The sequence below is a fragment of the Adhaeribacter aquaticus DSM 16391 genome, from assembly GCF_000473365.1.
Lineage (GTDB): Bacteria > Bacteroidota > Bacteroidia > Cytophagales > Hymenobacteraceae > Adhaeribacter > Adhaeribacter aquaticus.
Genome location: NZ_KI421517.1, coordinates 2,426,189 through 2,483,859, shown reverse-complemented (window position 1 = coordinate 2,483,859; position 57,671 = coordinate 2,426,189). Strand labels below are relative to the sequence as shown.

The window sequence follows — 57,671 nt, the reverse complement described above, 5'->3', positions numbered from 1 at the left end:
AGCCATTACAGCTTCCGGAAATTTTTTGATCAGTTTCTTAGCTCCTTCCTGCCCTTGTAAAGCGAGTAAATCCGGGAAGAATTTTTTACGAAACAATACTGGTGTACCCAGCGTCTCCTGATAAGAGCAGGCAATTATTTCTTTATTGGTTTGGGAGTAGGTACTAATTAATTGATCTAGTAAAGTAGCCGTTACAAATGGCTGGTCACAAACCATAAAAATAACGCCTCCTGCATTAGGTGCGGCCTTCAATAAAGAATTAAGGCCTGTGCTGATACTGGAAGCCATTCCTTCCTGCCAGTCTGGGTTTTCTACAACATGGGCAGTCCCAAAAGCATGGGCATTTCTGATTTCGGAAGCACCGGCACCTAAAACCACCGCTACATTATTTACTGCAGATTGCTGAATAGTTTGTAAGGCATGTTGTAACAGGCTTTTTCCTTTATACAACAATTGTTGTTTTGGTTGCCCTAAACGGGTAGAGGCGCCCGCAGCCAGTAAAACTAAACCAATGGGACTAGCCTGCTCCATTAAAATGCTGCTTTGATTTCACAAGTTGCCTTGGCTGTTTCGTCCATCAGGCTTTTTTTGATAATCAGCGGGTGACGGGCATGAATCGTTTCGGACTTATCGCGGAGAAAGCCAGCGTCTTTTTTAGAGAGGATAGCCTTTATTTCGGCCACGATGGACAGCGCTATTTCTTCTGAGGTTTCGGCGCCTAAATCCAGCCCAACTGGCCCGAATATTTTCTCCTGTTGTTTAGCTGTTAAAGTTATTCCTTCCTCCTGAAGCTCATCCAGCATTCGGCTTAATTTCTTTTTGGGGCCTAAAGAACCAATATACGGTGTATTAATGCTTATCAGCTCCCGCAGCATGGCAATGTCGTAATTATAATTATGCGTCATCAGGGCAAAAACAGTCCGCTCATCCACGTGCAATTGCGTTAGCACTTTGTCTGCTTTAGAGACTAATACTTTTTTTACACCAGGAAAGCGTTCTTGCGTTGCATAATTGGCTCTGCCATCTACCACAATAACTTCCCATCCTACAATAGTAGCTATTTGCACCAACGGCATAACATCGTTACCCGCCCCTACAATAACCAGCGACACAGCAGGTGGTATAAATTCAACAAAAGCCGTTAAGGGTTTTTCGCTGTTTATGTAAGTTTTTATAGTAGATGCTTTTTGAAATAGTACTTCCTGAGCATCTGCTAATAAAGCTTCTTTTAATAGAGGATCTGGCATATTTTCCGTTACAGCACCACTTTCTACTTGTAATAAACAGGTGCCGAATTGATGGGCATGCCTGTCTGCTAAAGAGAAAAGTGTAACTAAAACCGCATTCTGCCGATCGGTGAGAATAGCTTTTAATAGCTGAATAGGGTTAGTTTGTTGTTCCGGATGAATGGGTTCAATTAATATATGAATAATACCGTTGCAGCCCAAACCAACGCCTAATTTGGCATCATCGTCATCGGTAGTATCATAAGTAACTAAAAGAGATTTTTGCTGAACCATTACCAGGCGGGCTTTTCTCAGGGCATCACCTTCCAGACAACCGCCACTAATAGCACCAGTAAGTTCTCCATCCTCGGTTACTAACATACGGGCACCGGGCCTCCGGTAAGAAGACCCCTCTACGTGTACTACGGTGGCTAAAGCAGTTTTCTTATTTGCCTTTTGTGCCTCATCATACGCCCGTACAATTTCTTGTATTTCTTTCATCCCGATCTGCTTGCTGAAACTTAAAATTATTATTTTAAATGTATAATCACAACATCAAAATTCTGCCAATTATTCCTGCAGTTGAATTTATACTCAGGTATTTTATTGTTTTATTTGTTGTTAGTGCTTTTTTACTTAAAACAATACTCTTCAGTATAACGCCTTAGGTAGCAATAAATAATATTAGGTATCTTTTGACGTATATTTGAGGCCTTTTCTTTATAAAGATGATCGTTTACAAAAGAGGTAATGACCTGGACCTGGATCAGGTAATAGCATTATATAAAGCTTCTACGTTAGGAAACCGACGACCAGTTGATGATAAGGAACGAATGCACCTGATGCTGCAGCATGCAAATTTGGTTATAACGGCCTGGGAAGATGATTTATTAATAGGCATTTCCCGCGCCCTGACTGATTTTACCTATGCCACTTATCTATCTGATTTGGCGGTGCATGTAGATTATCAGAAGCGAGGAATAGGCAGAGAACTAATAAGGAAAACCAAAGCTGCTACCGACCCGGAAACAAGGTTGATATTACTGGCGGCACCGGCCGCTGAAAAATATTATCCGCATATAGGCTTTACCCATCATCCACAAGCCTGGATGTTGAATCCAGGTGATACTATATAATCAAATAATAAATACTTTTTTAATTAATTATTTACTACAAATACTTTTTTAATTAATTATTTACTACAAATACTTTTTGAAAACCTCCTTCTCTGTTAGAGTTGCCACGGCATCCGACAATGAATTATTAGCCCAATTAGGTTGGGAAACGTTTGAGGCGGCTTTTGGAGCCGCAAATACACCCGAAGATATGGCGGCTTATTTGCCAACTGCTTTTAATCCATCTTTGCAAGCGGCTGAACTAAACGATCCACAAACCATATTCTGGATTATTAGTGTTCAGGAGGCTGTTGTGGGGTACATTAAATTTTATTTTGGTCCAGCTCCAGCCTGTATCACCAGCTCTAACCAAATGAAAATTGCCCGGTTATACCTCCTGCCCAAATGGTGCGGAAAGGGCCTGGGGACTGAGCTATTAAAACAATCTTTTGATTTTGCCAAGAAAAAAGAGTGTAAAGTGATTTGGTTAACGGTTTGGGAACATAATACGGGGGCGCTGGCTCTTTATCAGAAATATGGGTTTAAAATAGTAGGCGATGAAGATTTTGTGCTGGGCCAGGATGTGCAACATGATTTTATTATGGAAAAGGTATTTTAAAATCTTCTTTAATTTCCTTCTTACCTAAATTATGGATGGCTTTATTATTTTAAGCTTAAATATATAGAAAAGCTATATCTGGAATAATACTTGCTTAGTACATCTGGAAATAAACAGATGAACAATTTTAAGATTTCCGGATATGAGAAATTCCTACCTGCTTCAATTTAGTTACTTTTTATGTTTAGGCTTAAGCTTAAGCCTGACCGGATGTTATAACTACTACTCTGAAACTTCTCAGATAGGAGTACTAAATGATATTCCTACCGTGCCGCACCAAAATTCGGTACAGGTTTACTTTCCGGGAGAATATCCCGAAGACCAGGAATACATAAAAGTAAAGGTGCTGGAGGTGGGTGGTAGTAATGAATATCCTACTTTAGTAGATGGGTTAAAAAAAAGCGCACAACAGAATGGAATGGATGCTGTTTTGATTATAGATGGTGCCCAATTTGTTGAAGGATCAACCTATCACAACAGAAGATATCATAAAACCAATTCTCCTGCTTATTATCAGAATACCTGGACGACTAGTAGCTTAGCTGGTGTAGGAATAAAGTTTAAGAAAAATCTAAATTACTTTGATCGTTTTGTTCAGAGGAAGACTATCCTGCTGGCAGATTCAGCTGATAAATTTGTATATAAGCCTTATGCTGCAGTAGAGTTTGGTTTGAATGGGAAGGTGCAACAATCGGAATGGTCTGGTGAACAGAACAGGCGAAACATTGATATCAATTATAGTAAAAAATACACGTATGATTTTCTGGTGAATGATAAAAATGGGTGGAGCTACTTAGAGGATGAATTCGGAAGAGTAACAAAAAGAGCTTTCCAGAACGGCGTTATAGTGGCTAAATTACATTATAATGATCTGAATCAGGTAGATTATGTGGTGCTTAAATCCAATGAAAATTATCAGCTTCAAAAAGAAAAAATAACTTTTCAATTCGATTCTCAAAATAAAGTAACAGGAGCCTTAGTGGAAAAAAAAGGCCAGCTACGAAATCGACACCAGTTTACTTATGACGAAAATGATCGCTTAATTTTCCAGGAAATTTTTCAGGTCTATGACAAACGGGAGCAACCCTTTTTATTGATTAGAAATGACTATTTCCCCAAGGATTATGCCTATGAACCCATTGTCAACCCTTGAGGTTAACAAGAGTTAGCTCTAGATTATTAACATTCCTTTTTCGCGGAGCAACAGCCATTCCGGTGATATCAGGAACTGTGCAAAAGGCATATTGGCTTCCGGAGGAAAAGATAGTTCCAGCTCTTTTAATAAGATTTTAGTCTGATAATCCTGATTGAGCAAGCTAAGAATCTGGGCCAGCCACTGCCCAATAACCGGGGTGGTTTTAAGCTGAATGTCCTCAGCTTTTTCATAAAAAGTAAGTACTGCCCGTTCTATTAGCTTCCCTTTTTTCTGGGTTTTAACTATTTCTAATGCAGGAATATTGCCTAACCAAAATACCCGTAAGTTCTTTTTTTCACCATCGGGCTTAGGAGAAACCGAAATAGCCTGTGCAATCAAATGCCGCGGATGCGTTGGGCGAGGGACTTTAAAATCGAACCAAAATTGCAAAGGCTCTTCCAGGCCAATGCCATGCATGTAATTGTAGATAGATTTAGATAAACCGGCTCCAAATAATTCATGATCGGCTCCTTTCGGATCCTTGTGCCACAAATCATTATTAGCAAAGTTTCCTGCTGGTGGCCCCACCTTAACTACACCGTATTTTTCCGGATTCTTTCCAACGGGGCTATGAGCGGTCATCGAAAAGCGATGCCAGAAACCGGATTGAATAACATTATTCTCAAATAACTGGCGCACTACTTCCAGGGAGTCAATGGTTTCCTGAGCTGTTTGGGTGGGGAAGCCATACATGAGGTAAGCGTGCACCATAATGCCGGAGGCGGTAAATCCATCCGTAACCCGGGCCACTTGCGAAATGGTAACGCCTTTTTCCATTAGTGCAAGTAATCGGTCCGAGGCTACTTCTAATCCCCCGGAAACAGCAATACAGCCCGACGCTGCCAGTAACCGACAGATATCAGGGGTGAAAGTTTTTTCGAAACGAATATTGCCCCACCAGGTAATTTTTACATTCCGGCGCAGTAATTCAATGGCTAAATCACGAAGGGCCAGAGGGGGAGCTGCTTCGTCTACAAAATGAAAACCGGTCTGACCCGTTTGGGCTATTATTTCTTCAATGCGGTCGACTAATAAAGTAGCCGGTGCCGTTTCGTAACGCGAAATGTAATCTAAGGTAATATCGCAGAAAGAGCAGCGTTTCCAGTAACAGCCATGTGCTACCGTTAATTTATTCCAGCGGCCATCGCTCCAAAGCCGGTGCATGGGGTTGGTAACTTCAATTACCGATAAATAATCCGGCAAAGGTAAATCACTGTAATCAGGCGTGCCTACTTCGGTATGCGGTATATCCGGATCGGTGCAGTTATTCTGATAAACTACCTGCTCATTTTCCAACATGAAAGTCCGTTGCAATTGGTTAGCTGGTCGTTGTCCTTGCCAGTATTCCATAATCTTGAGCCACGGACCTTCTCCATCGTCCAGCGTAACAAAATCAATGTAACGGAACAGTTTAAGTTCGTTTAGGCTGCGAAGCTCCGTATTCGGGTAGCCGCCACCCATCAACGTTTTTATTTCGGGATTATAGGCTTTAATGTATTGTGCCAAGCGTAAACCACCGTACAAATTACCCGGGAAAGGAATAGAAAAGCCTACCATGTCCGGCTTAACCTGGGTAAGCTTATCGGCAATTAATTCTAACAGCATTTGATCTACTAAGTTGGGCTCCTCGTTTAAAGCTAATTCTAAGGCATCAAACGTGGTGGCCGACATAGCCAGCTTGTCGGCGTACCGGCTGAACCCGAAGTAGGGGCAAACGGCTTCCTGAATTAGATCGCCTAAGTCCTCTAAGTACAAGGTAGCCAAATGGCGGGCCCGGTCGGTAATCCCCATGTTCCCAAAAGCATATTCCAGATCGGCTATCTGATCGAATCGGGAAGCCTCCGGCAAGAAACTATTGTAGCAGATTTGCTGGGCCAGGGTATTGTCCTTGTTCTGTAAAAACCGGATTACGGGCTCAATCGTCTGCAAATAGTAGGGCTTCAGGCGCAAAATACGGTTGCTATTATCTGAAAGCTCTTGCTCTTTTTGTTCTGCTGCTGCAAAAGCACGGGTTAAGCCTGCTTTGGAAAATAGCTTCAGTACCAGCTCAATACCGAAATCCGCCTGATGTACCGTAAACCCTTTTTTACCTAAAAAACCTTTTAGGTAGGGAGTGGCCGGATACGGCGTGTTCAGCTGTGTAAGCGGAGGGGTAATAAGCAGAGTTACGGGCTTTTTCAAAGGTACTATTGGGCTTAATTAAATTAAAACAAATGCGCCGAGGCAGAAGTTTATTAAAACATAAAATTACAGCTTTATTATTTAAGCGCCTATTAAATCAAACAAACTGGGTGGTACCGGTATATTAAACAAAAAGAGACGCAGGTGCGCCTCTTTTTTATAAACTAAAAAATAATTTTATCCACCACCAACCTTTGCCTGGTCCGGATGTTCGTTATAGCTATCCATGTCCTCTTTCTTGGTTTCAGATTCATTGCTGGTGTCTTCCCCTAAATTAGGAGGCGTAACTACCCCTGCATTTTCGTCTGGCCCGGTTGTTTCGGATCCATCAGACCCGCCCGTTACTTTTTCTCCTTCGGCTACTACGGCTTTAGCTGATTTGTCTTTATCTTCTTCTTTCATAGTTCTGCTTTTTAAATATCAGGTATACGGTAGCTTTTGAAATTTTGGCTTATAATTCTTCGTTCAATCTTAGGATTAAAAGTGATTTTACCGGATATAAGCATAGACAAACTTTATCCAGTAATTTTGTTCTAAAATAAACCTACGAACAAGGTTTAGTAAGTTTCATTAAAAAATACATGATGATTTTCAGTTCAAAGCGTAAAATTAAATTATTATTAGTAAGTACGGCGGTTTTTGGGTTTTTGGGAGCTTCGGCACAAAATCGCATTGATTCTAAATCCCAAACCCTCACCGGGTCTCCTAAAAGTGCCAAGTCGGTTTCTAAAAAGCCTTTCATAGATAAAACTAACATGAATCTTTCGGTAAAACCCGGAGACGACTTTTATACCTATGCCAGTGGAACCTGGATTAAAAATAACCCGATCCCGGCTAAAGAGACCCGCTGGGGAAGTTTTCATGTACTCCGCGATTTTAATATCAATGCTGTAAAAGGCTTGGTAAATGAGGCAGCCCAGAATAAAAATGCGGCGGCTGGTTCGGTAGAAAAGCGGGTTGGCGATTTTTATGCGGCAGCCATGGATAGCAATGCGATTGATAAGCTCGGCTATGCCCCAATTAAAGCAGACTTACAGAAAGCTGGTGCGGTTAAAGACTTAAATGGAGTGCTGGATCAAGTAGCAGCGCTGCGTACTTCCGGGGCTGCTTCACCGATGTTTGGTTTTTATGTAGGTCAGGACCGGAAGAACCCAACTAAAAATATTCCTCAGATTAGCCAGGGTGGTACTTCATTACCCGATAAAGATTATTATTTGAAAACGGATGCCCGGAGTTTAAAGGTGCAGGAGGGGTATAAAAATTATATAACCAAACTTTTTACCTTAACTGGTGTTTCTCCGGCTGTAGCTCAGCAAAATGCCGAAACTATTTTCAATCTGGAGAAGAAAATGGCAGCGGCTCAATTGAGCCGGGTAGAGCTGCGTGATCCACACAGAACTTATAATAAATTTGCCATTAGCGAATTCAGTAAAACTACCCCGAATATTAACTGGAATAGCCTGTTAGGTAAGATGAAAGTTACCGGTGAAGATTCGTTGCTGGTGAATTCCCCTAACTTTTTCAAAGAGCTCAATAGCCTATTGGTCTCTACTCCGGTAAAAGATTGGCAAACTTACCTGCAATGGAATATATTAAAATCAGCGGCACCTTATTTAAGTACTGATTTTGTAAATGCCAACTTCGCTTTTAACCAGGTGCTGACCGGACAGAAAGTACCAACCCCGCGCTGGCAGCGCATGGCTACTTTAACCGATAATGCGGTTGGTGAATTACTAGGGCAGTTATATGTACAAAAATATTTTAAGCCCGAAGCTAAAGCACGGATGGAATCCATGATCAGTAACCTGATTAAAGCCTACGAAATCCGGATTAAAAACTTAGATTGGATGAGCCCGGCTACGAAAGAAAAAGCCTTAGCCAAATTGCATGCTTTTACTCCAAAAATTGCATATCCTGATAATTGGAAGAATTATGATGGATTACAAATTAGCCGCAACGCCTTCTTCCAGAATGTGCGAAACTCAAATATTTGGGATTACAACTATATGGTTAGCCAGTTAGGTAAGCCAGTAGACAAAACCCGTTGGGGAATGACACCGCCTACGGTAAACGCTTACTATAATCCGGTAATGAATGAAATTGTGTTTCCGGCTGGTATTTTACAGTTCCCATTCTTCGACCCCAATGCGGATGATGCCGTAAATTATGGTGGAATTGGCGCAGTAATCGGGCACGAAATCTCCCATGGTTTTGACGATTCCGGTAGCCAATACGACAAGGATGGAACCTTACGTAACTGGTGGACGCCTGAAGATTTAGCTAAATTCAAGGAGAAAGCTGCTGCCTTGCAAAAGCAGTTTGATGCTTACACAGTACTTGATACTATTCACGTAAACGGTAAATTGACATTGGGCGAAAACATTGGCGATTTGGGCGGTTTAAGTGCCGCCTACGAAGCATTTAAAATGACCAAACAAGGTAAATCGAAAGAGAAGATAGACGGTTTTACCCCTGATCAACGATTCTTTTTGTCGTGGGCGCAAGTATGGCGGGGTAATACCTTGCCCGAAACGGCTTCCCAGCTAATTTTAACCGATCCACACGCACCGGGTGAGTATCGTACTATTGGGGCGCCGGTAAACATGGATGCCTGGTATGAGGCTTTTAATGTTAAGCCTGGTGATAAACTATACCGGAAACCGGAAGACCGTATCCGGATCTGGTAAATTATAAATTAATTAAAAAGGCCGCTTTATAAATAAGGCGGCCTTTTTAATTATAATACTTGGGTCTACACTCAATTATTATTCATTTTGTAAGAAGGGGTACCGATAATCTACTGCTGGTACAAAGGTTTCTTTTATAGTCCTAGTAGATGTCCAGCGAATAAGGTTAAATACAGAACCCGCTTTATCGTTTGTACCGGAAGCACGAGAACCACCAAATGGTTGCTGACCCACTACCGCGCCAGTTGGTTTATCGTTAATATAGAAGTTGCCGGCGGCGTGCAGTAACTTTTTAGTAGCTAAATCAATAGCTGCCCGATCCTGGGAGAAAACGGCACCAGTTAAGCCATACGGCGATGTTGAATTAACCAATTCTAATGTCTCTTCAAAATTTTCGGGTTGATATACATAAACAGTTAATACCGGGCCAAATAACTCTTCACACATGGTTACATACAGCGGGTTATGGGTCAGGATCAGAGTAGGTTCTACAAAATAACCTACTGACTTATCATAATTGCCACCCGCAATAATCTCTACTTCCGGATCATTCTTAGCGGCATCAATGTATTTGGCTAGTTTATTAAAAGACTTTTCATCTATTACAGCGTTAATAAAATTGGCAAAATCCTCGGTAGAACCCATTTTAAAAGATTTCAGGTCTTCCTGTACATATTGCTTTACTTCTTCCCAAATATTGGCAGGAACATAAGCACGGGAGGCAGCCGAACATTTTTGGCCCTGGTACTCAAATGCACCTCGCGAAATGGCCACGGCTAAGGCTTTCGCATCAGCAGAAGGGTGAGCTAAGATAAAATCTTTACCACCGGTTTCGCCTACTATACGCGGATAGCCTTTGTACTTTTGAATATTGTTGCCGATGGTTTGCCAGATGCTTTGGAACACGGAAGTACTGCCAGTAAAATGGACACCGGCAAAATCAGGATGCTTAAATATAACCTCGCCGGCTACCGGCCCATCTACATAAATTAAATTAATAACGCCATCGGGTACACCAGCCGCTTTAAATAATTCCATAATTACCTGCGCTGAGTAAATCTGGGTATAAGCGGGTTTCCAGACAATAACATTACCCATTAAAGCCGGTGCAACAGATAAATTACCGGCAATAGCGGTAAAGTTAAAGGGGGTTAAGGCGAAGACAAACCCTTCCAGCGGGCGATGTTCTAACCGATTCCATACACCCGGTGCCGATTGTGGCTGCTGGGCATAAATCTCGGTCATAAAAGCTACATTAAACCGGAGGAAATCTATCAGTTCGCAGGCCGAGTCAATTTCGGCCTGGTAAACATTTTTAGATTGCCCCAGCATCGTAGCCGCATTCATTCTTGCCCGGAACGGACCGGCTAATAGTTCGGCTGCTTTCAGGAAAATTGCTGCCCGGCTTTGCCAGGGCATTTCAGACCAGGCTTCTTTAGCGGCCAGAGCGGCATCTATGGCTTGCTGCACATGGTCGGCATCGCCCTCATGAAAATAGCCTAAAATATGCTGGTGCTCATGAGGAGGCGATAAAGGTTGTTTATTGTCTGTCCGGACTTCCTGTCCGCCAATATACATGGGTATATCTACCTGTTTGCTTTTAAGTTCTTTAAGCGTTTGTTGTAATTCGGTTCGTTCCGGCGAACCTGGTGCGTAAGTTTTTACCGGCTCGTTTACCGGAGTAGGTACTTTAAAAAATCCGGACATAGTTTTGTCTTTTGTGTCAGTTCTAAATGGTACGAAAATTCCTGTTGAAGCATCACTTTTCCCTGGCAGGAAAAATAAGCAAAAACATTAATTAAAGAATATGCTTTAGCTGGCTGAGGCAGCTTATTTCAAAGGTAACGTTCTGGGCATGTTTCTTTTTTTCAGGGTTAAAAAATACCTGATCCATTCCAGCGTTTTTGGCACCTAATATATCGGCTTCTAAACTATCACCAATCATTAAACAATCTGAAGCTTTTACGCCGGTTTTATTTAAGGCATATTCAAATATTTGCCGCTGGGGTTTTAAACAACCTGCACATTCCGAAGTAATTACCTCTGTAAAATATTGGTTTAGGTTAGAAGAAGCCATTTTTATGGCCTGCTGATCTTTAAACCCATTCGTAATAATATGCAGCACATATTTTTCTTTCAGGTAATCCAGCGTTTCGTGGCAATAAGGAAAAACAGCCGTTTTAGTTGGACAAATTGTTAAAAAAGACTCGTGCAGCCCATGGGGTATCTGTTCCGGTTCTAAACCCAGCTTGGTTAGTGTTAATTCAAATCGTTTCTCCCGGAGCTCCTTTTGAGTGATCTTGCCTTCGTGGTATTGTTGCCACATCCGCTGATTTACATAGCTGTATTTTTTATAAAAATCGGTAGAAGTAAACTTGCCAAATTTATGTAATTCGTAGCTGTCATAAAGGGAAAGAATGGTTTCTGCTGCATTCTTTTCAAAGTCCCAAAGCGTGTGGTCTAAATCAAAAAAAATGTGGCGGTATTGTTTTGGAATATATTTGGCCATAATGGTCGGAAAGAGTACTACTGGTAAAACGCTTTAAGCGGAGAGATGTTTTAGCGGCAACAAATATAAACAGGCAACCGGTTCAACGGGAAACCCACTTGCGGTTGTGCAATTTATTAACGGCCAGTTCCCGGTTAGAATATAAAATCTGGTAAATTTCCTGGTCTTTCAATAAGGTTTCATCCTTTTCCAGGTAACCAAAAATCTGATTTAGCAAATCGGCGGTTTCGTCGCGCAAATAATAATAAACCCAATTATCTACCCGCCTGTAAGTGACTAAACCTGAATTTTTTAAATAAATTAAATGCCTAGAAGTTTTGGTTTGCGTAAAATCTAAAACGTGCTCCACATCCGAAATACACATTTCTTTATTCTTATGAATAAGGTTAAGGATGCGGATGCGTGATTCGTCGCCGAGCGCTTTAAATACTTGTTCGCCAAAATTGACGTTAAAATGTTTGAGCCGCATGGTAGAATGGGTGCTGAAACAAAATTAGGCTATAAATAGCAAGGATGCTAAAAAAAGAGTATAATTGTAAAGGTTATTTTAAATATGTTTAGAACCAAAAAGTCTTATTTAGTCCGGGCTGTTTTTCATTGGAAAGTAATAATATGCGGGCTATTATTTTTTAATCTTTCCCTGGCAATAATGGATGCCCAAGCCCAGGGAAAACCAAAAGTTGTGCAATTTTCTGGGGTAGTGGCCACCGGGGATAGTTTATTTGGGGTGCCTGGTGTTACCGTTTTTGTTCCTAAAGCTGGACGTGGTACCATTACTAATACCTATGGGTACTTCTCCATGCCGGTGCTGGCCGGAGATAGTGTAGTGATTCGGGCACTGGGGTATAAACATTTAACTGTAAAAATTCCTAGAAACTATAATAAGGATAGTTATTCGGTGGTATTGGAGCTAAGCGAAGATCCAACTGTTCTTCCGGAAGTTAGGGTTTGGCCTTATCCAACGGAACGAGAGTTTAAACAAGCTTTTCTTAAACTTAAAGTACCAGAGCGAAGCTTAACCGGGCCGGAAAGAAGCTTGAACGAAAAAGTTATGGCTATGATATTTGCCAATACAGATGTGGGCCCGGCTGCTAATTTCCAGAATACCATGAGTATGCAACAGTTGCAGCGGGATCGGCAAACTGGCGTTGCTCCCAATCCTTATACCAATAATCCTGTTTTAAACCCATTTGCCTGGATGAAATTTATTGAACAGATAAAGAACGGCGATTTAAAGAAAAAATAGATTTAGCTAATACATAAAATCCGGCTGATAATACACCAAGGGTACGGTATTGTCAGCCGGATTTTTTGTTGGATCGCAGTGGTAGCCGTAGATGCGGTATTGTTCCTGATAAGGCATGAGCATGGTATAATAAGCATGACCGGTATTTTCCGGGTGAAAAGCTATATCGTGAAAAACAGTAGTTGGTAAGTCTGGCAAAGTGAGAATATGAGCAAATAAGAAATCTGTGTCCCGCAAATCACCGGAATACACTATTCGTTCCCCAGCTTCCTCCACTAGAAAGCTATAGGTCTGAAACTGCTCAGAATGCCTGCCATACGTGTCGAGGTAGATGATGCCGGGTACCGAGGGAAGAGGCGCGAAGTCAGCGTATTTTTCCGGGTCTTTTAACTGAATGGCTAAGAATTCCTCGATTTGGTTTTTAAAGTCTTCTGTCTGGTACAGGATGACTGGCTTGCGATCTGCTCCGTTATGATGTTGATGCAATAAAATATTAGCCAGGCTTCCACAATGGTCGTTATGCAGGTGGGAGAGTAAAATATACTCTATTTTCAGAATCAGATTTAATTCCACGAGGCGCGGGTAGACCGTAAAGCCGGCATCAATCAAAATTTTACTTCCCGAAAAATTTAAAATAGCAGCGGAATTAAAATATTGGGGCTCAAATGCGCCTCCGGTACCTAGAAATTTTATTTGCATAATTGTGTCTGCACTTTTCCAGACAAACGTAAATTTTGCCTTCCCGATGCCTGTAGTTTAAGAAATTAAAAAAGAGGCTTTCAACCTTCTGCTATTTCTGCCCGTTTGTGCCAGTATATGTAGGTAAGAAATGGCATTAGCAGAAAATTATGAATTAACTCCGGAGAAAAAAGCCTGGCAAACGCACCTGATTCTGAATGATTTTTATGGGGAGCTTAATTTGCGTCAGCCGCGGCGGAGTTCTATGCACGAGCTTATTTCTACCATGTTATCGCATCGCACCACGCATGCCAATGAAGAAAAAGCCTATTACCGGATGCGGGAGGCTTACCCTACCTGGGAGGAGGTGATGGCTGCTCCGGTAGAAGCACTTACCGATACGTTAGAAACAGCCCAATACCCGGGAGCCAAGGCCATAAATATTCAGAAAGCTTTAAAGATCATTCAGGATAAAAGCCCCGATTTTTCCTTAGACTTTTTAAAAGACATGTCTACAGAAGAAGCTATGGAATGGCTTATGGGTTTACCCGGAGTGGGGTTAAAAACAGCTACGCTCTTACTTTTATTTAATTTTCACCAACCGGTTTTGCCCGTAGATACGCATGTGTACCGGGTAAGTCAGCGGATTGGCATAATTGGTGCGAAAGTTTCGGCTGAAAAAGCCCATGCAATTTTGCTGAACATGCTACCCAAAGAGGCACCGGTTTTATTTAATTTCCATAAGCACCTGTATTGGCACGGGCAGCGTATTTGTACCTGGAAGAACCCTAATTGTGAAGAATGCCCGGTAAAGAATTTATGCAATTATTACACGGAAGTACGGAAAAAAGGAGTCGATAAAATATAATCTTTAATAAGATTATATTTTATAAGTGCAAGTAGTACTTACCTATAATAGGGTAAGGCGTACCAAGCTAAAAGGTGTAACTTGCACCTGCTAATCATTAATAAATAGCCCATAATTCATTCATGCGTCTTGTTTCTCATCCCGTTTTGTGTAATTACTATGTCACGTACAGGTGCAATGCACGGTGCTCATTCTGTGACATCTGGGAGAAACCATCGCCTTATATCAAATTGGAGGAGGTAGAGCAGAATCTGAAAGACCTGAAGAAGCTGGGGGTAAACGTAATTGATTTTACCGGCGGTGAACCCCTTTTGCACCAGCAGATAGATAGTTTTCTGAAGTTAGCACATGATATGGGCTTCATTACTACGCTTACCACCAATTGTCTGCTGTATCCAAAATTTGCTGAGCGGCTAAAGGGGAAGGTAGATATGCTGCATTTTTCTTTGGATGCCTTTGAAAAAGAAAAGCACGATACTGGCCGGGGCGTTGCCTGCTATGATTTTGTTTTGGATTCTATAAACATTGCCAAAAGCCTGGGCGAGCGTCCGGACATCTTATTTACGGCATTTGCGGAGAACATCGATCAGCTGGAGGCAGTTTATCAGGAAATAGTTTTGCCTAATAAGTTAATGCTGCTGATAAATCCGGCATTTGATTATAATGAAGTTAATACCGGATCCGGCTTAAATGCGCAACAACTACAATACTTATCTGCTTTTGGCAAACGGAAAAGCGTTTACCTGAACGAAGGTTTTATTCAGTTACGTAAAAATGGTGGTAATCAAATTTTAGATCCAGTTTGTAAGGCAGCCAGCACTACATTAGTTATTTCACCGGAAAATCAATTAGTATTGCCTTGTTACCACTTAGGTGAAAAGAAGTTTCCCATAAATGGTAACCTGTTTGAGCTGTACCAGTCAAAAGAAGTAAAAGAACAAATTGCTCTGGAAGGTAAATTGCCTGCTTGTGAGGGTTGTACCATTAATTGTTACATGCAGCCAAGTTTTGCCGTAGAACTTAATCAGTATTTTTGGAAAGCTTTGCCCAGTACCTTAAAATATAATTTAACTAAAGGTACCTGGAAACGCATGTTTAAATAACTATTTCTTAACGCTTAAAGCAAGTTTATTATGCCCTTAATTTTACCGGTTAAAGATATACACCCTCAGATTGGGTCAGATTGTTTTATTGCCGAAAATGCTACTATTGTAGGCGATGTGGTATTAGGCAAGGAATGTACAGTTTGGTTTAATGCTGTGGTGAGAGGCGATGTAAATAGTATTCGGGTAGGAGATAAAACCAACATCCAGGATGGTGCTGTTATTCATTGTTCTTACCAAAAAGCGGCCACCAACATAGGCAATAATGTATCTATTGGGCATAATGCTATTGTGCATGGATGTACAGTAGAAGATAATGTGCTGATTGGTATGGGAGCAATAGTAATGGATCATGCCGTGGTACAAAAGAATTGTATTATAGCTGCAGGAGCTATTGTACTGGAGAATACAATTTGTGAATCCGGTTGTATTTATGCTGGCATTCCGGCTAAAAAAGTAAAGCAACTAAGCCCGGAGCAAATTGAAGGCTTAGATAAAGTAGCCAACAATTATGTAATGTATGGTAGTTGGTTTAAGTAAAATTTAGTACCAGACCATTAAAGGCTTGGAATGCAGGAGCTGGTTAGATAATAGCGATTATCAAACCAGCTTTTTTATTTTATATATTAGCGTTGCTTAATATTCTTATAAATGATGTATGTTAGGTGGCGAAATTCGCCGGAAGAAATTGGTTATTCAACTGCTTTTTCCGGTAAGTGAGCTAAGTAAGGGTTGTTGTCGCCAGGCAATTGCTATAGCTTTGAATCAAAATTAAAATTAAAGATGCAACCACATTCCTATTCAAAGAAAGCCAAAGGCGGAAAAATATTTGGGGGTACGATTTTGCTTTTAGTAGGTACCTTTTTTTTACTTAAACAACTAGGTTATACTTTTTTCTTGCCAAGCTGGCTGATTAGCTGGCCTATGTTTTTGATTGTTATGGGCTTATTTAATGGGTTCCGGCATAATTTCCGAAATCCGGCCTGGTTTATAATGATAAGTATTGGCGGGGTATTTCTGGCAGAAAGGTTTATGCCCGGCTTAGAGGTCTCTAGATTCTTATGGCCCGTACTTATAATTTTATTGGGTATCTGGATGATTTTTGGTCCCAAACGTAATCGCCGGAATGCTTGGTGTGGAGATGATGATCAGCAGCCTGCTAATCCGATTACTACTTCTGCGGCATATACTTCTAATAATGAATCTGTTGTTCCAACCTCAGATGTAAATACAGGTAATTCATGGAACACTACAGCAGCTGCTCCAACTAAAAATGACTACATTGATTCGGTTGCCGTTTTTGGTGGTGTAAAAAAAAACATCGTTTCTAAAAATTTTCAGGGTGGCGAAGTAGTCTGCTTTATGGGGGGTACAGAAATAAACTTATTACAAGCCGATGTGCAGGGACGGGTTGATTTAGAAGTCACTCAGGTTATGGGTGGAGTCCGGTTAATGATTCCGCCACATTGGGATGTAATTTTTGAGGTTACCGCTATATTGGGGGGGGTAGAAGATAAACGCAATATTCAGCCCGGCTTAATTAATGGGAGCAAAGTTCTGGTAATCAAAGGCACCTGTGTGCTGGGCGGTATTGATGTCCGGAGCTTTTAGACAGAGCTGTTTCAGAAAGCCCTAACTGGTAAAATAGAGCCCATTGATTAGACATTAAGATTTATTTAAGCACAAGCCTTGGCCAATTATTTATTTTCACATAGAAAGTACCTTTTTATTCTGGGGGGCTTTGTGCTGGTATCTAGTGCCATGCAGGCTGCATTGCTTTACTGGTTCGGGCTTGATGCCAATACTGCACTTATTGATGGCATTATAACCAATGTGACTTTAGCCTTTACCGGTTGGCTTTTAAGTAATAACTTACATTATTACCGTCCGGAGCAAGCCCGGTATCTTTACCTGGCCGTATGGTGCTTTTTGCTGGCAGTATTTTGGCTGGCATTTACCCAATGGTTTGTACCTGTAGTTTTGCAAGCCGAAGCTGGTTACCGAAGTTTTTTTGTTAAATCTCTTCCAGTTCGGTTTAGTATAGCATTTTTGGTTTTAGGCTGGGTGGCCATGCTCAGTGTGCTGTGGTATAACCAACAAGAACAAAAGGAAAGTTTAAAACGCCAGGCAGATGCCGAAAAGCTGGCCCGGGAAGCAGAGCTATTTAAATTAAGGCAGCAACTGCAGCCTCACTTTTTGTTTAATAGCTTAAATTCTATCAGTGCTTTAATAGGTAGCCGGCCACAGGAAGCGCGTAAAATGGTGCACCAATTGTCTGACTTCTTGCGAAGTACTTTAAAAAAAGAAGATCATCAATGGGTTAGTTTTTCGGAAGAATTACAGCACCTGGAGCTTTACCTGGAAATAGAAAAGGTGAGGTTTGGCCACCGCCTGGCTACTGTTATACAGCAGGAAGAAGCATGTGGTGAATTAATGTTGCCGCCCATGCTGCTACAACCCATTGTAGAAAATGCAATAAAGTTTGGGTTGTACGATACTACTGAAGGTGTAATCATCAGCTTACAAGCTAAACGAGAAGCTAATTATTTAAAGATACAGGTTAGCAATCCATTTGATGCCCAAACGGCTCAACCCAAAAGAGGTACCGGTTTTGGATTAGCAGGCATACAACGACGCTTATTTTTACTTTTTGCCCGCACCGACTTGTTGAGCACTGCTACTGATAATTCCTTGTTTATTACGACCATAAAAATACCACAAATATGAAACGTGTTATTCTGATTGATGATGAGCCCCTGGCCCGTTCGTTAGTTCGGGAATACCTCCAGAATTATCCGCTGATTGAAGTAGTGCAGGAATGTAACGATGGTTTTGAAGGATTAAAAGCGATAAATGAATACCAACCGGACCTTGTTTTTTTGGATATCCAGATGCCCAAGATTACTGGGTTTGAAATGCTGGAACTCCTGGAAAATCCGCCTTCAGTTATTTTTGCCACTGCTTTTGACCAATATGCCATTAAGGCTTTTGATGCGCACGCTATAGATTATTTGCTGAAGCCTTTTAGCCAGGAAAGATTTAATAAAGCCGTGGATAAATGGCTGGGGCAAACCGACACGGCGCAGACAAAACATAACACCCAGGCCTTATTAGCCGAAATGGCAGTTGCAAACGAAAGACAGGATCGTATTGTAGTAAAAATTGGAAATAAAATCAGGATAATACCTACCCAGGATATTTATTATTTAGAAGCCGATACTGATTATGTAAAAATTCATACACCAGAGGGCGCTTTCCTGAAAAACAAGACCATGCAATACTTTGAGGAAGCCATGGACCCTAAGAATTTTGTGCGGGTGCATCGTTCCTATATCGTTCAAATACGACAAATTACGCGAATAGAACCCTATGAAAAGGATGCGCATGTGGCGGTATTACGTTCTGGTGCTCAAATTCCAGTAAGCCGAAGCGGTTATGCAAAACTAAAGCAAGTATTAGGACTATAGGATTTTTACAAAATATTCTTGCGTTAATACGTAGCAGTCGGTGGTTTTATTCCGTAGTTTCGCTCTTTAATTTTAATAAAATGAAGAAATCACTACTGCTCTCAGGCGCCCTTATTATACCCGCTTTATTTTTATTTAATTTTTCCCGCAAGAAAGAACCATTAACCTGGAAACCGGTGGTTACGGCTACTAGTTGTGAAGCCCGTCACGAAAGTGCTTTTGCCCGGGTAGGCGATAAGTTTGTATTATTAGGCGGTCGTAAAATTAAAGCCGTAAATATTTTTGATGCTGTAAAAAAAGAATGGACTAACGGCGCTATGCCTCCGCTGGAAATGAATCATTTTCAGGCAGTAGAGTACAAAGGCGAAGTATATGTAATAGGCGCTTTTACAGGATCTTTCCCGCATGAGAAACCAATTCCAACTATTTACATCTATAACCCAAAAACGGATAAGTGGCGGGAAGGTCCGGTGATTCCGGCCGATCGGCAACGGGGTGCGGCAGGAGCTGTGGTACACAATAATAAAATTTACCTGGTATGCGGCATTACGGATGGGCATTATGATGGACACGTAGCCTGGTTCGATGAATTTGATCCGGCCACCGGGAAGTGGCGTAAATTGCCGGATGCTCCCCATGTGCGCGATCACGTGTCGGTAGGGGTGGCCGAAAATCAGTTAGTTATAGCTGGAGGCCGGCGGTCTTATTTCAAAATCGGAGACACCATGACTTTAACTACTCCGGAAGTAGATGTTTTTAATTTTAAAACCAATAAATGGGAAACGATGCCGGCTGCCCAGAACATTCCTACCCAGCGTGCCGGTAATACAGCCGCAGTATTAGGTAGCAAAGTTATAATTATTGGTGGCGAAAGTATTCAGGAACTAGCCCACAACGAAACCGAGGCTTTTGATGTGAAAACCAGAACCTGGGAGAAGTTAACACCTCTGAATACAGGACGGCACGGTACTGGTGCAGTAGTTTATAAAGGTAAAGTATTTATTGCAGCCGGCTCGGCCAAACATGGCGGTGGTCCAGAGATAAATTCGATGGAAGTATTAGAGTAATGTAAATTATACCTATTTTAGAAAGTTGCAGCTACCTGGTAGTTGCAACTTTTTTTATTAGTAAAACTTCCTTTCCAATAGATGAAAAAAATATTCCTTCTGATATTTTTTAACTTGATCCTGACGGCCTGCAAGGACGAATTACTACAGTTGGACCCGATGGATTCAGCTGTTCGATTATCGTTGCGGGAAGTACATAATCAGAATAAAAGCCATATTCTGTTAGTAGTTTTTACCCGGAAAGAATTTACTTGTGCCAATTACGAAATATTATCTTCGGCAGCTATAGGCAAAAAGGCAATTGCTATAAACCTTTTTGGAATAAAGCCTCCACCAAGAATCTGTTCTTATGCTTTTGGTCCTGCCGTTGCCGTAATCGATTTAGGAAATTTAAGGAATGGTAACTATGAGCTTCATATAAATAAAGGAGGAGCTTTTGATAAAGGCTCCCTAACCATTACCTCCTCCGAAATCAAATTAGATTTCCCGATACAGCCCCGGATCGATATTCTTACGCCAGTGTTAAAAAGATATTTGTAAAAGAAAATATATTTAACAAAGGCAGCAATTTAACCTTCATTCTTTTCCTGAAATTAGCATTAAAGTCTATTTCTATTTATTATTGAGATTCTCAGAAGTCTGCATTTATGGGGGTACAGGTATTAAAAGTATTATTTATTGTTCTTTTTCTTTTCCAGTGTAAATCAAAAAAAGAAACCAAAGAACCAATAACAGTAAATCAGGAACATCCGGTTACAGCGCAAGGAGAGGCCACTATAGCAAATCTTACTAATTCCCCGGATTCGGGTAGTGCCGAGGAGCCAGATCCCGCAGATACCAATACCATTACTTCCCGGGAGCAGGTTCCTATTTTATGTTACCACCAAATTAGGGATTGGCGACCTCGGGATTCTAAGAGAGCAAAAGATTATATAGTGCCGGTAGCCAGTTTTAAAGCCCAAATGAAAATGCTGGCCGATAGCGGCTACCACACCATTTTACCTGATCAGTTGTACGCCTATTTAACTTCCGGTGCTAAATTACCTGAAAAGCCTATTATGCTTACTTTTGATGATACTGATTTAGACCAGTATACTGTGGCGAAGCCCGAAATGGAGAAGTATGGCTTTAAAGGCGTATTTTTTGTAATGACGGTTTCGCTGGGACGACCCCGGTACATGAGTAAAGCGCAGATAAAAGAGCTATCGGAAGCGGGTCATGTTATTGGTTCCCATACCTGGGATCATCAGAATGTGAAAAAGCTAAAGGGAAACGACTGGATTACGCAAATAGATAAGCCTACCAAACAATTAGAAAGCATTACTGGAAAAGAAGTGAAGTACTTTGCTTATCCTTTTGGTTTATGGAATGAAGCTGCCATTCCGGAATTAAAAAAGCGAGGAATGGTGGCTGCTTTTCAATTATCCTTCAAGCGCAGTCCGGAAGAGCCGCTGTATACCATCAGGCGAATAATTGCCAGCGGTTACTGGAGCCCCCGTACCCTTTATACCAACATAATCAGAAGCTTCTAATAATTTGGTACAAGCAAAATGCTTGCACCAAATTATTAGAAGGTAAAAATCTATTTTTTATTTAGAGCTATATAACGTTTGTTAGCAGCGGGAGCTGGTTTATTTTGTCTACGGTTGCCCGGATATTCTTTAAAGTTCCGGTTAGTGGCCACATACCGCTTATAAATAGAAGCTCGGGTGATATTTTGGTTTTTAAAGCGGAAGTTAACGTTTGTGTAGCGAACTTGTTTCTGGCCATTGGCCATGGTTACCTTTTTAGAACAGGAAGCAGTAGTAAATAGTATAGCTATTGCAAGGGCGGAAAATAGTATTAATCGTAGCATAGGATTTTTAATTTAAGGTGAACTATGCTCGGGAGTCCAAAAAACAAGCCAACAAATATGAATTTGCAACTAATATAGACAAAATAAATATTTAAATTTTATGTAATACTAAACTAAAAGGTGGTCCGTTAAATAAGGTTGCCTAGCAACAATAATAGCCATATTTAGGGCAGTTGTGATTATATAATTTAAATTGTAATATTTAAATTATATAATTTTTTGCTATGTCTGATTTAGTTCTTTCTAACATATACAAAGGCTTTCTCCAATCCATTATTTAAAAAATAAGTCCTTTTTAAATAATAAAAGCGCTTTAAATAACTGCTCAACTTTTTATCTCGAATAAGATTAAAAGACATTAATTCTTTTCCTCCATGAGCATACAAAACTGTTAATTCTGTTGGTTTGCCAATAATGGCGGCCGGGTCTTTCCCTTTGGTATTAATTGCTCTGATCTTAGATCCAAATTGATCGAAGTAATAATTGTAATAGTCTGCGTAATGACTAATAGCAGGTACTCTTGAATGCCTACTGGCCACCGTTAAGGCAATATCACGATAGTTTTCGTTATCGTTAGTTATTTTAGTGTAATGCTTCCGAATAAATAATATATTAATTATGGCACTTATGGTAACCAATGTTATACCAATTCTGCCATAGTGCTTCTTAAAAGTATCCAGACCTATAACTAACGCAGCTATTAAAAAGGGCAAGGCAGCAATGGTGCATTTTAATTGCAGAATAGGTTTTAGTATGGAAACAAAGTAAGTAATAATATAAACTGATAATAAGCCATAAGTAACTAATAAATAACTTACATAAGAAGGTGTATTTTCTTTTTTTGATAAAGAATACAAGCATCTAAAGAAGCCCATAAGTCCTAATACATAAAAAGCAAAGCTGACCGGATCTTTACCTAAAGTTTTGTACAGGTAAAAAATAATAAAATTCAATTTGGGTAATCCCATCCAATGTTCTCTGGTTCCAGAAAATAATAAATTTGGTACCCAGGGTAAGTACAATAAAAGAACTGCGAATCCAGCCAAAAGCCCCTTTTTAATAATAACTGGATTTAGTTTTCTCCACATTAAATGGAAAAAGCAGAGGATTTCAGCACCAAACACAAATAAACCAAAGTAGTGCGTATAGATTAAACTGGTAGTAAATAGAACATATAATATATAATCTATAGATTTTCCTGTTTTAATGCTTCTTAGAAAAAAAATGGCAGAAAGAATAGTAAACAGAAACAACCATATATACATTCTAATTTCCTGACTATAATGTAAATGGAGATAATTTACTGTGGTAAACAAAGCCATTACAAGTCCTGTTTTTTTACTTTTGATTTCTCGGCCAAAGTAATACATGGCTCCTACACTCAAGGTTCCAACCAATGCGGAGGTTAAGCGGCCAACAAAATCATTATAAGTAACTACTTTAAACAAATAATGGAGTAAAAGGTAACTTAATGGGGGATGGAAATCATTTGTTTTGATCTCCGTCAATATCTTTTGTAGAGGTAGTGCTGGATTTGCATTAACCATGGTATATAACTCATCTGACCATAAGCTTTGATAGGTTAAATGGTAGATGCGGCTAAAGAAGGCTACCGCAATAATTATTATAAGCGCAATATTTCCTTTTAAGAAGGTATTTTGGTTGGAAAACTTTAGCAATTCTTCTCTACCTGCTTTCCCTGCTTTTTCTTTTATCATTGGTGAGTTGAAATCTGTAAATTGTTTACGGACTAAAGATAATAAACTAACAAATAAAAAGGCCACTACTAGCTGCAGTGGCCTTTTTATTTATAAATGAAAAAGTTTATACTAAACCATTTTCTTTTAAATATTCCGCAATTTGTACGGCATTGGTAGCAGCACCCTTACGTAAGTTATCTGCCACAATCCACATATTTACGGTACGTGGTTGAGTTTCGTCTAACCGGATACGACCTACCAATACTTCATCTTTGTTATGCGCATCCATTGGCATTGGGTATTTCAAGTTCTTCACATCATCCACCACCAGGACACCTTCGGTTTCTTCCAGGATGCGGTAGATATCCTCTAAAGCAAAGTCTTTTTCAAACTCCACGTTTACCGACTCCGAGTGACCGCCCATTACTGGAATACGCACGGTAGTGGCGGTTACTTTAACTGAATCATCACTAAGAATTTTTTTGGTTTCATTCACCATTTTCATTTCTTCCTTGGTGTAACCGTTTTCCGTAAATACATCAATGTGCGGAATCACGTTCAAGTCAATTGGGTAAGCATACGCCATTTCCCCTTGTTTGCCAGCCCGCTCATTCATTAACTGATCTACCGCTTTTTTACCAGTACCAGTAACAGACTGATACGTAGAAACAATAATCCGTTTGATTTTGAAAGCTTCGTGTAATTTATGCAAAGCCAATACCATCTGAATAGTAGAACAGTTTGGATTAGCAATAATTTTATCGTCTTTGGTTAACTCTTTGGCGTTAATTTCCGGAACTACTAATTTTTTGGTAGGGTCCATGCGCCAGGCAGATGAATTATCAACCACGGTAATGCCAGCTTCAGCAAAACGCGGTGCTTCTTTTAAAGAGGTGCCGCCACCAGCCGAGAAAATAGCAATTTCCGGACGCGCTGCAATTGCATCGTCCACACCAATAACAGTAATTTCCTTACCCTTAAAAGTTTTCTTAGTACCAACCGATCTCTCAGATGCAACCAACAACAATTCATCTACCGGGAAATTCCGTTCTTCTAAAACTTTTAGGATTTCGCCGCCTACCAAGCCGGTGGCGCCTACTACTGCTACTTTCATTTTGTGTAGTTTAAGATAATTAAGGTTTAAATATTTAGGTTTACCCAGTTGCCTAAGCCAAAAAATTTCACGTAATGAAGGAAATTGTATGCACTTACACCTCAGGGAATTGGGCGGCAAAATTAACTACTTTTTTAAAGGGATTTAGCATTTATGCGAAAATTTTTATCTGTTTGGTTATTTTTTTACCAATTATTAGCTTTTGGACAGCTTCAGGAAAACTTTTCAGATGGAGATTTCACTCAGCATCCTGCCTGGACAGGTGATCAGCAATACTTTCAGGTAAATGCGGGTAAACAACTGCAAAGTAATGGCCCAGCGGTAACCGGTTCTATTATTCAGTTAGTTACACCTTTGCAGGTTGGTAGCAGTACTACCTGGGAGTTTTACGCTGAAGTTAACTTGGCTACTTCATCCGGTAACTATGCAGATGTATTCCTGATGTCTGATATAGCTGATTTGAAAGGTGGCAATAAAGGTTATTTTGTTCGGATAGGTGGTACACCCGATGAGGTAAGCTTATTCAGGAAAGATGGTGCTGCTACGCCGGTGTATGTTATAAATGGTCCGGATAGAACCATTAGTAGTTCAACGAGCAATAAAATGCGCATTCGGGTAAGTTGGGATGCCCAGCATAAATGGACGCTTTGGTTGGATATAACGGGAAGCGGATTGGCTTATGCCGAACAAGGAAATGCAGTAGATGCCACCTACCGTACATCGGCCTACTTTGGCTTTTTACTAAGGTATTCTGCTGCCAATAGTAAAAAATTTATTTTCGATGATATTGAAGTCCGTGACACCACACCAATAGATGTAACCCCACCTGTAGTGCAGCAGGTAACGGTTACAAATAGCCGCAGCCTTCAGGTAAAATTTAATGAACCAGTAAGTAATGCCAGCGCTCAGATAGTAGCTAACTATTTAATAAATAATGGAATTGGTCAACCAATTACGGCTACTTTAGCTGCCAATGATGCTTCTTTAGTAAACTTAAATTTCGCTAAGGATTTTTTTATTGGGACAAATAACCTGACTATAAATAATGTGGAGGATGTACGGGGCAATAAAATCGCAACTCCAATTACCACTAGTTTTAATTATACGCCAGTAATTTCTGCTAATTACCGGGATGTTCGCATAAACGAAATCATGGCCGATTATAATCCAACTGTTGGCTTGCCAGGAGTAGAATATATTGAACTATATAATAGCAGTAATAAAACCCTTAACCTGAAAGACTGGCAATACTCTGATGCCACTACCGCTACGGCCAGATTCCCTGCTTATAATTTAGCTCCGGGTACATTTGTATTACTAAGCCGGCCGGCCGATACGACAGAATTAAAAAGCTACGGTAAAGTTTTGGGGCTACCTGGTTTTCCTACCCTGAATGATGCAGGTGATGCGGTAGAGATTTTTGACAACACCGGTAAACTTATTGACAAAATTATTTACACTACGGCTGCGTATAAAGATACCAGAAAAGCCGAAGGTGGATGGAGTTTAGAACTAATAAACCCCACTAATAGCTGTGGTAATATTGAGAATTATATAGCATCTGTGCATCCGGATGGAGGGACGCCTGGCAGGCAAAATTCTGTTTACAACACTACGCCGGATACACAGGCTCCTGCATTGTTAAGATATGAGCTCATTACCGCCAATCAGATCAAGTTGACTTTTTCTGAACCGCTGGACAGTGTTAGTAGTCGGAATATTTCTACTTATGCTGTTTCTGGCGGAATGGAAGTAATAACGGTCGTCGTTCCTGCCCCGGAATATAAAGCGGTTTACCTTATGTTGCAAGCAAACCTGCAACCCCGACAAACCTATACGGTAACTATCCGGGATATAAGAGATTGTCCAGGTAATGCCACCACTACTTCCATTACTTTAGCCTTGCCGGAATCAGCGGGAGTAGGAGATGTAATTATTAATGAAATTCTCTTCAACCCTAAAACGGGTGGAGTAGATTTTGTAGAAGTTGTAAACCGCTCGCCTAAATTTATAGATTTAAAAAACTGTCAATTAGGTAATGAGGAAGCCGGCGTAGTGTCAAACCTGCGAACCATTAGTTCGGAAAGTTTTATAGTGGCGCCACAACAATATATAGTTTTAACAACCCACCCGGACATTGTTCAGGCCCACTACCCAGGCGCTGTAAAAGAAAGTTTTTTAAGAATGAGTTCTTTGCCTGCCTATCCCAATGATGCGGGCGTTGTGGTGTTATCAAATGACCAAAAGGTGGTGATAGACCGGGTTGCTTACAATGAAAAAATGCATCTGGCCTTATTAGATGATGTTAATGGAGTATCCCTAGAGCGAATTAAACTGGAGGGGGATAGCAGCGCTGCCAATTGGCATTCGGCAGCTAGTACCGTGGGATATGCTACTCCCGGATTCCGCAATTCACAATACTTTGAACAGACGCCATTTAATGATTTATTCAGCATTGAGCCAAAGATTTTTACGCCGGATGGAGATGGCATCCAGGATTTTACTACCATTAACTACCAGGCATCTGCTATCGGATTTATAGCTAATATAACCATTTATAATGGAAATGGCCGGCGGGTAAAGCACTTGGTTAAAAATGAAACTTTAGCTGCTACTGGGTTTTTCCAGTGGGATGGTGTAGATGAGCGGGGGTATAAAGTACCGGTTGGGGCTTATATTTTATATATCGAAATATTCAATCTTTCCGGGCAAGTAAAAGCTTATAAAGAAACGGTAGTAGTAGGTGCCCAGTTTTAAAAGTTATTGAACGGGATTAGAGAATTGAACCCTAATAAATAACTTGCAGCAAGTTTAAGTACTAAAATTGCTTTTGTGGAAATAGCCCTACTCTGTTTTTTTGCCTTTCTTGCTGGTTTTATTGATTCAATTGTAGGTGGAGGCGGTCTCATTCAAACACCTGCGATGTTGATTCTGTTGCCCCACATGCCTATTCCTACTTTATTAGGTACCGGAAAAGTATCGGCTATTTCAGGTACTACCGCGGCTATGCTCCGGTATGCCCGCACGGTAGATATAAACTGGAAAGCTATTATTCCTGCTTCCGTAGCCGCTTTCGTTTTTTCTTTTATAGGAGCCAGAGCTGTTAGTCATATACCCACCGAGGCGCTGCGCCCTGTTATTTTAGTATTACTAATAACAGTAGCCGTTTATACCTTTATCAAAAAAGACTTGGGGGCCTTACACGCTCCCAAGCTTACACCAGGCCGGGAGCGGATTATTGCTATCTTGGTAGGAATTATTATTGGGTTTTACGATGGCTTTTTTGGCCCAGGTACTGGTAGCTTTCTGATTTTTGCTTTTGTAGGCGTTTTTGGTTTTAGCTTTTTAGCAGCGTCAGCATCAGCTAAAATTGTAAATGTAGCTACCAATTTGTCGGCTTTGCTTTATTTTGCCTTCACCGACCAGGTTATCTATCAGATCGGAATTCCTATGGCAGTTTGTAATATTATCGGGTCTCAGCTAGGTTCCCGGCTAGCCATTGCCAAAGGCAGCAGTTTTGTACGTGTTTTCTTTTTATTTGTGGTTACAGCCATTATTATCCGGTTTGCTTATGATACTTATTTAAAATAAAGGAAAATATATTCTGGTAATACACTTTATTTTGAATAGTAATATATTGTTTATCAGAAGGTTGTATATTAAGGCCTGTAAAAATTATTAAATTTTATTAGAAATAGATTATCCTTAAAATCCAGTTGCATATAGGTGGTCGTAGGTCTGTCCAAAGAACTTATAATCTAACTATCATGAAAAAATCAGGAAAATTCCTCGCAATTGCCACTGCTTTTACCCTTGTATCTTTTTCTGGTTTTGCCCAAATGGCATCAGCTAATAAAGCAAAACACAACTCCGGCACCCATAAAGAAATGTCTAAAGAAAAAGGCGTAATGGTGGGTGGTGCTTTAATGGTTCCTTCTAAAAATATTGTAGAAAATGCCTTAGGATCTAAGGACCACACTACCTTAGTAGCCGCCGTAAAAGCTGGCGGATTAGTTGAAACTTTAATGGGGGCTGGACCTTTTACAGTTTTTGCTCCAACCAATGACGCATTTAATCAGTTACCAGCCGGAACAGTAGAGACATTAGTGAAACCAGAAAATAAAGAAAAGCTTGTTTCCATACTTACTTATCATGTAGTACCTGGTAGATTACAAGCCAAAGATCTTAAAAATGGACAGACGCTTAAAACGGTTAACGGTGAAACTTTAACAGTTACGCGTAAAGGCAATTCTGTTATGATAAACGGTGCTACTGTTGCTATAGCAGATGTTATATCCAGTAATGGCGTTACCCATGTAATTGATAAAGTGGTGTTGCCTGGTATGTAATAAATTGCTTTTAAACTTATGAAAATGGAGGATAATTATTTTATTCTCCATTTTTATTTTGTAAGGTAAACTATTGACTATCAAGCAAAATATTTTCTCTTTTTAAATAATTTTGTATAATTGCTTTAAAAGCAAGTTTAAGGCATGATAGCTATTCGTAGATTTCAGGAAGCTGATATTCCCCGTTTGTACGAGGCTGTGATCCAATCGGTACAAGAGATTAAACCCTGGTTGTTTTGGAGCCACGAAGATTATTCTTTGGCAGAAAGTCAGGCTTTTGTTAAAGCACAGGAAGAGGCCTGGAAAGAAGGTCAAGCATATAATTTTGTTATAACTGATACCGAAACAGAAGAATTTTTAGGATCAGTTGGGTTGGGTTTAATTAACCGGCGGGAACAGGTAGCTAACCTCGGGTATTGGGTGCACTCAAATTTTACTAAAAGTGGTATAGCCTCCACCGCAACAAGATTAGCAGCTCAGTTTGGGTTACAAGCCCTGGGTTTGGAGCGGATTGAAATTGTGGCCGCTACTGATAACAAAGCTAGTTGCCGGGTTGCTGAAAAAGCCGGGGCCAAGAAAGAATGCCTGGTAAATAAACAGGTACTAGCAAATGGTAAATTAACAGACGGTATAACTTATTCCTTTAATAAGGAAGACTTTATGCTGGTTTAATAGTTAGAACAGATAAGCCTGCTAAGTAAGGTTTAATAATTTTTGGGCGGCTAAGGTTGGCGATATGGAACCGTCCAATACTTGTTGCTCTAATTCAGGCAAAATACTCTTTATGGCGGGCGCAGCAAAAAAATTATCCAATAAGGCCTGTCTGATTGTTTCGTGCAGCCAAAATAAATTCTGATCCTTCCGTTTCTTCTGAAAAAAGCCTGAGTGATGGGTTAGCTTGAAATAAGCATCAATTTGGTTCCAGATAACATTAATGCCTTTGTTTTCCAGGGCAGAGCAGATAGTAACTTGTGGAAACCAACCAGACTCTGGTTTTGAAAACAACTGTAAGGCCTGCTCCACTTCAGATTTTGCCTTTTTTGCCTGTAAATAGTTTGCTCCATCTGCTTTGGTAATAACTAAGGCATCACCCAATTCCATTATACCTTTTTTAATCCCTTGTAATTCGTCGCCGGCACCAGCTAATAGTAAGAGTAAGAAAAAATCCACCATGCCGTGAACGGCCGTTTCAGATTGACCTACTCCCACGGTTTCTACCAAAATGGTATCAAAGCCAGCTGCTTCGCAAAGAAGAATAGCTTCCCGGGTTTTCTGGGCAACTCCCCCCAATGATTTTCCGGCTGGTGAAGGTCGGATGTAAGCTGCCGGGTTGGTAGCTAGTGTTTCCATCCGGGTTTTATCGCCAAGTATGCTGCCTCCTGTCCGCTGGCTACTTGGATCTACCGCTAAAACGGCTACCTTTTTTTGTCTTGTAATCAGGTAATTACCAAAAGCTTCAATAAAAGTACTTTTGCCTACGCCAGGTGCACCGGTGATGCCGATACGAATAGATTTACCAGTATGTGGTAATAACCGGTTTATAACCTGCTGGGCCAATTCCTGATCAGAGGGAAGAGTGCTTTCTACTAATGTAATGGCCCGGCTAAGTACGATGCGATCACCGGCAATAATCCGGTCGGCGTACTGATCAACATAGAAGCGTTTGACCACTTTAATTTAATGGTTTAGCCTGAAAATAGCTTTGAACAAAGTTAGGCAGACCTAATTTGGCTTTACGGTCGCCTAATGAAAGCCCTTTATCAATATAACGGCAAGACCAACCAGCTGCATTGGGATTATGAATGACGCCCAGATATGAATCATCTTCTTTGGCCAGGTATATTTTACCATCAGGTGCTAATTGCAAAGCCCCAATTTTATGAGTTTTAGAATTAGAGATCAGAATGGCGGAGCTGGCAATGGCTGTTTTGGATCCGGCATTTAAGTTAAACTGCCATATTTGCGGCTCGGTACTGCCAATGCCATTGGTGGTACCATATAATTTAGAACCATCCGGCGAAAATTCTACGCCATATGCTTCTGGATACGGACCCAGTGTTACCCGGTTAGAAAGCTTACCGGTGCTGTTGTCAAAATCAAATACTTCAAACTGGTTTATATCCCGCCAGATTGCCAATGCTACTTTTTTACCGTCTGGCGAAGCTTTCATACAGCCTATAGCACCTTTGCCCTTGCCCCGGTGGGTGGTACCAATATTAGTAGTAACGGGCGTTCTGCTTACTCCTTTATCAGTAACCAGAAAGGCTACAAATGCATCTGAGTTCCATTTATGTACCAGTACCCAAACATCCTGGTCGTTTTGATGTTTTATGGCCGTTAATTTTTCGGTTACCGGTGAGGTCATAAACATGTTTTTCTCTATTACCTCCCCGGTACTGTCATTACGTACCATATCTACTAAAGAATAGCGTAGGCCATACGCCTGCGATTGTAAATCAGTTGTAAAAACATAATATTGTGTTTGGTGGCCGGGCTTGGGTACAATTAAGGCCGATTGGGTAGAAGAGCGATGACCCATAAGGCGGTGGCCATTGGGCATAATCAGGTGATTCTTATTCCAGACGTAGACCCCATTAGTATAAAATAACAGGTTTCCATTAGCGTCGGCAATAGTGGCACATCCTTCATTTGTTGCCATTTGGCTGTTATACAGCGGAGCGGGAGTGGTTTTATTAAAATTCAGGCCAGCTTTTATTCCAAAATACCAAATACTGGTTTCTTTCTGCGCTTTAACCGAAAAGCACACAAAAAGAAAGAAAATAAATAAAATGCGTTTAACCAGCATACTACAAATTAACCTTTATTGGATATAAATATCAAAAGTATTTTTAGGAGTAATATTGTCTTCCTTTGTTAAAATTAAGAATAGAAAATAAAATAATCAGTAAATGAAAGTTTAATTTTCCCTAAAAATAGCCAGAGAAACTCTCTAAAAGAAAAAGGCCAGCGATAAAACTGGCCTTAGAATATCTAAAAAAGCAATTAATTACGCGATCCAGGTACCAAATTTTCCTTCCTGAAAATCTTGATACGCTTGTTGAATTTCGTCTTCCGAGTTCATAACAAAAGGGCCATAGGCTACTATTTTTTCGCCATAAGGTTTGGCATGACCAAATAAAATGATGCTGTCGGCGGAGGCTTGGATTTCTATTTCTTCGCCCCGGGGATAAAACTCCACTAAATGCAGTTCTTCTGCCTCATACCCATTTACCTTTATTTTTCCTTTTACTACATATAAAAATAAAGTATTTTCAGCTGGGGCACTGGTTGCTAATTGGCCACCTTCTTTAAAATCTATCCACGAAAGTTGAACATCGGTTAAGGATTGGATGGGCGCTTTGTTTTCACCCCAACTGCCGGAAACCAGGTGTACCGTTACTTTATCTTCATCCAAAGAAACCAAGGGTATCTCGTCTGCTTGTAAGCCAGTATACTTAGGTTCGGTCATTTTTAAATGTCCTGGCAGATTTAGCCAGAGCTGTAATATTTCGAGTGGGCCGCCATTAGCTTTAAATTCTTCCGACGACACTTCCGAATGAATCAGACCGCTTCCTGCTGTCATCCACTGGATACCGCCTGCCTGAATAGTACTTTTATACCCGCCGCTATCCTGGTGCATAATATCACCTTGTAAAATAAAAGTAACGGTTTCAAAGCCCCGGTGAGGGTGGGGGCCAAAAGGTAGGCCCGTATTATTGGGTTTATATTGTTGCGGCCCATGATGGTTTAAAAACAAGAAAGGGTCTAGTGCTCCCATTTGCAGGTAAATGGATGGCAGCGCCCGGTAAGTAATTAAATTATCAATGGGAGCAAAACTAGCTTCGTGTAATTTCTTAATAGATCGTAACATGTTACTTTTATAATTTTAGCAGGTCCTAAAACAGGAGAGTCTCCCAAAATAAATCATTTATTCTAAGAGACCCAACCTAAAAACTAAAAATCGCTAATTCTTAACTAAATTAAGCTAGCTGTACGATAAGCTTATCTTTCTGGCGACGTACCTTTTTCTGGCTGGCTAGCCAGTCATTGGCCGTGTCGCGGTACCCAAGTGGCAATAAGGTAACACTGCGTAAACCCTTTTCTTTTAAGTTTAACAGTTCATCTAACGCGGACGCATTAAAACCTTCCATAGGGGTAGCATCTACCTGTTCAGTAGCGGCGGCAGCAATGGCGGTACCAAAAGCTATATAGGCCTGACGGGCAGCCCACTGGAAGTTTTGCTCCTGGGTGTTTTTTTGGGCAATACCTAACAAAGCACCTTTAAAACCTTCCAGGGTAGCCGGATCAGCATTACGCACCTCTGCCGTATGATTTATATACTCTTCAATTTGAGCTGGTGTAATGTTATCCCAGGCAGCAAATATTAAAAGATGCGAAGCTTCTAAAATCTGAGGCTGATTGTTAGCTACTTTTTGGATTTGCTTCCGCAACTCCTCATCTTCCACTAAAAGAATTGTATAAGGCTGCAAACCCATGGAAGACGGAGATAAACGAGTAGCTTCTAGTATATTGTTAATTTTATCTTGTGGTACTTTTTGACCATTCATGCGTTTGGCTGCATAGCGCCAGTTTAATGCTTGTATTAGACTCATGTTGTTAATGTTTATAATTGCTATTTAATTTCTTTTTTTGTTTGTAGTTATTATTTATAACAGTGTTATTATTAGTTGCTAAAAAAAAGCACTTAGAGCTAAATTTATATTTTGTTACCAATATTATTTATTATAACACTGTTAAGTAATGCATTAAAAAATTTTAGTTTTCTATGTTTTTAATAAACCCAGAGATTGCATCCTCCAGAACCCTTTGATTTAATTCCTCAGGCTCTGCACTTCTACCTGTTAGGTTAATAGAAATTAATCCGTGTAACATTGACCAATAAGTATGAAACTTAAGCCAAGGATCTATATCAGGTCGTTTACTTTCTTTTATTAATTCTTCAATACTTGATTTTAGAAGATTACTAAATTTTCCTACTTCAGGTACTTGTCTTACTGTTTCGCAGGTTGGCATGCCTAAACCATACATAAGCTGATAGTACTCCTTATGATTAAATGCAAAGCTCCAGTAGGCATGTGCCATGGCTTCTAACTCTTTTGCAGGAGATGTTTGCTGTGCTTTAGCTGCTTCTAATTGAGCATTTAATAACTGAAAACCTTCTTTTGTAAACTCATGTAAAATGGCCTCTTTGTTATCAAAATGAGTATAAATTACCGGAACGCTGTATTCAATTGCATCAGCTATTTTGCGAATAGAAAGCGCTTGCCAACCTTCCTCCAGCACCAAATGCCAGGCAGCCCGCAGGATGCTTCCCCGAACCTCTTCTTTTTGCCGTTGTTTACGTTCTACTATTCCCATTGTTTTGCCTTGTTATAAATTATAACAGTGTTAGCAAAGGTATAGTTCTTTTTATACCTGTCAAATTTTTAGCTATTATTTTTAATTAAATAATGGAGCAAGGGTAAACAGGTATGGGATATAATTATAAATAGACGATCCTTCTTTATAATTCAAGCATAGAATTTTTATTAAGGTTTCGCTATAAATGCTCCTATAAAAATGCCCTTTATAGCTTTGAAGGTAGCATGGGGGAGGCCCAGCTAGTTTTGGAATTTCAGCCTTTTATTGGACTTACTTATACCAAGGAAAGTGTTGGAGGAGGATATATATAAATAACTAATAAGTTTCCCCATTTAGGTAACAGTAAGGTTTGGTTCTCGTGGAATAAAAGTATAACTAAGAAAGCGACAAATTGTAATGGCAATCCTGGTTAACTATCCAGCCAAGTTTTTTCATAGCGACTTAAGACTTCCAGTCCTTCGGGGGTGGCAATTCCTCTTAAAAACAAAGAAATCAGACACTGGAAAGTTTCCGAAAAGCTGAGATTGATTTTGGTAACTATATCGCTGAAATAAAGCAGATCAATCTGACCTTTTAAAAGCCAGAGTGACACATTTATTTTTATTTCTTTTCTAAAGTATCCTGCTTTTATTCCTTCTTCTAAAACAGAAGATAAATCTTCAATCAGCACTTTCTGTGAAATACTGTTATGATAGTCAGCTACAGCTGGAAAAAACTTTTGAATTTCATAAAAAAAGTTAGAATTAAACTTATTCTTTTGTTCAATTACCTCCTTAGTAGCCAGAATAAAAAATTCTATTACGTTTTCAGAAGTTTGCTTTAAATGTGTTCGTTTCTCATTCTGAGTCAGGTGAATATGTTCCAAACAGACTAGTAACAGTTCGTTTTTATCCTTAAAATTTTGGTAAAGGGTACGTTTAGAAATGCCGCAATCATCAGAAACCTGATCCATCGTTACTCCTTTTGGACCTTGTTTTAAAAATAATTGGGTGGCTTTGTCAACTATTCTTTTCTTTAACTCCTCCATTATTTGCAAAGATGTAAGGAAGAAAGTACTTTTACCAGTGAAAACTTTTAAAACCTTCAGAGTTTCCTAAGTCCATAGCTTTCGCGCCTCTTTTCTGAGGTTTTACGAATGCTTTTTTAATCTAATTTATTTTAAAATGATATTACACCAAGATGGGCTTATAAAATTAGACTATGACCCTGCCTCGGATATTTTAGAAGTGGAGTGGCCAGAAATTTCTAAAGCTCCTGTAGCCGAAATAACCTATTCTTTACAAATTTTTATAGATACTTTAAGGCATTATGACATAAAGTATTTGTTAATAGATGCTAGTAATAATAGAACCGAGGTAGATAATGGTGCTTATAAACAGATGGTTCTTAAGCTAAGCCAAGACCTGGCCAATACCCGGCTACAGAAACTAGCCCGCCTCGAATCTTTTAATCCGTTACGAGAAGAAAAGGTTAAAACCTTGTCGCAGGAAGTCGATAAAAAGTTTACGCGGAGATATGCTTTCCAAAATTTTTCAGATAAAAATGAGGCCTTAAACTGGTTAAAACTTAAATAGTAGTTTTCTATAAGATTTGGTTAATCTCCTGTCTTTTACTATTAGTATGATGCTTTTAATTTGGGTTTAATAGCATGGCCATTTCTCCTTAGTAACCCTTCCTTAAAATAGCTATTAAAAGGAATTAACTTTTTCAAATATTAAATTAAGGGATTTAAAAGCTGGCTATAAAACTAAAACGCTATTTAGTTTACTCACCTTATTTTTTAAGCTTTACTGGTTAAACCTTGTGTTTTTTGCCTAGCAACAAATTAATTATGAGAATATTATCGGTTCAAAGCGCTAATTTCTAAGTTGTTAAAAAAAAGGAAGGTTATGAGTAAAAATTTATTTATTTTTAAAGCTTTAAATTTTTTAAACTTTCTACTATAATAATGAAAACACCAAAAGCTTTAATTGCTTTATTGTTGCCACTTACGCTTAGTATCTGTACTACTACTACAAGTTTTGCACAAAATAAATCAGCTAAAAAATCGGCCGCTAATGCTCAGTCCGGGCAAACCAATGGAAATTATAATTTGCTGCCAGCTTTCCCAAACCTTAAGTTCGAACGTCCGGTAGAGTTGCAAAGCCCAACTGATGGCACCAACCGTATTTTTGTTTTAGAGCAAAAAGGAAGGGTTAGGGTATTCGATAATAAATCCGATGTGCCAAGCGCTGGTACATTTCTGGATCTTACAGATCGGGTAAAGAGTGGCGGTGCCGGAGGGGAATTAGGCTTACTTGGCTTAGCTTTCCATCCAGATTTCAAAAACAATGGTACTTTTTATTTATACTACACCCGCAACGCTCCTCATTTAGAAAGTGCTGTTTCTCGTTTTCAGGTAAGTAAAACCAATCCAAACGTAGCAGACCCAAATTCAGAAGAAGTTATATTAACATTTAGCCAGCCTTACGACAACCATAATGGTGGTAAAATTGCCTTTGGTAACGATGGTTATTTATATATAGCTACCGGTGATGGTGGTACTATTAAAGGAGATCCGCATAGAAACGGCCAGAGTAAGTATACACTACTTGGAAAAATTTTACGCATTGATGTAAATAAAACTGCCAGTAACTGGAAATATGCCATTCCGGATGACAATCCTTTTAAAGGCAACAAACAAAATTACCGGGAAGAAATTTATGCCTATGGCATGCGTAACCCGTGGCGTTTCAGCTTTGATAAACCAACCGGGTTATTGTGGGCTGCCGATGTAGGACAAGAAAAATACGAAGAGATTGATATTATTAAAAACGGTGGTAATTATGGCTGGCGTTTAATGGAAGGCGATCAGCCATATAAACCAATTAATAATGACTCTACTGTAGTGGAGGCGCCGATATTTACTTATCAGCATGGTGGCGATACCGGTATTTCTATTACGGGTGGATACGTAAGCCGTGATAAAACCTTCCCGGAATTAGACGGTAAATATATTTACGGCGATTATGGTACCGGATATATTTGGGCTTTAACTTATGATGGCAATAAAGTAGTAAGTAACGAAAAGCTTACACAACTTCAGGATCGGGCATTGTCTTCTTTTGGTGAAGATAGCCAGGGCCGCATTTATGCCTTAGCTTTGGCTACTGGTAAGATTTACAAATTAGGTCCGGCTAAAACAACTTCTGCCAGAAAGTAAAAGTTGCTAGTTATAGTTATTAAAATAAAAAACCCAGTTGTTACCATGACTGGGTTTTTTATTGATTTTAATTAGCTGATTTTTAAATTCTAGCTTAAATTTTGAAGCTTCTTTGTAAATATAAAAAAATGCTTTATTTTTAATTACTCCTAAAAAAGCAGCAGCACCCATGAAGAAAGAATTATCCAATGCCATTGGCCGGGTATTTATTACCATTGAGTATGACGCTCTGCATAAATGGGTTTATAATAATTGGGTTGGTTACCAGACTTACGATAATGTGGTGGCAGGGGCAAATGCCTGTTTAGATTTCATCAAGGATTATAAAACCACTTGCTTGTTAAATGATAACCGCGAAGTAATAGGACCCTGGGATCATGCTACTGATTGGATAGCCAATAACTGGACGCCCCGCGCCCTGCAAGCAGGTCTTAAATACTTTGCCCATATTGTAGATAGCCAAACCCTAGCCGAAATGTCGGCAGAGCAAATGCACCAGAAGGTAGGAACTGTATTTGAAATGAAAGTATTTGCCAATGCTGAAGAAGCTAAAAAGTGGTTAAAACATTGTCATGAGCTATCGCTTTCACCAAATTAATTAGCGTATTACTTTTCAGTAAGTAATCAAAAGTAAGATAGCTCGATAACTTTTATCTCCAGATTTTCTTTCCCACCTGGTTTTATGTTTCCTGCATCAGTCGTTCCAAAATCTGGCGCGCAGCCACACTTATAACTGTGCCCGGACCAAATATACCTGCCACACCAGCATCTGTTAGAAACTGGTAATCCTGGGCTGGAATAACACCTCCTACTATTACTAAAATATCATCGCGCTCCAGTTTCTTAAGCTCATCTATTAGTTGCGGAACCAAGGTTTTATGGCCGGCTGCTAAACTACTAATGCCTACCACGTGCACATCATTTTCAGCCGCTTGCAAGGCTACTTCCTTTGGGGTCTGAAAAAGAGGACCTATATCTACATCAAAGCCAAGGTCAGCAAAAGAAGTCGCAATTATTTTAGCGCCCCGGTCATGGCCGTCCTGGCCCATTTTTGCTACCATAATGCGCGGACGCCGGCCTTCCAGTTGGGCAAATTTATTAGCTAGTTCCTGTGCTTTTTTAAAATTTTCGTCATCGGATAGTTCGGCGGAATAAATGCCGGAAATGGTTCTGGTCACGGCTCGGTGTCTGCTGTATATTTTTTCTAAAGCGGTTGATATTTCTCCTAAAGTAGCCCGTTTACGCGCAGCATCAATACTTAATGCAAGTAAGTTGCCGGTGCCCGTACGGGCGGCCTCGGTTAAAGCTGTCAGGGCAGCATCAACCTCATTTTGATTTCGGGTTTCTTTTAGGTGTTGCAGGCGTCTCAGTTGGGCCTCCCGCACGGCAGTATTGTCTATATCCAGAATTTCAATCGGGAAATCATCCGGAGCATCAGAACGATATTTATTTACGCCCACAATTACGTCTTTACCCGAATCGATGCGGGCCTGACGACGGGCAGCAGCTTCCTCTATGCGCATTTTAGGCAAACCGGTTTCAATAGCCTTAGCCATCCCTCCCAAATCTTCTACCTCCTGAATCAGTTCCCAAGCTTTGTAGGCTAAATTGTGGGTAAGGGCTTCCACGTAATAAGAACCGCCCCAGGGATCTACTGTTTTAGTAAGTAGCGTTTCGTGTTGCAGGTATAGTTGGGTGTTGCGGGCAATGCGGGCCGAGAAATCGGTGGGCAGGGCAATAGCTTCGTCGAGGGCATTGGTGTGTAAACTTTGGGTGCCACCCAAAGCAGCGGCCATGGCTTCCACGGTAGTGCGGGCAACATTATTAAATGGGTCTTGCTCTGTTAAACTCCAGCCGGAAGTCTGGCAGTGGGTACGTAAGGCCAGCGACTTTTCATTTGCTGGATTAAATTGTTTCATAAGCTTCGCCCACAGCATGCGGGCCGCCCGGAGCTTGGCTATTTCCATAAAATGGTTCATGCCAATGCCCCAAAAAAAAGAAAGGCGCGGCGCAAAAGAATCAATATCCAGACCTGCTTTTAATCCGGTACGCACATATTCTAATCCATCGGCTAAGGTGTAAGCCAGCTCCTGGTCGGCGGTGGCGCCGGCCTCTTGCATATGGTACCCGCTTATGCTAATGGAATTAAATTTAGGCATGTGCTGCGAGGTGTAAGCAAAAATATCGGCGATAATGCGCATGCTGGGCTCCGGTGGATAAATGTACGTGTTGCGCACCATGAACTCTTTTAGAATGTCATTCTGAATGGTGCCACTTAGTTTTTCCTGTGGTACACCTTGTTCCTCGGCCGCTACAATGTAAAAAGCCAGAATGGGCAGCACCGCACCGTTCATGGTCATAGAAACACTCATCTGGTCCAGCGGAATCTGGTCAAAAAGTATTTTCATGTCCAAAATAGAATCAATGGCAACACCGGCCTTGCCCACATCTCCCTCTACCCGGGGGTGGTCAGAATCGTAACCCCGGTGGGTGGCTAAATCAAACGCTACGGATAATCCTTTTTGGCCGCCAGCCAGATTGCGCCGGTAAAAAGCATTGCTTTCTTCTGCTGTACTAAATCCGGCATATTGTCGGATGGTCCAGGGGGTGCGTACGTACATACTGCTGTAGGGGCCACGTAAGTATGGTGGTATCCCGGCGGCAAAATTTACATGTTCAAATGGAGCCGTGTCTTCTTTCGTATAGAAGTTTTGTAAGGGAATTTGTTCATGGCTTTGCCAGTTTTGGGGCTTAACAGCAGCTCCAGGCGGATTGACACCCGAGGTTAAGGTTTTAAAATCTGTTTTGGTGAAATCTAATATCATTTGTTAAAGCAGGAATTTTAAATCGTGAAAAGGCCTTACAACTCGCCATTAAGTAACCGCTCCTGAATGCGACCTATAATGGAGGTCGCGTCGCAGTTCTGGAATATATGGCCGTCAAAACCAGAGTCTAATAGTTCCTCTTTCATCTCTTCCGGAGAAGCCGCTATAATTAATAATGGCCGGTTTTTATGCTTTTTCAGGGCTTCGGTAAAATGTTGGTAAAACCGCGAAAATTGGCTTTCTGTACTGGAAAGCACAATCACTTTACACGGAACAAATAATAGTTTTTCCAGGGAAGACTTGACCGAATCAAAATGTAAAATTTGAGTATCGAAATTAGAGCAATCAAAGAATTCTTTTGCAAAAGCAGCGTGTATATGCTCTTGAATATCGGGACCAATAATGGCAATAACAGCCTTAGGTCTTTGGTTTTGCTTTTGATAATGCAGCAAAGCCGCAAACCGCATTACTTCAAACTGGTAGCTCGCCCTGGTTTGATCAAAATGCTGGCTTTGAATTAATTCCTCAATATTATAATCGATTTTTTCCTGTTTATTAACAAAATGGTTGGTGCCTACTAAAACTTCTTTTCCGGCGGTAACTTTTTTAATTTTTTCGGAAGCGGTAGCTGTCAGAATTTTATTAATAAATCCACTGGTTACTGCTTTAGTAAAGCCTCCTTGGGCCTCAATTTCCTGAAATAAAGCCCAGGCTTTCTGAGCCAGTTCCTGGGTTAAGCTCTCGATATAATAAGAACCAGCGGCCGGATCAATGGCCTGATCGAAAAAATTTTCATGTTTTAAAATTAGCGGAATATTACGGGCTATTCTTTCCGAAAAGGCATTCTCTTTTTGAATTACCTGATCAAATGGCAGAACCGAAATAGAATCGCAGCCACTGATAATGGCTCCCATAGTTTCGGTAGTAGCCCGCAAAATATTGGTATGGACATCAAAGGCCGTCATGGTCCAGGACGAGGTTGTGGCATGGATGCGCAGGTGCGCGGCCAGTTCAGGTTCTTCTTCGGTTGCTTTTACCAGGCCAGACCAAAGCCAGCGAATGGCCCGTACTTTGGCAATTTCCATAAAGTAGTGGGTGCCGGCACTAATTAAAAATTGCATGTTCCGGAAAATGGTACTAGGTGGAATGCCTTTATCACCTAATTCCCGCAAATAACTTACAGCTGCACCTAAAGTTAAGGCTATTTCTTGTACCGCGGTTGCTCCATTGTTCCCAAACTGGGCACCGTTTATGGCTATTCCATAAAAGTCTACAGCATTTTTAGATAGTTCAATTATATGCTCTACCTTTTTAATTGGCAAGGCGGCAGTTCGGGAAGATATAGGCTGGTTTATAAGCAGAAAGCCTTTCAATCCAAAAGGAGAAATTTGTTTTTGTTTTAATCCGTTACAGAGCCTGGTAAAAAAAGCATCAGCGTGGTGTTTTACCGAATAACAAACGGTAGTATGAGCCAGATCTAATTGGTCAATCAAATAATCAAGATCAAAGGCTTCCTCGTTTTCTATTATGAAAAGAATTCCATCTGCTCCGTTGGCCAAGGCCTGTTTGGCTTTGTTAATGGCCTCCTGACTATTATTGATAACCCAGATATTTTGTATATTCTTCCAGTTGTTGGTAGTACTCTTGTGCCCGCGTACATACGGGAATTTACCGGGCAAGGCCTCCTGTTGTGCCGTATCCGTTACATCTTTGGCACAATAAAATGGTTTTATGGTTATGCCTTCAGGAGTTTGGGTAAAAAGGCTATCCGGGTTTTCAGCCTTTAAATCTTTCTGTATCCTTTCTTCCCATTCCTGGCCAGAAACCGGCTTAAATTCGGGAAAAAGGGAGGTGTGTTCATAATCTTTGGACATGCAGAAATATACAGTATTTAGATTAATGATAAACGTGGCTGCCAGCTTTAAGTTGAATGCCTTTCGTGGTAGTAAACCAATAGTGAATTAAAAAAGAGAATCCCTATCAGCAGGCTTATCCGTATCAGGGAGCATGTTACCCGAAAACTTATACATTGGCACCAGTGGCTGGAGCTACCGGTGGAAAGGCATCTTTTATCCTGAAGATATGCCTTCAGCAGATTATCTACCTTTTTATGCAAATCAGTTTAATACTACAGAAATAAATAGCAGCCACTACCATTATACCATGGTTAAAACCATTCAGAATTGGCTCGCTATTACGCCAACTTCTTTCCGATTTGGAGCCAAACTTCATAAAGATATCACCCATGTTCAGCGTTTAGAAAATATTGAAGCGCCTTTGGAAAAATGGATGAGCCGGTACCAATTAATGGAAGAGCGGTTGGGGCCGGTATTGGTGCAAATTCCGGCTAGTTTGCGATACGACCGATTATTAGCAGAAAGCTTCTTCCGCGTTTTGCGCCAAAAGTACCCTGAACAGTTTTTTGCTATGGAAGTACGGCATAAAAGTTGGCTCGAAGAAGAACCACTTGATTTAATGCGGGAATATGAGATAACATTTGTAATAGCCGATTCTCCCCGCTGGCCTAAGCTAGACATTACCACCACTGAGAAAGTATACCTGCGGCTGCACGGCGAAGAACGTCTATATTCAGGACCATATTCCGACGAAGCCTTGGAACGTTATGCCTTTATGGTAAACGACTGGCTGTTGGATGGTAAAGAAGTTTGGGTTTACTTTAACAATACTATGTTTGGCAGTGCTGTGCAAAATGCAAAAACGCTGCAGCAGTTCGTTAATAACCTTTAAATAATAAAAAGCAGAAAATAATCACTAAGTATAGATGAAGGGGCTGCTTACTACTTAGGCCTGGTGTGGTACCTTTTTTGTGAAGCCTGTTTCTTGAGTAGTTTAAAAAGTTGTATTATTTATCTTGATTTATAAAAAATAAAATGGAACCAGGTTTGGTTTAAAGTTTATTTGTGATTGGGTGTTTTAATAAAATGTTAATTGAAAGAATGAAAAGATTAAACCTTGGACAGGTTGCTTGTAGCCTTTTCTTTTTATTATTTTCCTGTCAAAAGGGATTGTATCCGGAGGCTACTTTAGCTACGGAAACAGCTGTTCTGGTAGATGCCAAAGTAGCTCCTGACGCTAAAGCTGAGAATGTGATAGCACCTTACCGCCAACAAGTAGAAGAGCGGATGAATGAGGTGATTGGAATAGCACCAATGGAGTTATCCAGTGATACAGTTGAATCTACATTAGGTAATTTTGTAGCCGATCTGCAACGGGAGCAAGCAAGTGCTGCTATTGGGCAACCAGTAGATTTGGGTTTAATGACACAAGGCGGCTTGCGCAATAGTTTGCCGAAAGGAAATATTAAAGTAGGGAATGTTTTTGAAGTAATGCCATTCGAGAACAAAGTTCTGGTACTAACTTTACCCGGAACCTCTGTCCAGAAATTATTTGAGTTTGGTGCACAACGTCGGGTTTTGTCAGTTTCTAACGCTACGTTTAGTATAAAAAATAAAAAGCCGGTTAATATCTTAATTGGAGGCAAACCACTGGATATGCAAAGAACATATACCATGGCTGTTTCGGACTATTTGGCTAATGGAGGCGATAACCTGATTATGTTAAGAGACGCTACAAAAGTAACCGAAACAGGTATTCTGCTTCGGGAGGCAATCCTTAAGAAAATTAAAGATTTAACCGCCCAGCAGAAACCGGTTGAGGCAAAGCTGGAAGGTAGGGTAAAGAAAATTTAAACCGGCTCAAGTACGTATGATGAACAGGAGAAATTTTATTCGCACTTCGGTAGCCGGAGCAGCCGGTTTAAGCCTAGTTGGGTTGCCAACTGAACTGTGGGCCGCCAATGAATTGAAATTAACCATTTTACATACCAACGATATGCACTCCCGCATTGATCCTTTTCCGGCAGAAACCAAAAATTTTGGTGGAAAAGGAGGAATGGCCAGGCTTGCTACTTTGGTTAATCAAATTCGGAGCCAGGAGCCTAATGTATTATTACTAGATTGCGGAGATATTTGGCAGGGAACGCCTTATTTTAATTTTTTTGGTGGGGAGTTAGAATATAAGCTCATGACGCAGATGCAATACGATGCTGCTACTTTGGGTAATCACGATTTTGACAATGGTTTGGTTGGATTACAGCGCCAACTACCCCATGCCGGCTTCTCATTCCTTAATGCCAACTACGATTTTAGTAAAACCATATTAAAAGATCAGTTTAAACCCTATAAGTTGTTTAATAAAGGAGGCGTAAGAGTTGGTGTATTCGGACTGGGTATTGAATTGGCAGGATTAGTGGATACCCGAAATTATGGAAACACGGTTTACCTGGATCCACTTCAGCGGGCAGCCGATATGGTAAAGCAACTACGGGAGGTAGAGCAGTGTCATTTGGTTGTATGTCTATCTCACCTAGGATATGATTTCCCGGACAACTCAAAGAAAATAAATGACCGCAAATTGGCCACGCAGGTAAGTGGTATAGATTTAATATTAGGCGGGCATACACATACCTTTTTGGAGGCTCCCGAAAAAATAACCCATGCCACAGGTCCTGAAACGCTGATAAACCAGGTAGGGTGGTCAGGTGTTAATTTGGGACGTATTGATTATATCTTCAACAACAGGAGTAAAGAAAAGAAAAGAGTGGCATCGGCCGTGTTGCCAATTGATTCCTCTATCAAAACTTCGTGAATTAAATAGTTTTTTGTTACCAATTTTTTTTCCATTTTTGTACCCCCCTATAGGTTATGTAGGTATTCCTCTATAGTAAAATTAATTGGCAGAATCTGGTGAATGTGACGGTAAAAGACTGTGCGACAGTATGGAATAATTGTCTGTATGTAATAAAGGACAACATTGGTGAGCAAAGCTACAAAACGTGGTTTGAGCCCATTGTACCTTTAATGCTACGTGATAACATATTAACTATACAAGTGCCCAGCCAATTTTTTTATGAATGGTTGGAAGAACATTATGTTGGCTTATTAAAAAAGGTTATTTACCAGGAGTTAGGTAGCGAAGGCCGTCTGGAATATTCAATTATAGTAGACCGTGGTGATAATTTCAATAAACCCCAAACGGTAAATATTCCGACCAAGAAAGTGCCGCAAGCTATTTCCAACTCCTATCAGCCGGAAAACAGCTTCCTGAAAAATCCTTTCGAATCGAAAAGTATTGATCGGAACTTCCTGAACTCGCAGTTAAACCCATCTTACAACTTTGATAATTATATTGAAGGCGACTGTAATCGTTTAGCACGTTCGGCTGGTTATGCTGTGGCCAATAAACCCGGTACTACTTCTTTTAACCCTTTAATGGTTTATGGTGGCGTAGGTTTAGGTAAAACCCACCTGGTGCAGGCTATTGGAAACCATATTAAGAGCAATAATCCGGAGAAGTTTGTTTTATATGTATCCTCGGAGAAATTTGTGAACCAGTTTATTGAGTCTTTAAAAACCAATACGGTTCAGGATTTTGCTAATTTTTACCTGCTCGTAGATATTCTGATTATTGATGATGTGCAGTTTCTGAGTGGGAAAGAAAAGACCCAGGAAATGTTCTTTCATATCTTTAACCATCTGCACCAATCAGGTAAGCAAATTGTCATGACTTCGGATTTGCCGCCGCGTAGCTTAAAAGGGTTGGAAGAGCGTTTATTATCGCGCTTTAAGTGGGGCTTAACGGCTGATTTACAAAGCCCGGATTTTGAAACCCGGATGGCTATTATCCAAAAGAAAATGCAGTCTGATGGACTTGATATTCCGGATAATGTAGTAGAATATTTAGCTTACTCCGTGGATACCAATATGCGGGAACTAGAAGGAGTATTAACTTCCTTGATGGCCCAATCGCTGTTAAACCGCAAAGAAATAGACCTGGAGTTGGCCAAGCAGGCGCTAAAGCATATTATTGAGGACGTAGAGACCGAAGTAAACCTTGATTTTATTCAGAAAACAGTAGCTGAATATTTTGAGGTAACTGTAGAATCACTTAAAGCTAAAACCCGCAAAAAGGAAATAGTAACGGCCCGGCAGGTAGCTATGTACTTTGCCAAAGAGTTCACGAGCCACTCCTTAAAATCCATTGGGTACCACTTTGGTGGCCGCGACCATAGTACAGTTATTCATTCGGTACAAACAGTTTCAGACTTGATAGATACCGATAAAAAATTTAAGGCCTCTATTCAGGAACTGCAAAAGAAATTTAAAGTAAAGGCGGGCTAGCCTTGGAAATCATTTTGGGAATTTGATAATTTAAAGTGTGAATTAGATCAGGTTTTGAATGATCGTGTTCTGTTTTTCGTTTATATAAGAAATAAACAGAATTCATTTTCAATTGATATAAGTAAATAGATGCTTTCTAAAAAAGCGAAATACGCCCTTAAAGCCCTTCTTTATCTAACTAAAAACAGAGATAAAGGCCTTATCTTAATTTCGGATATTGCGAATGAAGAACGCATTCCCCGTAAATTTTTAGAAGCTATTCTGGTTGATCTGAAAACCCAGCAGGTATTGCAAAGTACCCGTGGTAAAAATGGTGGCTATACGCTGGCTAAAGATCCTTCTCAAGTTTCGGTAGGTAATATTATCCGGATGATTGACGGACCGTTGGCTCCAATACCTTGTGTTAGCCACTTATATTACCGTAAGTGCGATGAGTGTGTGGATGAGGAAACGTGTGAAATCCGGTTAGTAATGAAAAAGGTACGGGATGCAACTGCTTCCATTCTGGATACGACTTACCTGTCAGATATGCAGAAGGTAAATGTACTGTTAGAAGATAATTCAAACTAACTTCTTAAGATTACGTGATCGGATTCCAAGAGGCCAATCCTGAACCTACCTATTCAGAACTATATATGTAGTGGAATAGGTTTTTAACTAGTTCCAGGTTGAAAAGATCACGAAGATCATGATTGCTGAAACTACTAATGCAGCCCCGGTACCGATGCCCATTCCGGTGGCAGCTTTTCCTATCTTGCGGTTGTGGGCTTGTTTTTGGTAGCCACGCATGTAGTCCTGGTTCTGCAGTAAATTGGCATCTGGAATATCATTTAAGCCTATTTTAGGTTTGTTTAAGGCGATAACTATTGGTACAATATAACCATAAGGAACCAGGACAGACGCAGCCGCTGATCCCCACATGACAGCATTGCCTTTATAATATTTCCGAGCATCTGATCGGCCCAGTTCATACATATTTTCCGGCGTAGGCTCCATACCTCGAGGCAAACCTGAACTCGTCTGGGAAATAATTTCTTTCGTACCGTTGGCATATTTGATCATGAATACTGCATGTTTAGGTAATGTTTGCGGCAGGCTCTGTAGGGAATCCGGGTGTTTATAAACAACATCCGTTAAAGTTATTTCGGTAACCGTTGCGTTTATTTCTTCGCCATCTGTTTTTAAGATTATATCCTGAGCTTTCAACCCGGTAAAAGCAAAGAAAAATGTTACGAATATTAAGAGTTTATTTTTCATAAGGAGAAATTTAATTGCGTCGGGAATTAAAGCCAAAGGTTAATCCAACGCGCGTGCCGTCGCGAGCAGGAACAAATGCTAAATTAACAGGAAAATTGATATTGCTTGATTGAAAGGTAGCGCCCACCGCAAATGCAAATCCTACTCCCGCCAAGGAAATATTAGGTCCCAGGCCTGCTTCAAACCCTTTCGGTCCGCGCAAGCCAATTAAGCCATTCAGGCTAGGTAAAAATTTACCTTGTTCTAGTCCTCCAATTAAAGGCACAAACTCAAAAAGACCGGAAGTGCCATTACTTGTTGTAAATAAACGGGTTTCAAATTGCCAGCCGAATTGGGTAATGAAAGGATTTACATTGAATTCGTCTTTTAATCGGGTAGCAAGGTCACCGCCAATTATAGTAAATCCGACCCGAGGACCATTCAATTTAATGGTTTCCTGTACGGCAGGCTGTTCTGTAATACCAACAGGAGGCTGTGTTTTGGAGAATGTTTCTTTGGTGCCATTTTCATATTTGATCATAAACAATTCATTTTTCAAAACAGAAATAGTAGGCCCGGTCAGGTTATCAAAGCGTTTGTATTTAACTACGTTTACTTCTATCTCTAAAACTTTAGCCTGTATTTCATCTCCATTCTTTTTTATAATTATGTCTTGAGCATTTGCCGCATAAGAAAAGAATATAAAAAAAAATAGCAGTAAGATTTTTCTCATTGGTTCTGTTGGATTAGCTATCAATTTAAAATGGCTATATAATATAGTTATAGTTTGATACTCCTCCTAAAGAATTGTCATAAAATATGGGAGAGGGCTAAATGGTAAATTTCACTTCTCTACCTGTAAAGCTATGTTCTTTATCTAATCATACACTTGTTAGTAATAAGGGGAAATACCTGTTGTTTAATATATTATATATGTTAAAAAAATATTTTTCATAAAATTTATAGAAAATATTTGGCTGGTAACCAGGTGAGGTTATATATTTGTCTATAATATCTATAAAACCTATAGAGATTATAAATTTTTAAAAGAGCTAATGGAAAAGATTTATTTAAAAAACAGGAAGATGGGTGCAAAATTTTTTTATGCGGCAGGCGGGTGTTGTTGCTGCTGACCTACCACTAGAGAAAGCACTTTAAATTTTACCAGTTTTAAATAATTCTTAATCATGAAAAAAATATTACTAATAATAAACTTAGCCTTTTTTATTCCTTTACTGGCATTGCAGGCGCAGGAAACCACCTTGGTTGAGGTGAAAGGAAAAGTAACGGATCAGGACACCAAAGAATCTTTACCGGGTGTAACTATTCAGGTAAAAGGTACAGTAACCGGAACTACCACCAATGTAGATGGAGAATTTAGCTTAAGAACCCGGTTAAAGTTTCCATTTACGCTTATTTTCTCTTCAGTAGGTTTTCAGTCTCAGGAATTTGAGGTTATAGGCCCCGGATCTAATTTAAATATTGCCCTGGTAACCCAGACGTTTTTAGGTAAAGAAGTGGTTGTAACTGCTTCCCGCATGGAGGAAAGTATTTTAAAATCGCCAGTTGCCATTGAAAAGCTGGATATTCGGGCTATTAAAGAAACTCCGGCTCCCAGTTTTTATGATGCCCTGGAAAATGTAAAAGGCGTTCAGGTTTTAACCTCCAGTATAACTTTTAAAGTGCCTAATACCCGCGGATTTAATGTGCCTAATAACTTCCGGTTTATGCAGTTAGTGGATGGCGTGGATATGCAGGCTGCCACGTTAGGGGTGCCACTTGGCAATGCCATCGGCCCAACCGAATTAGATATTGAAAGTGTAGAAATTACGCCGGGTGCCGCATCTGCCTTGTATGGCATGAATGCTATAAACGGAATGGCTAACTTAACTACCAAAAATCCATTTCTATACCAGGGATTAAGTGTTTATCAGAAAGCTGGTATAAACCATGTAGACGGAATTGACCGTAACCCGAGCCTGTTAACGGAAACAGCCGTTCGGTATGCCAAGGCTTATAACAATCGTTTTGCTTTTAAGGCAAACATTAGTTACCTGAAAGGTACTGATTGGGTAGCTAATGGTTTAGTTGATCAGAACCCGCAAAATCTGGCCTCGGCTAATCCAAGGTTTCCGGAATTAGCCGGCGATAATAATCCCGCCCAGGACCAATGGAGCCGATATGGTGATGACAGACAAGCCCGTCAGGCCATAACTATAAATAACAGAGGGGTAAACCAAACATTTAACGTAGCACGAACAGGTTATCTGGAAAGGGATTTAATTTACCCAAATGTAAAAAACCTGAAACTTGACGGAGGATTGTATTACAAATTAAATGATAAAGTGGAGGTAGGTTACGGTTATCGGTATGGGGTTATGGATGGCGTTTTTCAGCGTGGTAACCGCATCCAGTTAAAAGATGTATCGGTACAAAACCATAAGTTTGAATTACACAGTCCTAATTTAACGGTTCATGCTTATTATATTAAAGAGAATACCGGTAATTCGTATAACCTGAACCCACTTGCTTACAGCCTGGACTTAAGCCATAAGAGCAATGCTGACTGGGCTGCTTTGTTCCGGTCAGAACTACAAGCACAGGTAAACAATGGGGCAGATTTAGCAACAGCAATGAAACAGGCCAGAGTAATAGCCGATAAAGGTCGGGTAGAACCAGGTACACCAGAGTTTAATCAGCTAAAACAAACTGTTATTAACTCAAATAATTGGGACGTAAAATCTGCCGCCTTGCCAAATGGCGCCCCTAATGGAGGTGCAGCAGTTTGGCAGTACAGCAACACCTATCATGGCGATTTTCAATATTCGATAAGCCAGATTAAATGGGCCAGAGTATTAGTAGGCGGCGATTACCGGGTTTATGAAGTTCAGCCAGATGGGAATACCTTTGTTGATTTCTCCCGACCATTGGATCAAAGAACAGTAGCTGATGCCAACGGGTCGTTTGGGAAAAGCCAATATTACAGTAAGTATGGCGGATTTGCCCAGGTTACTAAAACATTCTTTGCTGATCGGTTAAAATTATCTGCGTCGGGCCGATTAGATCATAATCCAGAGTTTTCACCTAAATTCAATCCAAGATTAGCAGCAGTATATACCTTAGCAGAAAATCATAACTTCCGGGGTTCTTACCAGGATGGTTACCGGTACCCAGCTCTTTTCGAAGCGTTATCTTTCCTGAATAATGCCAGTGTTCGTCGGGTAGGCGGTTTAGCCCGGGTAAATGAAGGAATTGGCTTCCTGGAAAACTCTTACACCCTGGCATCTTTTGATAGATTTACGGCGGCTGTAAATGCTGATGTGGCTAGTGGAATGAACAGAAATGAAGCTGCGTTGAAGAACCGGGATGTGCTTCAGGTGGCAAACCTGCCAACCATGCAGCCAGAAAAAGTGAATTCTTTTGAAATTGGTTACAAAAGCGTTTTGCTAAATAATTCCTTAATTGTTGATGTGGATGCTTACCAGAACCGTTACACCGGTTTCTTAGGGCAGGTAGAAGTGGCGGTGCCAACATCAGGTAAAGTAGGTTCTGATGCGGCAGTAATTGATATGTTAACCAGATCGAGACAAAATCGCTACCGGGTATATACCAATGCTAAAAATATCTACAAAAGTTATGGTGGATCGTTGGGCCTTACTTATAACTTTTATAAAAGATATACTATTTCCGGAAATGCTAATTATAATACACTTTCTAAAAATCCAAACCCGGATATTTTCTTAACTGGATTTAATACACCAAAGTGGGTAACTAATATTAGTTTTGGTAATAGAGAAGTAGTAAAAAATATTGGATTTAATGTGGTATGGCGTCGTCAGGATAAGGTTTATTGGGAAAGTACATTAGCAAACGGCGAAGTGCCAGCCTACTCAACCATTGATGCGCAGGTAACGGTAAAAGCACCAGCGTTAAAATCTACTGTAAAAATTGGTGGGACTAATATCTTTAATAACCGTTACCACCAGTTTGCCGCCGGCCCTACTATTGGCGGTCTTTACTACGTAGCCGTTACACTTGATGGTTTATTAAACAAATAATTAAGCTCAGGAAAGCTTAGAGATTAGCTAAAAAACAATTTAATCTGGTCAGGCTGCGGTTAGAGCAGCCTTCCAAAATTCAAAGTATTTATTTATATAAAAATGATTTTACCCCTGAAAGACCTTACCTGCTGCTGTTGTATGCAGGTCTGTAATTGCTGATTTACCGGCATTAAGTAGGAAAATGCCGGTTTTTAACTTAACTATTTCTACTTAATAATTCAGGAAATGAAACTAGTTCATTCAAGATACTTTGCCCTGTGGGCATTTCAACAAAATGATTTAGCCACAACTCAAAAAGATTACCGCCAATACAGCCAAGGTTTATCTATTCATAATTCTTCTGCTTTTAACTCAATTTTAAAAGCAAGTACTTTTCAAGATAAAAATTTTATCTCTCCACTGGAATATGAACCAGAAGTAAATTACCCGACCTGGCAGGTGGCTTCTTTAGCCGAAGCCCGCTTTCAATTAATTGCCAGTTTAGTTGCGCCCGGTCAAAATGTAGTTATTGCTGAGCCGGTGCACGATGAAGCTTCCAATTTTGCTGCCTTCCATCAGTTAGGTATTCACATCCGTTTGGCAGCCGAAAAGGATTTAGTATCGCTGCAGAAGTTAACTGATAGCCGTACCCGGTTGATTTTTATAAGAAAAACAACCCGGCAGGAGCTGCCTTTGAATGCTCTTAAAAAGATAGTCGCTTTTACCAGACAGGAAAAAATTCCATTAATTCTGGAGGAATCAGAGCATCAAATCCAGGTTTTATTAGCGAAAGGGGTAAGTTTAGTTATTGCTCCCACCTTACCGGAAGTCAGCTTACCGGTTAAATGGGTTATATGGGAAGCTGGTAACTATAACTGGCAAAATGGCAAGTTTGAACGACTTTTTCAGGTGGCAGCTTTTCGGCGCAGTAGCAAAGAAAATGAGAAAGAAAACTTTGGTGCTTTTTCGTTATTAGAATATTTACAGGGGCAAGAGCGACTATTAATTCAACCGGTATTAACCCGTAAATTATTAGCCGATCTCCATACATTGGCGGGTACTTTAAAAGATCAGGTAAGAAATGCTATTGCTGTAACCAACTGGCTCAGCCGAACTAAGCGTACTATACAAAACGAAGCAGCCAACTATCTCCTGCCTGCTAACACCCAAATATTAACTTTCCGGTTTGTCTCATCTCCGGAGGCTTTTAAGCTTTTTACGGATATGTTATTACGCAAAAGCTATTTGTTGCACCAACATGCTCAGGCCGATCTGGAAAACCAGGTTCTGAAAATAAATATTGCGATAGATCAATTGGTAGAGTGGGAGCAGGAGCTAAGTATTTTATTCGAAAACATAACCCCTTCGGTTTATCTTGATGCTCTTTTATTTAACCACGAGAAGTTAAAATTATTTAAACGAAAGGCCAGCTAAAGCCTTTACGTTGTTTCGGTCGTTGTGGCTGAGTGGATAGGCGTAGGTTCGCAAAACCTTCTACAGCGGTTCGATTCCGCTCACGACTCTAAACTAATGTTATTTTTCCTGAAATTCCTGAATAATATTAGGGCAAATAACAGGCAATTGCAAGGTAGCCACACCAGCCACTTGGGAGAAAAAGCAGGAGGTAGTTGTTTTAAATTTAACATCGGAAAATACATGCTGATTGAATTGCTGAAAGGCTTTAAAGTCCTAATGCTTTTTTGTACTTTACGCCATAACCAAACCATAAGCTAACTTTAGCTTTTTAAACCGCGGAAATGGAGTTTTTAGAAATTTTAAACTTATTTGTTTCTAATTTATATAATTTCTATTAGGTTTATAGAATTAAACTTTTGTTTAACCCTAAACAGATAAAACTATGGCATTAAGATTAGGCGATATTGCACCCGATTTTACCGCAGAGACATCTCAAGGTACAATTAGCTTTCACGAATGGATTGGTGATAGCTGGGCAGTATTCTTTTCTCATCCACGCGATTATACACCGGTTTGTACTACTGAACTTGGAGCAGTAGCCCGCATTAAAGACGAGTTTGATAAACGCAATACCAAGGTAATAGCAATAAGTGTAGACCCACTTGATTCGCATGCTGGCTGGATTAAGGATATTAATGAAACCCAGAATACAAACGTTAACTTCCCAATTATTGCTGATCCGGATAAAACAGTTGCTAATCTGTACGACATGATCCATCCAAATGCGAGCGATACTGCCACGGTGCGTTCAGTATTTGTTATTGGACCGGATAAAAAAATTAAGTTAACCTTTACCTACCCGGCGTCTACCGGCCGTAATTTCGCTGAGATTTTACGGGTAATTGATTCATTACAGTTAACAGCCAATTACAGTGTAGCTACTCCTGCTAATTGGGAACATGGCCAGGATTGTGTGATTGTACCGGCGGTAAAGGACGAAGACATTCCGGCTAAATTCCCGAAAGGGCATACCGTAATTAAACCGTACTTGCGTACTACTCCGCAGCCAAATATTTAATACCTATTTCTTAAGTATACCTAAAGAGAAAGGCTGCTAAACATTAGCAGCCTTTCTCTTTGATTAGTATAAAATGCTACGGAATCAGAATTCTGTTAATTTGGTGCTGTCGGTTTGTCCTTCGGTAAATTCCAGATCAAATTTAAGCGCCATATTCCGGAGGTGCTCTATTATTTGGTCCAGGTTTTTCCGCTTCCGGATTAGTTTTAGATCCAGCATTTGTTTATGACCATCTTTCATTACAAAACGCAAGGCAAACCCGGAAATATGCATGGTAGCAACCTCCTGAAACGGAATAACAATCTTCTTTCGGAAGTGTCCTTGCTTCTGAACAATATAATATGGCGTTATTTCAAAATAAGCTTGCGAACCAAAAATGGAGGTGTTTTGAGCTAAAATATAAAGGAGGTACCCAACGGCTAAAGTCAGAAAAGTATAAGCCAAAAAATTGCGATCATTAGTTGGGTTATCAGAAAAAATAAGGAAAGCTGCGTACAAAATCCAGAAAAAGACCAGTGCAAGTTGTACACCAAAAGATAAGCGTCCATTCCGGGATGGGCGTAATCCCACACGTACCAATGATCTCATAAATTAAGCTTAATAAAAATTTGAAACCGTGAATATATAAAAAAATCGGCTGCTTTTGCTAAAACAGCCGATTAACTCGTTTTTGATTTATTTTAAAGTCGCATTAACTTTCACATCGGGCACCGACTTAAGCGCTTTGGAAATCGGGCAGCCTTCTTTTGCTTTCTTGACCAATTCCTGAAACTGCGCATCGTCTAAACCGGGAGCTTCTACTTCAGTAGTTAATTCTATTTTATCAATTAACGGACCATCTGCTGTTTGGGCCAGGTTTACAGACGCATCGGTATTAATGTGTTTAGCCGGATGGCCAGCTCCTTCTAATAAGCTGCTCAGGAACATTGAAAAGCATCCGGCATGAGCGGCCCCGATCAATTCTTCGGGCGTAGTTCCGTTTTTATCTCCTTCAAAACGGGTTTTAAAAGAAAATGGGCTGTTTAAGGCACCGCTTCCGGTAGATACATTTCCTTTGCCATCTTTAAGGCCACCGTTCCAGATAGCGCTTGCGCTGTGTTTTGTCATAGTTATTTTGTTTAGGGTTAAGTAAGCGTTATGTAAATTACTTAAAAATATTAATAATGGTTAATATAATAGGCTTCTTATTTAAGCGTATACTTTCCAAACTGGCTGTGTTAGTTATTTCGCATATATCCTAGTAATTTAGCCGGATAGTAAATTAAAATTACCATCCTTTATGGGGATAAAAGCTTTATTAAGTAAACCTCTCGCTGCTTATACGCACCGCCGCAACCAAAGCTGGATTAATAATCCGGTAGCAGCACAACATGCTATTTTTAATGAACTTGTTATACAAGGAGCTAAGACAGCTTTTGGTCAGGAACATGGATTTAAAAATATTAAAACGCATGCAGACTATACGAAGGCCGTACCCGTGCGGGATTATGAGGGGCTTGCCCAATATTTTAACCGGGTAAAACAAGGTGAAAGTAATGTGCTATGGCCGGGTAAGCCGCTTTATTTAGCTAAAACCTCCGGGACTACTTCCGGAACCAAATATATTCCTATTACCCGAGATTCAATTTCCAATCATATAGACGGCGCCAAAGAAGCTTTATTAGATTATATTTACGAAACAGGTAAGAGTGCTTTTTTGGATGGCAAACTAATATTTTTGTCGGGTAGCCCGGAACTGGAAGAGGTAGGAGGTATAAAAACAGGACGCTTATCTGGTATTTCCAATCATCATGTGCCGGGTTATTTGCGCACTAATCAATTACCAAATTATAAAACTAATTGTATTGAGGATTGGGAAACTAAGTTAGATGCTATCATAGGTGAAACAATTAATCAGCCTATGACCCTGATTTCGGGTATACCACCGTGGGTACAAATGTATTTTGATCGGATTGTACAACGGACCGGCAAGCCCATTAAAGATGTTTTTCCAAATTTTTCGTTGTTTGTGTATGGCGGCGTAAATTTTGAGCCTTACCGCGCTAAATTAATGCAAACCATCGGCAGGCCCATTGATTCTATTGAATTATTCCCTGCCTCAGAAGGTTTTTTTGCTTACCAAAATTCCCAGTCCGACCCAGGGTTGTTACTTCTTTTAAATAGCGGGATTTTCTATGAATTTATACCTGCCGAAGAATACTTTAACCCCAACCCAACCCGCCTGACTATTGGTGAAGTAGAAGTTGGCGTTAATTATGCTTTAGTAGTAAGCAGTAACGCCGGCTTATGGAGTTACTCGGTTGGCGATACCGTAAAGTTTACTTCTGTTAAACCTTATAAGTTAGTAGTATCAGGCCGAATAAAACATTTTATTTCTGCTTTTGGTGAACATGTTATTGGAGAAGAAGTAGAAAAAGCTTTGCGACTTACGATGGTCCAATTTCCGGAAGCAGAAGTAACCGAATTTACCGTGGCCCCTTTCGTAAGTGCAGGTCAGGGGCAATCGCATCATGAGTGGCTAATTGAGTTTGCCCGCCAACCCCAGGATTTGAAAGCATTTGAAAAGGAGTTAGATTTGCAGTTGCGTAAGTTTAATACCTATTACGATGATTTAATTTCAGGTAATATTTTGCAAACGCTTAAAATTAATGCGCTGCGGCCGCATGCTTTCCAGGATTATATGAAAAGCATTGGCAAATTGGGCGGGCAGAATAAAGTTCCGCGTTTAAGTAATGACCGGAATATTGCTGATAAACTTAGTGCTATTTAGCTTTACAAAAATTTAAACAACCACATATTCTTTTCAGTAGGTAAGAACTAGCGTTTTGAATAATAAGAAAAAAAGAATTGCCATTCTGGGTTCCACCGGCTCAATTGGAACGCAAGCGTTGGAAGTTATAGAGGCGCATCCGGAGGCTTTTGAACTAGAAGCATTAACTGCCAATAATAATGCGCGGTTATTGATACAACAGGCCATTACCTTTAAGCCAAATGTAGTAGTAATAGGCAATGAAGCTTTATACGAGGAGGTTTTTAATGCTTTAGATGTCCACGATATAAAAGTATATGCCGGAGAAAATGCACTCTGTTCGGTAGTAGAGATGGAAACGGTAGATGTGGTTTTAACTGCTATGGTAGGTTACGCTGGTTTAAAACCAACTGTCCGGGCAATTGAATTTGGGAAAAGTATTGCATTAGCAAATAAAGAAACCCTGGTAGTAGCTGGGGAACTTATTACCCGGCTGGCGCGGCAAAAAGGAGTTAATATTTATCCGGTTGATTCGGAGCACAGTGCTATTTTTCAGTGTTTGGC

55 protein-coding genes and 1 tRNA gene (2 of these 56 running past the window's edge) are annotated in these 57,671 nt (G+C 40.2%); 32 read left to right on the top strand and 24 right to left on the bottom strand.

The window, feature by feature from the left end:
• Together ADHAQ_RS0113025 and ADHAQ_RS25585 are read right to left on the bottom strand one after the other, a co-directional pair.
• Nucleotides 1–531 carry the 5' portion of a nucleotidyltransferase family protein gene (locus ADHAQ_RS0113025; protein ID WP_026463310.1) on the bottom strand. 78 nt of this gene lie to the left of the window's left edge, so only the first 531 of its 609 coding nucleotides appear in the window; it begins with the start codon at nt 529–531; the stop codon falls past the left edge of the window.
• The gene (locus ADHAQ_RS25585) at nt 531–1,727 is read right to left on the bottom strand and encodes an XdhC family protein (RefSeq protein ID WP_051359898.1); all 1,197 of its coding nucleotides are present in this window, start codon (nt 1,725–1,727) and stop codon (nt 531–533) included. Before ADHAQ_RS25585 ends, ADHAQ_RS0113025 begins: the two co-directional genes overlap by 1 nt.
• Before the next feature lie 227 nt (nt 1,728–1,954).
• Here ADHAQ_RS25585 and ADHAQ_RS0113015 point away from each other — a divergent pair, with 227 nt between their 5' ends.
• The 3 genes from ADHAQ_RS0113015 to ADHAQ_RS0113005 all read left to right on the top strand — a co-directional run bounded on the left by ADHAQ_RS0113015 (nt 1,955) and on the right by ADHAQ_RS0113005 (nt 4,113).
• Nucleotides 1,955–2,362, top strand: a complete 408-nt coding sequence (locus ADHAQ_RS0113015) for a GNAT family N-acetyltransferase (protein ID WP_026463309.1) — start codon at nt 1,955–1,957, stop codon at nt 2,360–2,362.
• Nucleotides 2,363–2,438: 76 nt separating this feature from the next.
• Nucleotides 2,439–2,960 carry a GNAT family N-acetyltransferase gene (locus ADHAQ_RS0113010; RefSeq protein WP_026463308.1) on the top strand — a complete coding sequence of 174 codons (522 nt, stop codon included), beginning with the start codon at nt 2,439–2,441 and terminating at the stop codon, nt 2,958–2,960.
• 142 nt (nt 2,961–3,102) lie between these two features.
• On the top strand, nt 3,103–4,113 hold the full coding sequence (locus ADHAQ_RS0113005) for a hypothetical protein (RefSeq protein WP_026463307.1): 1,011 nt from the start codon (nt 3,103–3,105) through the stop codon (nt 4,111–4,113).
• Between the two features lie 18 nt (nt 4,114–4,131).
• Here the strand turns inward: ADHAQ_RS0113005 and ADHAQ_RS0113000 are convergent, their stop codons facing one another.
• Both ADHAQ_RS0113000 and ADHAQ_RS0112990 read right to left on the bottom strand, forming a co-directional pair.
• Nucleotides 4,132–6,336, bottom strand: coding sequence for a B12-binding domain-containing radical SAM protein (locus ADHAQ_RS0113000; RefSeq protein WP_026463306.1), 2,205 nt, complete (start codon nt 6,334–6,336; stop codon nt 4,132–4,134).
• Nucleotides 6,337–6,513: 177 nt separating this feature from the next.
• The gene (locus ADHAQ_RS0112990; protein WP_026463305.1) at nt 6,514–6,738 is read right to left on the bottom strand and encodes a hypothetical protein; all 225 of its coding nucleotides are present in this window, start codon (nt 6,736–6,738) and stop codon (nt 6,514–6,516) included.
• A gap of 179 nt (nt 6,739–6,917) precedes the next feature.
• Here ADHAQ_RS0112990 and ADHAQ_RS0112980 point away from each other — a divergent pair, with 179 nt between their 5' ends.
• Nucleotides 6,918–9,023: a M13 family metallopeptidase gene (locus ADHAQ_RS0112980; RefSeq protein ID WP_245590609.1), complete on the top strand. Its 2,106-nt coding sequence runs from the start codon at nt 6,918–6,920 to the stop codon at nt 9,021–9,023.
• Nucleotides 9,024–9,101: 78 nt separating this feature from the next.
• On the opposite strand, the gene pruA is transcribed toward ADHAQ_RS0112980, so the two are convergent.
• From pruA to ADHAQ_RS0112965, 3 genes are all read right to left on the bottom strand, one after another.
• Complete coding sequence (gene pruA / locus ADHAQ_RS0112975) at nt 9,102–10,730, bottom strand: L-glutamate gamma-semialdehyde dehydrogenase (RefSeq protein WP_026463302.1); 1,629 nt, start codon at nt 10,728–10,730, stop codon at nt 9,102–9,104.
• A gap of 91 nt (nt 10,731–10,821) precedes the next feature.
• Complete coding sequence (locus ADHAQ_RS0112970; protein ID WP_026463301.1) at nt 10,822–11,532, bottom strand: YjjG family noncanonical pyrimidine nucleotidase; 711 nt, start codon at nt 11,530–11,532, stop codon at nt 10,822–10,824.
• Between the two features lie 82 nt (nt 11,533–11,614).
• A complete protein-coding gene (locus ADHAQ_RS0112965) occupies nt 11,615–12,001 on the bottom strand; it encodes an ArsR/SmtB family transcription factor (protein ID WP_026463300.1) in 387 nt (128 codons plus the stop codon).
• Nucleotides 12,002–12,085: 84 nt separating this feature from the next.
• Between ADHAQ_RS0112965 and ADHAQ_RS0112960 the strand changes: the two genes are divergently transcribed.
• Nucleotides 12,086–12,778 (top strand): carboxypeptidase-like regulatory domain-containing protein, encoded by a 693-nt coding sequence (locus tag ADHAQ_RS0112960; RefSeq protein WP_026463299.1) that lies wholly within the window; start codon nt 12,086–12,088, stop codon nt 12,776–12,778.
• Between the two features lie 6 nt (nt 12,779–12,784).
• Here the strand turns inward: ADHAQ_RS0112960 and ADHAQ_RS0112955 are convergent, their stop codons facing one another.
• Entirely contained in the window at nt 12,785–13,477 is a 693-nt protein-coding gene (locus ADHAQ_RS0112955; RefSeq protein ID WP_026463298.1) for an MBL fold metallo-hydrolase, read from the bottom strand.
• A 130-nt stretch (nt 13,478–13,607) separates the two neighbouring features.
• Between ADHAQ_RS0112955 and ADHAQ_RS0112950 the strand changes: the two genes are divergently transcribed.
• The 9 genes from ADHAQ_RS0112950 to ADHAQ_RS0112905 all read left to right on the top strand — a co-directional run bounded on the left by ADHAQ_RS0112950 (nt 13,608) and on the right by ADHAQ_RS0112905 (nt 21,493).
• A complete protein-coding gene (locus tag ADHAQ_RS0112950) occupies nt 13,608–14,324 on the top strand; it encodes an endonuclease III domain-containing protein (RefSeq protein ID WP_026463297.1) in 717 nt (238 codons plus the stop codon).
• Between the two features lie 122 nt (nt 14,325–14,446).
• Nucleotides 14,447–15,427, top strand: a complete 981-nt coding sequence (locus ADHAQ_RS0112945; RefSeq protein WP_026463296.1) for a radical SAM protein — start codon at nt 14,447–14,449, stop codon at nt 15,425–15,427.
• A gap of 30 nt (nt 15,428–15,457) precedes the next feature.
• Complete coding sequence (locus tag ADHAQ_RS0112940) at nt 15,458–15,967, top strand: gamma carbonic anhydrase family protein (protein ID WP_026463295.1); 510 nt, start codon at nt 15,458–15,460, stop codon at nt 15,965–15,967.
• Nucleotides 15,968–16,210: 243 nt separating this feature from the next.
• Entirely contained in the window at nt 16,211–17,038 is an 828-nt protein-coding gene (locus ADHAQ_RS25580) for a LiaF transmembrane domain-containing protein (RefSeq protein ID WP_051359897.1), read from the top strand.
• Nucleotides 17,039–17,170: 132 nt separating this feature from the next.
• A complete protein-coding gene (locus ADHAQ_RS0112925) occupies nt 17,171–18,154 on the top strand; it encodes a sensor histidine kinase (RefSeq protein WP_211240587.1) in 984 nt (327 codons plus the stop codon).
• The gene (locus tag ADHAQ_RS0112920; protein WP_026463293.1) at nt 18,151–18,894 is read left to right on the top strand and encodes a LytR/AlgR family response regulator transcription factor; all 744 of its coding nucleotides are present in this window, start codon (nt 18,151–18,153) and stop codon (nt 18,892–18,894) included. Before ADHAQ_RS0112925 ends, ADHAQ_RS0112920 begins: the two co-directional genes overlap by 4 nt.
• Nucleotides 18,895–18,974: 80 nt before the next feature.
• Nucleotides 18,975–19,961, top strand: a complete 987-nt coding sequence (locus tag ADHAQ_RS0112915) for a Kelch repeat-containing protein (protein ID WP_026463292.1) — start codon at nt 18,975–18,977, stop codon at nt 19,959–19,961.
• An 81-nt stretch (nt 19,962–20,042) separates the two neighbouring features.
• A complete protein-coding gene (locus tag ADHAQ_RS0112910) occupies nt 20,043–20,501 on the top strand; it encodes a hypothetical protein (RefSeq protein WP_026463291.1) in 459 nt (152 codons plus the stop codon).
• Between the two features lie 107 nt (nt 20,502–20,608).
• Nucleotides 20,609–21,493, top strand: a complete 885-nt coding sequence (locus tag ADHAQ_RS0112905; protein ID WP_026463290.1) for a polysaccharide deacetylase family protein — start codon at nt 20,609–20,611, stop codon at nt 21,491–21,493.
• A 50-nt stretch (nt 21,494–21,543) separates the two neighbouring features.
• Here the strand turns inward: ADHAQ_RS0112905 and ADHAQ_RS0112900 are convergent, their stop codons facing one another.
• From ADHAQ_RS0112900 to ADHAQ_RS0112885, 3 genes are all read right to left on the bottom strand, one after another.
• Nucleotides 21,544–21,816: a hypothetical protein gene (locus ADHAQ_RS0112900; protein ID WP_157433412.1), complete on the bottom strand. Its 273-nt coding sequence runs from the start codon at nt 21,814–21,816 to the stop codon at nt 21,544–21,546.
• A gap of 233 nt (nt 21,817–22,049) precedes the next feature.
• Complete coding sequence (locus ADHAQ_RS0112890) at nt 22,050–23,534, bottom strand: glycosyltransferase family 39 protein (protein WP_157433411.1); 1,485 nt, start codon at nt 23,532–23,534, stop codon at nt 22,050–22,052.
• Between the two features lie 106 nt (nt 23,535–23,640).
• On the bottom strand, nt 23,641–24,630 hold the full coding sequence (locus ADHAQ_RS0112885; protein WP_026463287.1) for an aspartate-semialdehyde dehydrogenase: 990 nt from the start codon (nt 24,628–24,630) through the stop codon (nt 23,641–23,643).
• A 153-nt stretch (nt 24,631–24,783) separates the two neighbouring features.
• Here ADHAQ_RS0112885 and ADHAQ_RS0112880 point away from each other — a divergent pair, with 153 nt between their 5' ends.
• The 4 genes from ADHAQ_RS0112880 to ADHAQ_RS25575 all read left to right on the top strand — a co-directional run bounded on the left by ADHAQ_RS0112880 (nt 24,784) and on the right by ADHAQ_RS25575 (nt 29,651).
• Nucleotides 24,784–27,387 (top strand): lamin tail domain-containing protein, encoded by a 2,604-nt coding sequence (locus ADHAQ_RS0112880; RefSeq protein ID WP_026463286.1) that lies wholly within the window; start codon nt 24,784–24,786, stop codon nt 27,385–27,387.
• Nucleotides 27,388–27,462: 75 nt separating this feature from the next.
• The gene (locus tag ADHAQ_RS0112875) at nt 27,463–28,221 is read left to right on the top strand and encodes a sulfite exporter TauE/SafE family protein (protein ID WP_245590608.1); all 759 of its coding nucleotides are present in this window, start codon (nt 27,463–27,465) and stop codon (nt 28,219–28,221) included.
• 248 nt (nt 28,222–28,469) lie between these two features.
• Nucleotides 28,470–28,979, top strand: a complete 510-nt coding sequence (locus ADHAQ_RS0112870) for a fasciclin domain-containing protein (protein WP_245590663.1) — start codon at nt 28,470–28,472, stop codon at nt 28,977–28,979.
• A gap of 144 nt (nt 28,980–29,123) precedes the next feature.
• Nucleotides 29,124–29,651, top strand: a complete 528-nt coding sequence (locus ADHAQ_RS25575; RefSeq protein WP_051359896.1) for a GNAT family N-acetyltransferase — start codon at nt 29,124–29,126, stop codon at nt 29,649–29,651.
• A gap of 21 nt (nt 29,652–29,672) precedes the next feature.
• Here the strand turns inward: ADHAQ_RS25575 and meaB are convergent, their stop codons facing one another.
• The 6 genes from meaB to ADHAQ_RS0112830 form a co-directional block, all read right to left on the bottom strand.
• The gene (meaB, locus tag ADHAQ_RS0112860; RefSeq protein WP_026463283.1) at nt 29,673–30,650 is read right to left on the bottom strand and encodes a methylmalonyl Co-A mutase-associated GTPase MeaB; all 978 of its coding nucleotides are present in this window, start codon (nt 30,648–30,650) and stop codon (nt 29,673–29,675) included.
• A 1-nt stretch (nt 30,651) separates the two neighbouring features.
• Nucleotides 30,652–31,785, bottom strand: coding sequence for a TolB-like translocation protein (locus tag ADHAQ_RS0112855; RefSeq protein ID WP_026463282.1), 1,134 nt, complete (start codon nt 31,783–31,785; stop codon nt 30,652–30,654).
• Nucleotides 31,786–31,986: 201 nt separating this feature from the next.
• Nucleotides 31,987–32,850, bottom strand: coding sequence for a pirin family protein (locus tag ADHAQ_RS0112850; RefSeq protein ID WP_034256801.1), 864 nt, complete (start codon nt 32,848–32,850; stop codon nt 31,987–31,989).
• A gap of 109 nt (nt 32,851–32,959) precedes the next feature.
• Entirely contained in the window at nt 32,960–33,592 is a 633-nt protein-coding gene (locus ADHAQ_RS0112845) for a nitroreductase family protein (protein ID WP_026463280.1), read from the bottom strand.
• A gap of 163 nt (nt 33,593–33,755) precedes the next feature.
• A complete protein-coding gene (locus ADHAQ_RS0112840) occupies nt 33,756–34,358 on the bottom strand; it encodes a TetR/AcrR family transcriptional regulator (RefSeq protein ID WP_026463279.1) in 603 nt (200 codons plus the stop codon).
• Between the two features lie 412 nt (nt 34,359–34,770).
• A complete protein-coding gene (locus ADHAQ_RS0112830) occupies nt 34,771–35,388 on the bottom strand; it encodes a TetR/AcrR family transcriptional regulator (protein ID WP_026463278.1) in 618 nt (205 codons plus the stop codon).
• Between the two features lie 136 nt (nt 35,389–35,524).
• On the opposite strand from ADHAQ_RS0112830, the gene ADHAQ_RS0112825 reads away from it, so the two are divergent.
• Together ADHAQ_RS0112825 and ADHAQ_RS25570 are read left to right on the top strand one after the other, a co-directional pair.
• The gene (locus tag ADHAQ_RS0112825; protein ID WP_026463277.1) at nt 35,525–35,935 is read left to right on the top strand and encodes a hypothetical protein; all 411 of its coding nucleotides are present in this window, start codon (nt 35,525–35,527) and stop codon (nt 35,933–35,935) included.
• 374 nt (nt 35,936–36,309) lie between these two features.
• On the top strand, nt 36,310–37,563 hold the full coding sequence (locus ADHAQ_RS25570; RefSeq protein WP_034256800.1) for a PQQ-dependent sugar dehydrogenase: 1,254 nt from the start codon (nt 36,310–36,312) through the stop codon (nt 37,561–37,563).
• 6 nt (nt 37,564–37,569) lie between these two features.
• Here ADHAQ_RS25570 and ADHAQ_RS28335 read toward each other — a convergent pair whose 3' ends face one another.
• Nucleotides 37,570–37,734 (bottom strand): hypothetical protein, encoded by a 165-nt coding sequence (locus ADHAQ_RS28335; protein ID WP_169727999.1) that lies wholly within the window; start codon nt 37,732–37,734, stop codon nt 37,570–37,572.
• On the opposite strand from ADHAQ_RS28335, the gene ADHAQ_RS0112810 reads away from it, so the two are divergent.
• Nucleotides 37,733–38,161 (top strand): hypothetical protein, encoded by a 429-nt coding sequence (locus tag ADHAQ_RS0112810; RefSeq protein ID WP_026463276.1) that lies wholly within the window; start codon nt 37,733–37,735, stop codon nt 38,159–38,161. The two genes, ADHAQ_RS28335 and ADHAQ_RS0112810, sit on opposite strands and share 2 nt — an antisense overlap.
• 82 nt (nt 38,162–38,243) lie before the next feature.
• On the opposite strand, the gene scpA is transcribed toward ADHAQ_RS0112810, so the two are convergent.
• Both scpA and ADHAQ_RS0112800 read right to left on the bottom strand, forming a co-directional pair.
• A complete protein-coding gene (gene scpA, locus ADHAQ_RS0112805; protein ID WP_026463275.1) occupies nt 38,244–40,388 on the bottom strand; it encodes a methylmalonyl-CoA mutase in 2,145 nt (714 codons plus the stop codon).
• 35 nt (nt 40,389–40,423) lie between these two features.
• Nucleotides 40,424–42,262, bottom strand: coding sequence for a methylmalonyl-CoA mutase family protein (locus tag ADHAQ_RS0112800; RefSeq protein WP_026463274.1), 1,839 nt, complete (start codon nt 42,260–42,262; stop codon nt 40,424–40,426).
• 133 nt (nt 42,263–42,395) lie between these two features.
• Between ADHAQ_RS0112800 and ADHAQ_RS0112795 the strand changes: the two genes are divergently transcribed.
• The 5 genes from ADHAQ_RS0112795 to ADHAQ_RS0112775 all read left to right on the top strand — a co-directional run bounded on the left by ADHAQ_RS0112795 (nt 42,396) and on the right by ADHAQ_RS0112775 (nt 47,158).
• A complete protein-coding gene (locus tag ADHAQ_RS0112795; RefSeq protein ID WP_026463273.1) occupies nt 42,396–43,136 on the top strand; it encodes a DUF72 domain-containing protein in 741 nt (246 codons plus the stop codon).
• 209 nt (nt 43,137–43,345) lie between these two features.
• Nucleotides 43,346–44,098: a 5'-nucleotidase C-terminal domain-containing protein gene (locus tag ADHAQ_RS25565; protein ID WP_071781174.1), complete on the top strand. Its 753-nt coding sequence runs from the start codon at nt 43,346–43,348 to the stop codon at nt 44,096–44,098.
• 19 nt (nt 44,099–44,117) lie between these two features.
• Complete coding sequence (locus tag ADHAQ_RS0112785; protein ID WP_026463272.1) at nt 44,118–45,056, top strand: bifunctional metallophosphatase/5'-nucleotidase; 939 nt, start codon at nt 44,118–44,120, stop codon at nt 45,054–45,056.
• Nucleotides 45,057–45,160: 104 nt separating this feature from the next.
• Entirely contained in the window at nt 45,161–46,588 is a 1,428-nt protein-coding gene (dnaA, locus tag ADHAQ_RS0112780) for a chromosomal replication initiator protein DnaA (RefSeq protein ID WP_034256799.1), read from the top strand.
• A gap of 129 nt (nt 46,589–46,717) precedes the next feature.
• Complete coding sequence (locus tag ADHAQ_RS0112775; protein ID WP_026463270.1) at nt 46,718–47,158, top strand: RrF2 family transcriptional regulator; 441 nt, start codon at nt 46,718–46,720, stop codon at nt 47,156–47,158.
• Between the two features lie 87 nt (nt 47,159–47,245).
• Here ADHAQ_RS0112775 and ADHAQ_RS0112770 read toward each other — a convergent pair whose 3' ends face one another.
• Both ADHAQ_RS0112770 and ADHAQ_RS0112765 read right to left on the bottom strand, forming a co-directional pair.
• On the bottom strand, nt 47,246–47,845 hold the full coding sequence (locus ADHAQ_RS0112770; protein ID WP_034256798.1) for a hypothetical protein: 600 nt from the start codon (nt 47,843–47,845) through the stop codon (nt 47,246–47,248).
• A 10-nt stretch (nt 47,846–47,855) separates the two neighbouring features.
• Nucleotides 47,856–48,557, bottom strand: coding sequence for a hypothetical protein (locus ADHAQ_RS0112765; protein WP_026463268.1), 702 nt, complete (start codon nt 48,555–48,557; stop codon nt 47,856–47,858).
• 454 nt (nt 48,558–49,011) lie between these two features.
• Between ADHAQ_RS0112765 and ADHAQ_RS0112755 the strand changes: the two genes are divergently transcribed.
• The 4 genes from ADHAQ_RS0112755 (at nt 49,012) to ADHAQ_RS0112740 (ending at nt 54,358) form a co-directional block, all read left to right on the top strand.
• Nucleotides 49,012–51,882 (top strand): TonB-dependent receptor, encoded by a 2,871-nt coding sequence (locus tag ADHAQ_RS0112755; protein WP_026463267.1) that lies wholly within the window; start codon nt 49,012–49,014, stop codon nt 51,880–51,882.
• A 228-nt stretch (nt 51,883–52,110) separates the two neighbouring features.
• Nucleotides 52,111–53,298, top strand: a complete 1,188-nt coding sequence (locus tag ADHAQ_RS0112750) for a PLP-dependent transferase (protein ID WP_026463266.1) — start codon at nt 52,111–52,113, stop codon at nt 53,296–53,298.
• 17 nt (nt 53,299–53,315) lie between these two features.
• Nucleotides 53,316–53,387: transfer RNA gene (locus ADHAQ_RS28115), tRNA-Cys, on the top strand.
• 335 nt (nt 53,388–53,722) lie between these two features.
• On the top strand, nt 53,723–54,358 hold the full coding sequence (locus tag ADHAQ_RS0112740) for a peroxiredoxin (RefSeq protein ID WP_026463264.1): 636 nt from the start codon (nt 53,723–53,725) through the stop codon (nt 54,356–54,358).
• Nucleotides 54,359–54,442: 84 nt separating this feature from the next.
• Here ADHAQ_RS0112740 and ADHAQ_RS0112735 read toward each other — a convergent pair whose 3' ends face one another.
• Together ADHAQ_RS0112735 and ADHAQ_RS0112730 are read right to left on the bottom strand one after the other, a co-directional pair.
• The gene (locus tag ADHAQ_RS0112735) at nt 54,443–54,946 is read right to left on the bottom strand and encodes a hypothetical protein (protein ID WP_026463263.1); all 504 of its coding nucleotides are present in this window, start codon (nt 54,944–54,946) and stop codon (nt 54,443–54,445) included.
• Nucleotides 54,947–55,033: 87 nt separating this feature from the next.
• A complete protein-coding gene (locus tag ADHAQ_RS0112730; RefSeq protein WP_026463262.1) occupies nt 55,034–55,465 on the bottom strand; it encodes an OsmC family protein in 432 nt (143 codons plus the stop codon).
• Between the two features lie 172 nt (nt 55,466–55,637).
• Between ADHAQ_RS0112730 and ADHAQ_RS0112725 the strand changes: the two genes are divergently transcribed.
• Together ADHAQ_RS0112725 and ADHAQ_RS0112720 are read left to right on the top strand one after the other, a co-directional pair.
• Nucleotides 55,638–57,128, top strand: coding sequence for a GH3 auxin-responsive promoter family protein (locus ADHAQ_RS0112725; protein ID WP_026463261.1), 1,491 nt, complete (start codon nt 55,638–55,640; stop codon nt 57,126–57,128).
• A gap of 55 nt (nt 57,129–57,183) precedes the next feature.
• A protein-coding gene (locus ADHAQ_RS0112720; RefSeq protein ID WP_026463260.1) for a 1-deoxy-D-xylulose-5-phosphate reductoisomerase crosses the window boundary here: on the top strand, nt 57,184–57,671 show its 5' end (the start). The gene runs 673 nt beyond the window's last position; the window shows 488 of its 1,161 coding nt (coding positions 1–488); the start codon lies at nt 57,184–57,186; its stop codon lies off the right edge, out of view.

Coding starts and splice junctions, on each gene's coding strand:
- ADHAQ_RS25585 (WP_051359898.1), bottom strand. CDS start 1,727: ATGAAAGAAATACAAGAAATTGTACGGGCGTATGATGAGGCACAAAAG.
- ADHAQ_RS0113015 (WP_026463309.1), top strand. CDS start 1,955: ATGATCGTTTACAAAAGAGGTAATGACCTGGACCTGGATCAGGTAATA.
- ADHAQ_RS0113005 (WP_026463307.1), top strand. CDS start 3,103: ATGAGAAATTCCTACCTGCTTCAATTTAGTTACTTTTTATGTTTAGGC.
- ADHAQ_RS0112990 (WP_026463305.1), bottom strand. CDS start 6,738: ATGAAAGAAGAAGATAAAGACAAATCAGCTAAAGCCGTAGTAGCCGAA.
- ADHAQ_RS0112980 (WP_245590609.1), top strand. CDS start 6,918: ATGATGATTTTCAGTTCAAAGCGTAAAATTAAATTATTATTAGTAAGT.
- pruA (WP_026463302.1), bottom strand. CDS start 10,730: ATGTCCGGATTTTTTAAAGTACCTACTCCGGTAAACGAGCCGGTAAAA.
- ADHAQ_RS0112970 (WP_026463301.1), bottom strand. CDS start 11,532: ATGGCCAAATATATTCCAAAACAATACCGCCACATTTTTTTTGATTTA.
- ADHAQ_RS0112965 (WP_026463300.1), bottom strand. CDS start 12,001: ATGCGGCTCAAACATTTTAACGTCAATTTTGGCGAACAAGTATTTAAA.
- ADHAQ_RS0112960 (WP_026463299.1), top strand. CDS start 12,086: ATGTTTAGAACCAAAAAGTCTTATTTAGTCCGGGCTGTTTTTCATTGG.
- ADHAQ_RS0112955 (WP_026463298.1), bottom strand. CDS start 13,477: ATGCAAATAAAATTTCTAGGTACCGGAGGCGCATTTGAGCCCCAATAT.
- ADHAQ_RS0112950 (WP_026463297.1), top strand. CDS start 13,608: ATGGCATTAGCAGAAAATTATGAATTAACTCCGGAGAAAAAAGCCTGG.
- ADHAQ_RS0112945 (WP_026463296.1), top strand. CDS start 14,447: ATGCGTCTTGTTTCTCATCCCGTTTTGTGTAATTACTATGTCACGTAC.
- ADHAQ_RS0112940 (WP_026463295.1), top strand. CDS start 15,458: ATGCCCTTAATTTTACCGGTTAAAGATATACACCCTCAGATTGGGTCA.
- ADHAQ_RS25580 (WP_051359897.1), top strand. CDS start 16,211: ATGCAACCACATTCCTATTCAAAGAAAGCCAAAGGCGGAAAAATATTT.
- ADHAQ_RS0112920 (WP_026463293.1), top strand. CDS start 18,151: ATGAAACGTGTTATTCTGATTGATGATGAGCCCCTGGCCCGTTCGTTA.
- ADHAQ_RS0112915 (WP_026463292.1), top strand. CDS start 18,975: ATGAAGAAATCACTACTGCTCTCAGGCGCCCTTATTATACCCGCTTTA.
- ADHAQ_RS0112910 (WP_026463291.1), top strand. CDS start 20,043: ATGAAAAAAATATTCCTTCTGATATTTTTTAACTTGATCCTGACGGCC.
- ADHAQ_RS0112905 (WP_026463290.1), top strand. CDS start 20,609: ATGGGGGTACAGGTATTAAAAGTATTATTTATTGTTCTTTTTCTTTTC.
- ADHAQ_RS0112900 (WP_157433412.1), bottom strand. CDS start 21,816: ATGCTACGATTAATACTATTTTCCGCCCTTGCAATAGCTATACTATTT.
- ADHAQ_RS0112890 (WP_157433411.1), bottom strand. CDS start 23,534: ATGATAAAAGAAAAAGCAGGGAAAGCAGGTAGAGAAGAATTGCTAAAG.
- ADHAQ_RS0112885 (WP_026463287.1), bottom strand. CDS start 24,630: ATGAAAGTAGCAGTAGTAGGCGCCACCGGCTTGGTAGGCGGCGAAATC.
- ADHAQ_RS0112880 (WP_026463286.1), top strand. CDS start 24,784: ATGCGAAAATTTTTATCTGTTTGGTTATTTTTTTACCAATTATTAGCT.
- ADHAQ_RS0112870 (WP_245590663.1), top strand. CDS start 28,470: ATGGCATCAGCTAATAAAGCAAAACACAACTCCGGCACCCATAAAGAA.
- ADHAQ_RS25575 (WP_051359896.1), top strand. CDS start 29,124: ATGATAGCTATTCGTAGATTTCAGGAAGCTGATATTCCCCGTTTGTAC.
- ADHAQ_RS0112855 (WP_026463282.1), bottom strand. CDS start 31,785: ATGCTGGTTAAACGCATTTTATTTATTTTCTTTCTTTTTGTGTGCTTT.
- ADHAQ_RS0112850 (WP_034256801.1), bottom strand. CDS start 32,850: ATGTTACGATCTATTAAGAAATTACACGAAGCTAGTTTTGCTCCCATT.
- ADHAQ_RS0112845 (WP_026463280.1), bottom strand. CDS start 33,592: ATGAGTCTAATACAAGCATTAAACTGGCGCTATGCAGCCAAACGCATG.
- ADHAQ_RS0112840 (WP_026463279.1), bottom strand. CDS start 34,358: ATGGGAATAGTAGAACGTAAACAACGGCAAAAAGAAGAGGTTCGGGGA.
- ADHAQ_RS0112830 (WP_026463278.1), bottom strand. CDS start 35,388: ATGGAGGAGTTAAAGAAAAGAATAGTTGACAAAGCCACCCAATTATTT.
- ADHAQ_RS0112825 (WP_026463277.1), top strand. CDS start 35,525: ATGATATTACACCAAGATGGGCTTATAAAATTAGACTATGACCCTGCC.
- ADHAQ_RS25570 (WP_034256800.1), top strand. CDS start 36,310: ATGAAAACACCAAAAGCTTTAATTGCTTTATTGTTGCCACTTACGCTT.
- ADHAQ_RS0112810 (WP_026463276.1), top strand. CDS start 37,733: ATGAAGAAAGAATTATCCAATGCCATTGGCCGGGTATTTATTACCATT.
- ADHAQ_RS28335 (WP_169727999.1), bottom strand. CDS start 37,734: ATGGGTGCTGCTGCTTTTTTAGGAGTAATTAAAAATAAAGCATTTTTT.
- scpA (WP_026463275.1), bottom strand. CDS start 40,388: ATGATATTAGATTTCACCAAAACAGATTTTAAAACCTTAACCTCGGGT.
- ADHAQ_RS0112800 (WP_026463274.1), bottom strand. CDS start 42,262: ATGTCCAAAGATTATGAACACACCTCCCTTTTTCCCGAATTTAAGCCG.
- ADHAQ_RS0112795 (WP_026463273.1), top strand. CDS start 42,396: ATGTTACCCGAAAACTTATACATTGGCACCAGTGGCTGGAGCTACCGG.
- ADHAQ_RS25565 (WP_071781174.1), top strand. CDS start 43,346: ATGAAAAGATTAAACCTTGGACAGGTTGCTTGTAGCCTTTTCTTTTTA.
- ADHAQ_RS0112785 (WP_026463272.1), top strand. CDS start 44,118: ATGAACAGGAGAAATTTTATTCGCACTTCGGTAGCCGGAGCAGCCGGT.
- ADHAQ_RS0112775 (WP_026463270.1), top strand. CDS start 46,718: ATGCTTTCTAAAAAAGCGAAATACGCCCTTAAAGCCCTTCTTTATCTA.
- ADHAQ_RS0112770 (WP_034256798.1), bottom strand. CDS start 47,845: ATGAAAAATAAACTCTTAATATTCGTAACATTTTTCTTTGCTTTTACC.
- ADHAQ_RS0112765 (WP_026463268.1), bottom strand. CDS start 48,557: ATGAGAAAAATCTTACTGCTATTTTTTTTTATATTCTTTTCTTATGCG.
- ADHAQ_RS0112755 (WP_026463267.1), top strand. CDS start 49,012: ATGAAAAAAATATTACTAATAATAAACTTAGCCTTTTTTATTCCTTTA.
- ADHAQ_RS0112750 (WP_026463266.1), top strand. CDS start 52,111: ATGAAACTAGTTCATTCAAGATACTTTGCCCTGTGGGCATTTCAACAA.
- ADHAQ_RS0112740 (WP_026463264.1), top strand. CDS start 53,723: ATGGCATTAAGATTAGGCGATATTGCACCCGATTTTACCGCAGAGACA.
- ADHAQ_RS0112735 (WP_026463263.1), bottom strand. CDS start 54,946: ATGAGATCATTGGTACGTGTGGGATTACGCCCATCCCGGAATGGACGC.
- ADHAQ_RS0112730 (WP_026463262.1), bottom strand. CDS start 55,465: ATGACAAAACACAGCGCAAGCGCTATCTGGAACGGTGGCCTTAAAGAT.
- ADHAQ_RS0112725 (WP_026463261.1), top strand. CDS start 55,638: ATGGGGATAAAAGCTTTATTAAGTAAACCTCTCGCTGCTTATACGCAC.